The following is a 49790-nucleotide window of genomic DNA, read 5'->3' as shown; positions in this document are numbered from 1 at the left end:
GGACCGTGGAGGTCCGGGCCGCCCCGGTTTCGTACCGGCGCCCGCGGGGCCGCCGGGCCCGTGCCCGCGGCCGTCCGCGCGGGGTGTGCGGGCGGCCCCGCGCGCGGCCGTTCGTACGGACGGGCGCGGGCCGGTCGGGGGTTCGTCCGACCCGGTGCCGCGACGGCCCGGCGCGCTGCGAGGATGTGAGTTCAGGAAGTTCAGCCGACCGGAGCCGGTCGGCCGGGGCCGCGGGGGACTACACCTGGAAGGCGCCCCGGGAGAAGCAAGGGAGGAAGAACGTCATGGTGGTCACGCTCGCCAAGGGCGGCAACGTCTCGCTCACCAAGGCCGCGCCGAACCTGACGCAGGTCCAGATCGGCCTCGGCTGGTCCGCCCGTTCGACCACGGGCGCACCGTTCGACCTCGATGCGAGCGCCCTGCTCTGCGGTGGCGGACGAGTGCTCGGTGACGAGTACTTCGTCTTCTACAACAACCTCAAGAGCCCCGAGGGCTCGGTGGAGCACCAGGGCGACAACCTCACCGGTGGCGACGACACGGGTGACGACGAGGTGGTCCTGGTCAACCTGGACCTGGTCCCGGCACAGGCGGACAAGGTGGTCTTCGCGGTCTCGATCTACGAGGCCGAGGCGCGGCTGCAGAACTTCGGGCAGGTCCGCAACGCCTACATCCGGGTCGTCAACTCGGTCGACGGCCAGGAGATCGCCCGTTACGACCTGTCCGAGGACGCGTCCAGCGAGACCGCGATGATCTTCGGCGAGCTGTACCGCTACGCGGGCGAGTGGAAGTTCCGCGCGGTGGGCCAGGGGTACGCCTCCGGCCTGCGCGGCATCGCACTCGACTTCGGCGTGAACGTACAGTAAGGGCGGAAATCGGACCATCGCACCCGACCCGATCATGAGAACTGAGGGCAGTGCGGGGGTGACCTGACCGGGCGGGGCCCGGTCAGGGAGTCTCGGGGACGAGGCCGCCCCCGACACGGCCAGAACCCGAAAGGTAGCCAACTCCCGTGTTCCTCCGCACATTCGGCTGGTCGTTCGCGATCACCGCCATCGGCCTGATCGCGGCCGGACTGCTCTGGGGAGCCCAAGGCTTCGGCATCGTGCTGATCCTCTCCATCCTGGAGATCTCCCTGTCGTTCGACAACGCGGTGGTCAACGCCACGGTGTTGAAGCGGATGAACCCGTACTGGCAGAAGATCTTCCTGACCGTCGGCGTGCTCATCGCCGTCTTCGGCATGCGCCTGATCTTCCCGCTGCTGGTCGTCGGCCTCACCGCGAAGCTCAACCCCGCGACCGTCATCGACCTCGCCCTGCATTCCGACAAGACCCACGAGGGCCTCACCTACGGCCAGTACCTGGAAGCGGCCAACCCGGCCATCGCCGCCTTCGGTGGCATCTTCCTGCTGATGATCTTCCTGGACTTCGTGTTCGAGGAGAAGGAGCACAACTGGCTGAGCTGGCTGGAGCGTCCGCTGGAGAAGATCGGCAAGCTCGACGCCCTCTCCACCGTCATCGCCCTGGTCTCGCTGGTGCTGGCCTCCCGCTTCTTCGCCGCCGAGCACGCCGAAACCGTTCTGCTCGCCGGCGTCCTGGGCCTGATCACCTACCTGGCGGTCAACGGCCTCTCGTCGATCTTCGAGTCCGGCCTGGAGGAAGAGGCCGAGCGCGAGGAGGAGGCGGAGAAGTCCGGCAAGTCGGTCGTCCAGGTCGCCGGCAAGGCCGCCTTCTTCCTGTTCCTCTACCTGGAGGTCCTGGACGCGTCGTTCTCCTTCGACGGCGTGGTCGGCGCGTTCGCCATCTCCAGCGACATCTTCCAGATCACCCTGGGCCTCGGCATCGGCGCGATGTACATCCGCTCGCTGACCGTCTTCCTGGTCCGCAAGGGCACCCTGGACGACTACGTCTACCTGGAGCACGGCGCGCACTACGCGATCGGCGCCCTGGCGGCGATCCTGCTCGTCGGGATCAAGTACCACATCCCGGAGATCGTCACCGGCCTGATCGGCGTCGCCTTCATCGGGCTCGCGCTCGGCTCGTCGATCCTGCGCAACCGGCGCGAGGGCACGGACGGCGCGGACGAGGAACCGGAACTGGTCGGCTCCGGCAAGTAGCCGGGACGGCCGGCTCCGGCAAGTAACCGGGACCGGCGCCGAGTCCGCCGCACACACGAGAACGGCCGCCCCCGGGGTTTCCCGGGGGCGGCCGTTTCCCGTTCCTGCGGGAGGGGCGGTCAGCCGAGCTGCTGCTCGATCGCGCGCAGCTTGCGCTCCAGCGAGTCCAGCTTCGGCATCGACAGGGTGTCGTCGTCGGCCGTCAGGTCGATGGACGAGCTCCGCCGGGACGAGCCGAAGGCGTCGATCGACGAGGAGGCCGAGGACGAGGTCGACGAGGTCGAGGAGGAGGACGAGTACGTCGAGGAGGACGACGACGAGTACGTCGAGGGGGAGGAGTACGAGGAGTACGAGGAACCGACGGCGGCGCGGGCGCGGCGGCCGGTGTCCAGGGCGGCCGGCTCGTACGAGTCGGAGCTGCCCGCCGAGGTCCGCGAGGTCGAGGTGGTGGCGTCGGACTCCGCGGCTAGGGCAGGCTCCGTAGTGCTCGGGCCGTCTCCGGCAGCCGTGAGGGCGGGAACCTGGCGGCCGCCACGGGCCCGGGACAGCATGCCGCCGCCCTGGCGGGAGATGGCCTTCAGCTCGGCGCGCTCGCGGCGGTCGGCGGTGCGGGCGCGGACCTTGGCGTCCAGCTTCGCCTGCCGCTCCTCGCGCACCTCCTCGACCGCCTCGTCCAGGCTGCGGACGTTCTCCAGCAGCATCAGCGACCAGGCCGCGTAGGTCTCGCGCGGGGCGCGCAGCCAGCGGACGATGCGGATCTGCGGCAGCGGGCGGGGCACCAGGCCCTGCTCGCGCAGGGCGGCCTTGCGGGTCTGCTTCAGCGCGCGGTCGAACAGGATCGCCGCCGAGATCGACATGCCGGAGAAGAACTGCGGGGCGCCGGCGTGGCCGAAGCCGCGCGGGGCGTGCACCCAGTTGAACCAGGCCGAGGCGATCGCGAACACCCAGACCAGCAGGCGGGAACCGAGCGCGGCGTCACCGTGGCTGGCCTCGCGGACGGCGAGCACCGAGCAGAACATCGCGGCGCCGTCGAGGCCGAACGGGACGAGGTACTCCCAGCCGTCGGCCAGGCCCAGGTTCTCCTTGCCGAAGCCGACCAGGCCGTGGAAGGACAGCGCGGCGGCGACACCGGCGCAGCAGAACAGCAGCGTGTACGAGGAGATGCCGTAGATCATCTCCTTGCGGCGGCGGCGCTCCTCACTGCGCTCCCAGGAGTCGGTCGCCTCGTCCTTCTTCGAGTTCTTGAAACGCAGCGTCGCCATCAGGACGGCGACGAACAGCAGGGCTGCGCCGCCGACGACGGTCCAGACCAGCTGTATGGAGGTCAGGTTCATTGCGGGTCGGGCCTCGGGTTTCCGCAGGGGACAGGTACACAGTGCGACACAGGCGGTCAGGTCCCGCCGCGCGGGCACTGCCTGACGGATTGTTCGTCACCGCACGGCGTGCCCCACCGCGCCCGCGCAGGGGCGGACGGGACACCTGTGCGGCTAGACGATATCGCGTCCGAAGTGGCGGCATGTTACGGGAGGGCGGCTTGCTCCTGCCAATCGGCCCACCGGTTCGCCCGCGGTTCGCCCGTGGTTCGCCCGGTGGTCGGGGCCCCGCGCGTCCGGCGGTCCGGCCCCACGTGCCCGGCGACCCGGCCCTCGTGCGCCCGACGGTCCGGCCCTCGTGCGCCCGGCGGTGCGGGCCCCGTGCGCCCGGTGCTTCGCGCCTCGTGCGCCCGGCGGTCCGGCCGGTCGGTGACCGGTGGTGGCCGGACGGGGTAGGAGAGGAAGCGGACGGGGTATCCGTCGGCCGGGCCGATGCCCGATCATTGGTCGGCGGACCGTCAGATCGCCTGGCGGGAGCGGGGGGAGAGGACGGGATGGTCTCGATCTGGGAGTACCTGCGCGGGGACCGGAGCTACACCTTCGACAACCCGGGCGGTCAGCACAAGGTCATACTCACCAAGTCGGCCCCGCAGCACGCGATCACCGGGTCGGCCGCCACCACCGGCTACCTCTACGTCAACCTGCACTGGTCGATGCGCGCCGGTTCCGGCCGGCCGAGCACCCGGGACACGGTCAAGCGGTTCTTCAGCCCCCGGATCCTCAGCCCGCTGGAGCCGGACTCACCGCAGGGCAACGAGCCGATGAACGTCGACCTCGACCTGGCCTGCATGTACGAACTCTCCGACGGCTCCACGGGCGTGGTGCAGCCGCTCGGCGGCCTCTTCGGCGACCTCCAGAACGCGCCGTACGTCAAGCTCAGCGGCGACGACCAGTACGGGGCACCCTCGGGCGAGACGATGTACGTCAACCTGGAGAAGAAGGACAAGTTCAAGCGGCTGTTGATCTTCGTCTACATCTACGACGGCACGCCGGCCTTCGAGCAGTCGCAGGCGGTCGTGACGATCGTGCCGCAGACCGGGCCGCGGATCGAGATCAAGCTGGAGGAGCGGGCCCGGGCGGCCCGCTCCTGCGCCGTGGTGCTGATCGAGAACGCGGGCGACAACCAGCTGACCGTGCGCCGCGAGGTGCGGTACGTCAACGGGTTCCAGTCGGACATCGACCGGCTGTACGGGTTCGGGATGCAGTGGCAGCGCGGCTACAAGGGGCAGTCGGGCGGCGACTGACGAGCCGGGCGGCGAGGGGCCGGGCGGTGCCCAGAGCGGGGGCGGGAGTCTCGGTGTCCGGCCCGGGGCCCACCGGGCCGCGTGGTGACCGGCCGGTTCCGGTCGCTGCGCGTTCGCGTCGCTCCGCGTTCGGAGCGTTGCGCCTTCCGGTTGCTGCACGTTCGCGTCGCTCCGCGTTCGGGGCGGGACCGCCGCTGTCGGGCGGCCGCCGCCCCGGGGCGGGCGTCAGCGGGGCTGGAACTGCGGGCCCTGCGGGGGCAGCGCGAACTCCTCGCCGGTGGGCGCGGGGGGCTGGGCCGTCGGCGGCTGCGGCGGGACGGGCGGCTGCTGGCCGGTGCCGGCCTGCGGGTAGCCGTAGCTGCCCGGGTGCGGCTGCGGCGGGACGGGCTGGTTCGGCTGCGGGTAGCCGTACCCGGTACCGGGCTGCTGCTGGTACGGCTGGGTGGGCTGCGGGTAGCCGTACCCGGTGCCGGGCTGCTGCTGCGGGTAGCCGTACCCCGTACCCGGCTGCTGCTGGGGGTAGCCGTAGCCGGTGCCGGGCCGGTGGCCCGGGGGCGGCGTGGGCGGGGCCGGCGGGACGGCCGGGGGTGCGGTGGGCGGGGCCGACGGCGGGGGCGTCATGGTCGGCGGGGCCGTGGGCGGCGGCGGGGTCGACGGAGCGCCCGTCGACGCGCCCGCGGTGGCGGCGGCCGGGACCGGGGTGGCCGGGGCCTGCGGCTGCGGGACGGCCGGGGCCAGGGTGAAGGTGCCCGGCTCGGGGGCGGTCGGGCGCCGGTCCGGCAGCGGGGTGCTGCGCGGGTCGACCGCACCGGTCGGGGAGGCGGTGGAGGCGGGTGCCGGGAACTGCGCCGGGTCGGGAGCGGCGCCCGCCGCCTCGTCCTCGACGGTGATGCCGAAGTCGGTGGCGAGACCGATCAGCCCGGAGGTGTAGCCCTGGCCGATCGCCCGGAACTTCCAGGACCCGGACCGCCGGTACAGCTCGCCCGCGACCAGCGCGGTGACGCTCTCGGCGTCGCTGATCTCGAACTCGGCGAGCGCGGCCACGCCCTCGCCGGCCGTGGCGTCGAACAGCAGCAGCCGCAGGCCCGGCACCGTGCGGAACGGCCCGCCCTCGGAGGAGCCCGCCAGCACCACGCGGTCCACGTCCGCGGGCAGCTTGCCCAGCTCGACCTCGATCGTGTCGATGATCTCGGCGCCGCCGGAGGTCTGCTGCTTGGGCAGGTGGCGGACCAGGCCGGAGGGGTGGCGCGGCTGGTTGTAGAAGACGAAGTCGGCGTCCGAACGGACCTTGCCGGTCGCGCCGAGCAGCAGCGCGGACGCGTCCACGTCCGGCGCACCGGGCGCGGCGCTCCAGCGCAGCACGGCGCGGACCGCCGCCGCCGGCAGTGCGATGTTGGCGCCCTTGGCCATCACGTGCGTCATAGCGGACCATCCTGCCTGTTCGCCACCCCTTCGGACAACGTGACCGGACCGGTTCGCGTCGGGTCGGACTTTGCCAAGACTTGCGCTTCCCGAGGTTTGTCGCCCGGGAGCCCATGATCGTCCAAGTGGACCGGGATGTTCCGGGAGTTCAGTGCCGGGGAACCGGGGGCGGCCGGATCCCGTCCGTACGATGGGCGGTCGAAAGGCCCCCGGGGGGTTCGACGGAGGGGCGTCCGAGGGTGACGCGTCCGGGGAACCAGGGCGCCCGGTCGGCCGGTTGACCAGGGTGTCGTCCGGTCGGCAGGAGCGTCGTCGGCAGGGGGCCGGAGGCCCGTCCACTTCCTGGAGGAGAGCACCTTGCGCCATTTCGGCCACCTCGCCGAGGACGTACGCGGCCGGCTCTTCGTGGAACAGCCGCGCGCGTTCACCGCGCAGAGCGAGCCCGAGGTGCTCGCCACCGCGCTCGGCGGCACCCTCTACAGCCCCGCCACCAGGCCCGCGCTCGCCGCCGACATCCGCAAACAGGCTGCTCGGGGCGTGGTCTCGATGGTGCTCTGCCTGGAGGACGCGATCGCCGACCACGAGGTCGACGCCGGGGAGCGGAACCTGGTCGAGCAGCTGAATGACCTGGTCAAGGATTTCACCGACTGCGCACAGAGTCATCCCCTCCTCTTCATCAGGGTCCGTGCCGCCGCCCAGATTCCCGACCTCGCCGAGCGGCTCGGTCCGGCCGTCGAGCTGCTCAGCGGTTTCGTCCTGCCCAAGTTCACCCCGGAGAACGGCGGCGCCTACCTGGCCGCACTCGCCGCCGCCGAAGCCGCCACCGGACGGCGGCTGTTCGCCATGCCCGTCCTGGAATCGCCCGAGCTGGCCCACCTGGAGACCCGCCGCGAGCAGCTCTTCGGCATCGCCCGACTGCTCGCCGGGCACCGGGACCGGGTGCTCGCCCTGCGCCTCGGCGTCACCGACCTCTGCTCCGCGTACGGCCTGCGGCGCTCGCCCGACCTCACCGCGTACGACGTCGCGCTGGTCGCGGCGGTGATCGGAGACGTGGTCAACGTGCTCGGCCGGGCGGACGGCACGGGCCACACCGTCACCGGCCCGGTCTGGGAGTACTTCCCGGTGCAGGAACGGATGTTCAAGCCCCAGCTGCGCCGCACCCCGTTCGCCGAAGGCTCGTTCGCCGGCGGCGGCACGGTCGGCGGTGCCGCCGGCGGCAGCGGCGGCACCACCCGGACCTCCGGTGAGGAGGTCCGCCGCCGGATCATCGAACACGACCTGGACGGGCTGATCCGGGAGGTCGAACTCGACCGGGCCAACGGCCTGCTCGGCAAGACCTGCATCCACCCCAGCCACGTGCCTGCCGTGCACGCCCTCTCCGTGGTCACGCACGAGGAGTACTGCGACGCCCGCGACATCCTCCGGCAGGAGCAGGACGGCGGCGGGGTGCTGCGCTCCGCGTACACCAACAAGATGAACGAGGCCCGGCCGCACCGGGCCTGGGCGGAGCGGGTGCTGCTACGGGCGGAGGTGTTCGGAGTGGCCCGGGAGGACGTCAGCTTCGCGGAACTGCTGTCGGCCTGTTTGTGTGGTTGAGGCCCGGCCGTTCCCTCCGGTTCCCGTACGGCGGATAGGAAGCGGATAGGAAGGGGCACGGGCGGGGCGGGCACGCCGGGGAGGGGCGGGCATGCCGGGGAGGGGCGGGCACGCCGGGCGGGGCCGGGCTTGAGGGCTCGGCGGGCCGGGCACGCAGGGGAGGATGTGACCGGCCGGGCCCGGCGAGCCGGACAAGACGAACGCACCATCGCACCATCGAAGGCAGGACCAGCAGTGACAGCAACACCCCAGACGTGGACCGGCCGTTGGGTCGCCGACCGGACCGGGATCGCGCTGACCGGTTCCGAGCGCCTCCCCGAACTCGTCGGCCTGGCCCTCCGGGAGAACCGCAAGCGAGCCCACCTGCTGGTCTCCAACGTGCTCGGCAAACACGTGCCGCAGCGCCCCTCGGTGGTCCACGGCGCCGGACTCGACCTCGGCCGCAGGGTCCGCGAACTGCTCGGCGAAGAGGCGGCCGCGCGGGCCGTCGTGCTCGGCTACGCGGAGACCGCCACCGGCCTCGGCCACAGCGTCGCCGACGGCCTCGACGCCCCCTACCTGCACTCCACCCGCCGCCCGGTGCCCGGGATCCCCCCGCTCGGCGGCTTCGAGGAGGAGCACTCGCACGCCACCTCGCACCTGCTGCTCCCCGCCGACCCCGCCCTGTTCGCCGGGGACGGGCCGCTGGTGCTGGTCGACGACGAGTTCTCGACCGGACGGACGGTCCTCAACACCATCCGAGAACTGCACGCCCGCCATCCGCGCGACCACTACGTCGTGGTCGCCCTGGTCGACCTGCGTTCCGCCGCCGACCGGGACCGGCTCGCCGAGACCGCCACCGGACTCGGCGTCCGGCTGGACCTGGTGGCCACCGCGAACGGTGGCGTCGAACTGCCCGAGGACCTCCTGGACCGCGCCCAGCAGCTGATCGCGGAGATGTCGACCGCCGAGGCGGACCTGGCCGCCGACGGCGCGGCCCCGGTCGGCGCCGTCGCCGCGCCGCTGGCCCGGGTCGCACTGGACTGGCCCGCCGGACTCCCGGACGGCGGACGGCACGGCTTCACCGCCCGTGACCGCGCCCGCCTGGACGCCGCCCTGCCCCGGCTCGCCGGGCAGCTCGCCGAAGCCCTGCCCGCCGAGGCACGGCGAGTGCTGGTGCTCGGCTCCGAGGAACTGATGTACACGCCGCTGCGCCTCGCCGACGCCCTGGCAGAGCGGCTCGGCGGAGACCGCGTCCGGTACTCCACCACCACCCGCTCGCCCGTCCTCGCGGTGGACGACCCCGGCTACGCCATCCGCACCCGGCTGGCCTTCCCCGCCCACGACGACCCGCAGGACGACGCCTCGCGCGAGCGCTACGCGTACAACGTCGCCCCCGGCAGCGACCCGGCACGGCGCTTCGACGCCGTCGTGCTGGTCGTGGACGACGTCGCCGACACCCCGGCGCTGCACCGGGGCGAGCGGGCGCTGCTCGGCCAGCTGCGGCAGGTCACCGACCGGGTGGTGCTCGCGGTGCTGCCCTCGCACCGTCCGGTGCCGTCGGCGTCCGCGCTGCCGACGCCGCTGTACGGGCCGGTGCCGTCGGCGTCCGCGCTGCCGGCGCCGCTGTACGGGCCGGCGTTCTCCTCCTACCGGGCCGAGGAGGTGGCGTGGCTGCTCAAGGACCTCTCCGGGGTCGCACTGGAAGCCCCCACCGAGGAGCGCGAGGAGGCCGTGCAGAACGGCGGCGCGCACTACGCCGAGTCGCTTCCGGTCGAGTACCAGCCCAGTCCCGCCTACCAGGAGTTGTTCCACCAGGCCCTGCACGGCTCCGCCCGCCGGATCGCGCTCGCCGTCGCCACCGTCGCCGAGACGCTGCTGCGCGAACGCGGCCCCGGCCTGGTGCTCGCCTCGCTCGCCCGGGCCGGCACGCCCGTCGGCGTCCTGGTCCGACGCTGGCTGGCCTTCGCCCACGGCCTGTCCGTACCGCACTACGCCGTCTCGATCGTGCGGGGCCGCGGCATCGACCCGGTCGCCCTGCGGTACCTGGCGGCCCACCACCGCGCGCAGGACGTGGTGTTCGTGGACGGCTGGACGGGCAAGGGCGCGATCACCCGGGAACTCGCCGACGCGCTGGCCGGCACCGGCTTCGACCCGGACCTCGCCGTGCTCGCCGACCCGGGCCGCTGCGTGCGTACGTACGGCACCCGGGACGACTTCCTCATCCCGTCCGCCTGCCTCAACTCCACGGTGTCCGGGCTGGTTTCGCGCACCGTCCTGCGGGCCGGGCTGATCGGCCCGGACGACTTCCACGGGGCCAAGCACTACGCCGAACTGGCCGGGAGCGACGTCTCGGCGGTGTTCCTGGACGCCGTGGCCGCGTGCTTCGAAGAGGTCCGCGCACCGGCGGTCGAGGGCGCCGACCGGCTGGCCGCCGACCCGGACCGGGCGCCCGACTGGGCCGGCTGGGCCGCCGTCGAGCGGATCAGCGCCGAGTACGGCATCGACAACGTCAACCTGGTCAAGCCCGGCGTCGGCGAGACCACCCGGGTGCTGCTGCGCCGCGTCCCCTGGCGGATCCTCGCCCGTCGCGGCGCCGGCGCCGACCTGGACCACGTCCGGCTGCTCGCCACCCAACGCGGCGTCGAGGTCGAGGAGGTGGACGGCCTGCCGTACACCTGCGTCGGCCTGATCCATCCGCGGTACAGCCGCGGGGCGACCGGGGCCGACGGACGGTCGGCGGGGCCGGCCAGGACCGACGGGTGGTCGGCGGAACCGGTGGGGTCCGGGGAACCGACGGTGTCGGCGGAACCGGTGGAGTCCGGGGAACCGGTGGGGTCCGGGGAACCGGTGGGGTCCGGGGAATCGACAGTGTCGGGGACGCACGGGGCGTCCCCGAAGGGGAGGGAATCCTGATGGGTGTTCTGGTGGCCAGCGACCTCGACCGGACGCTGATCTACTCCGACCGGGCGCTCGCCCTGGACGTCCCCGACCGGCTCGCACCGCGGCTGCTCTGCGTCGAGGTGTACCAGGGGCGGCCGCTGTCCTACATGACCGAACAGGCCGCCGGACTGCTCGCCGACCTCGCCCGGCAGGCCCGCTTCGTCCCCACCACCACCCGGACGACGGAGCAGTACGAGCGAGTCAGGCTGCCCGGCCCGACGCCGGACCGGGTCCCCGAGTACGCGATCTGCGCCAACGGCGGGCAACTGCTGGTGGACGGCGTTCCGGACCCGGACTGGCGCGCCGAGATCACCGCGCGGATAGCCGCCGGCTCGGCCCCGTTGGAGGAGGTCGTCCGGCGGCTCGCGGTGTGCGCCGACCCGGAGTGGACGCACAAGCGGCGGGTCGCCGACGAGTCCTTCGCCTACCTGGTCGTCGAGCGCGCCGCACTGCCGGCCGGCTGGCTGGACGAGCTGACCGGCTGGTGCGCCGAGCGCGGCTGGACGGTCTCACTGCAGGGCCGCAAGGTGTACGCGGTCCCGGCGCCGCTCACCAAGAGCGCCGCCCTCACCGAAGTCGTACGGCGCAGCGGCGCGACCACCGTGCTCGCGGCCGGGGACTCGCTGCTCGACGCGGACCTGCTGCTCGCGGCGGACGCCGGATGGCGGCCCGGGCACGGTGAACTCGCCGACAGCGGCTGGACGGCCCCCGGCGTCACCGCCCTCCGGGAGGTGGGGGTGACAGCGGGGGAGGAGATCGTCCGGCGGTTCCTGGCGGGGGCCACGGCGAGGTAGTGGCGGGGTAGCGGCGGGTCGGATCCGGGCGCGCGTCCGGCCCGCCCGGCTCGGCCGGGGTTCTGTTCCGGTTCCGGTCGGAGCCCGGTCGGTTCAGGCCCGATCCAGTCGGTTCAGGCCTGATCCGGTCGATTCACGTCGGCTCCGGGCCGGTTCACGTCCTGCTCCGGCCGGTCCCTGTCCGACTCCGGGCGGGGCCGGTCAGCCGCAGCAGCCACCGCCGCAGCAGCCGCCTCCACCCCCGCCCCCCGCGGCGGGGGCCGGACGGCCGGCGGCCGCACCGGTGACGGCGACCGTGGACAGCAGCTTCGTGGTGTCCTCGTGCCCCTGCGGGCAGACGGCGGGGTCGTTCGCCTGCGCCATCGGGCGGCGGAGCTCGAAGGTGGCGCCGCAGGAGCGGCAGCGGAAGTCGTAACGTGGCATACCGGCAGAGTACCGAGAGAACCCCGCCGGGAAAGCGGTCAGTGGTGCCCGCCCAGGTCGCCGCGGATCAGCCCGATCACCCGCGCCGACGTGTCCCGCACCGCCGCCAGCTCGGTGAGGAAAGCCCAGTAGTCGGGGTGCCGGCCGGCCGCCTCCAACGTCGCCACCGCACGGTCCAGCCGGGCCACCGCCTCGTCCAACGGGGCGGCGTGCCGCGGGTCCGGCGCGCTGCGCCCCGCCATCGCCAACCGCTGCGCGTCCCGGATGGCGAAGCGGGCGCGCTCGATCTCCCGGTTGGGGTCGTGCTGCACCTCGTTCAGCTGCCGCAGCCGGTCGTTCACCGCGGCCACCGAGCCGTCCGCGGTCTCCAGCAGCGCGCGGACCGTCCCGATCGCGCCGGTGGCGTCCGCCCAGCGCTGCTCGTCCCGGGCACGGGCCGCCTCGGCGAGCTTGCGCTCGGCGGCGCGCCCGGTCTCCGCGACCTGGTCCGGCACCCGCTGCAGGTCCTGCCAGCAGGCGGCGCTGAACCGGCGGCGCAACTCGCTCAGGGCCGGCTCCACCGTCCCGGCCTTGGTCTCCAGCGCCTGGATCCGGGTCCGCAGGCTCGCCACCCGCCGGTCGATCTCCCGTGCCCGCTCCGGCAACTGCGCGGCGTCGGCGGCGATCACCTCCGCCCGCTGCCGCACGTCGTCCGCCCGCTGCAGGGTGCCGGCCACCCCGTGCCGCGCCGGGCCCTCGTTCAGCCGCCCCAGCTCCGGCGCCAGCTCGGCCAACCGGGCCGCCAGGTCATCCGCTCGCAGCCCGGCGCCGCGCGCCTCGTCCAACGCGTTCGAGGCGGTGAGCAGCGCGCGCTTGGCCTGCTCGACCGCCGGAGTGACCCGCATCAGCTGCTGCTCGGCGTGCTGGACGGTCGGCTGCAGACGGCTCAGGAAGTCGTTCAGCTCCGCCCGGGCGGAGCCCAGCTGGCCCTTCACGTCCTCCAGTTGGCGCTTGGCCTGCGCCGCCGCGCCCGAGTCCAGGGACTCGCTGTCCAGGTTGTGCGCGTCGAGGGCACCCAGGTAGTTCACGGTGACCTGATCGACCCGGCCGGAGATCGCCGCCAGATCGGCCAGCGCACGCTGCACCGTCGGCCCGTCCTCCGCAGCGCGGACCGTCTCCACCGCGAGCTGCACCTCGCGCTGGGTCTCCTCCAGCTCGTAGAACGCCTCCTGCGCCGCGGCCCGGGCCTCCCTCGCCCCCGCCCGCACGCCCTCACCCGCGCCACGCCGACCCCACCAGCCGCCGGTCCCGGCCGACGCCAGACCGACCGCCCCCAACGCACCAGCCAGTACCACGGGCAACACCAGCGCGTCCGCCAGCGCACTCCCCGCCCGCCGCCGCCCCCGCCCGCTCCCGCCGGCCACCGTCACTGCGCGCTCCCTGCTCCGACCCGCTGATCCGGCCCCATTCTCCCCGATCACCCCACTCGCCCGTCACCCCCTCCCACCTCACCCGCCCGCACCATCACCACCCACCCGCACCACCCGCCCCACCCCCACCCGGACACCTGGCCCCACACCACCCCCCGGACCAGGTACCCTAGGCACTCGTCGTACGCCCACCAGGCCACGACAGGGGGCGCGTAGCTCAGTGGTAGAGCGCTGCTCTTACAAAGCAGATGTCGGCGGTTCGAAACCGTCCGCGCCCACAGACACGAAGGGCCAGTTCGGAGGAGTGATCCTCACGAACTGGCCCTCGGTCGTTTCCGGGGTCCTACTCGTCCCGTGCCACCCGCGTGCCAGATGCCCCAGCGCCGGCGTCTGGTCGCCGAGCGCCTGGCGGACGGCTTCGCCCATGCGGTCGGCGATGGCGCGGTCCCGGTCGCTGGTCATGTGCTGGTAGATCAGCGCCGCCCGGGTGCTGGCCCCGTTCTGCGAGGCGAGGGTGTTTCCGGTGTGCCGCAGGTCGTGGAAGTGGGCGTCCGCGCTCACCCCGGCGGCCGTGCGGGCCCGGATCCAGTCGTCCCGGAAGTTGCTCCGGCGGAGCTTGCCGCCGCGGGGCCCGATGAACAGGTGCCCGTCCGGGCCGGGGCCGGCGAATTGGGCAGGGCGATCGCCAGGTCGGTCACGATCTCCGCAGGGAAGGCCACAGGGCGGAAGCCGGCGCGCCTCTTGGGCGCCTTGTCGGAGAGACGACCGGTGTTACCTAGCTGGATTTCCGGTGCCTTCATCTGGTCATGGCGGTAGTCATATCCAGCTAGGAAACTTGGCCAATGCCAGCCAGCGGCTGCAGGCACTGTGTGATGACCTCTGCCGCATTCGCGGGCGTGGGAACCCGCCGTGCCTCTGCAATTGCTACGAAGCACGCGCCGAAGTCAACGCCGCCGGCGGCACCCTCAAGAATCTCGCGGACATCGGGGTTGGCCAGCAGTCCGCCTTGTGCGGGTGGGAGCAGCGGACCGCATGAGGCCAGAACCGTTAGAACCAGCCGTGGCTGGTGGCTCGGAGCCGGGCAAGGGCGCCACCATACTCCGCGCCCAGCTGTCGGGGTGAATGGTCCACCGGGCCGACGACCGCCCAGGACGGAACCACCCCGCTCAGCCTGAGTCATGCCGGCGGCGACCGCATGCAGTGGTGGACAGCCCGGGCGACCGCGCCCATCATCCCCTCATGGACCACAACAAGGCTCGCGATCTCGCCGTCACCAGGTTCGTGGCTTCCGGGACAAACCGCATTGAGGACTGGGAGGTCACAGGCCCAGAGATGGGGCCCGTGCGGACGATGAGCGGCGTGCAGGTCCACCTGATTTTCCACTTCCGGCCGCACGAAGGTGCCGAGACCGGCTGGGACCGTTCCTGGATCCCGCTCCGTGTCGCTGTGGATCCCAGCAATGGCCACACGGACATGCTGAGGTAGCGGCTGGAACGTTTCGACTGATCCGGGCGTGCCACAACCGTGCCGGAATGGGCGGAACGCGACGGACAATCGGGGGCGCTCACGAGCCGACGGCGATCCCGGAGGCAGGTACGGCAAGGCCCGGGTCAGAGTCGGTCCCACACGCCAAGCTTTACAAAGAAGATGTCGGCGGTTCGAAACCGTCCGCGCCCACCAGCGCAAAAGGCCCGCAGCGATCATGCTGCGGGCCTTTTGACTGCAGTGACTGACGGCAGCCGCTGATGTGAGTCGGCCGTCCGGCGTCTCCCTGTGGACCCTCGACGTCGATCGGATGCACCCAGACGACTACGAGAACGCCAAGGACGCCGCCGGTCCCGTTCTACTCCCGGCCACGGACCGGAAGAACCTGCCGAAGGCCGTCTCGGCCGACGGGAAGAAGCTCCTGTTCCGTTCCGTCCAGGGCAAGCAGGGGACCGCGTTCGTCACCGACCTGACTCCCGGCGCCCAGCCCCAGCAGGTCACCGCCGACGAGGCCGCGACCTTGCTCGGTTACGTCGATGTCCCGCTGGAGTGGCGCTGACCACCCCGGCGGTGCCGCGCCGGGGCCCTGGTGTCCGGGGTCGCGCTCACCGGTGAGGGGAGGGCCGGGTGCGACCTGTTGGGGCCGCCGGTCGCCCCCCCGGGTGCCGGGGGGTGTGGTGGTGCTGGTAGGGAGAAGGGGTGACTACCAGGGCGTTTGATGCGGTGTTGTGTGATGTGGACGGTGTGATCCGGTTCTTCGACGGGGCCGGGGTGGCGGCGTTGGAGCGGGCGGCGGGTCTGGGGGAGGGGAGTACGGCGGGCGTGGGCTTCGCGCCGGAGAACGACCTGCCGTTGTTGCTGGGGCGGATCGGCAAGGCGGAGTGGGTGGAGTCGATCGCGCGCGGGCTGGCCGGGCGGGTGTCGGGGGCGCAGGCGCGCGGGTTGGCGGAGGCGTTCGCGAACTCGCCGTTCTGGGCGGACGAGGTCGCGGTGGGGATGTTGCGGCAGGTGCGGGAGCACTGCCGGGTGGTGTTGGTGACCAATGCGACGGTCTGGTTGGACGAGGACCTGGAGCGGTTGGGGCTGACGGACCTGGCGCACGAGGTGGTGAACAGTTCCGTGGTCGGCAGCGCGAAGCCGGAGCGCCGGATCTACGAGATCGCCGCGGAGCGGGCCGGGGTGGCGCCGGAGCGGTGCGTGTTCGTCGACGACCGGCAGGAGAACGTCGATGCGGCGGTGGCGCTGGGGATGACCGGGGTGCTCTACCGGGGGCCGGAGGACCTGCGGCGGGCGGTGGCGCCCCTGTTGGGGTAGGAGGCCGCCGGTGGCGTCGGCCCGGACGGTCGGCGCGTGCATGCGGGTGGCGGGCCTGCGGGGGCCGGGTGAGGATCGGGGGGACCGGTCGGGTCCTGCGGTCGGATGCCCGGGAGCGGTGAACGGATGGCGGAGCAGGTCGGGGAGACGCGGGCGGAGTTGTCGGCGCGCCTGAACTGGCTGCGGGCGGCGGTGCTGGGGGCCAACGACGGTGTGGTGTCGACGGCGGGCATCGTGACCGGGGTGGCGGGTGCGACCGGTTCGCGGACGGCGTTGCTCGCGGCGGGGGTGGCCGGGCTGCTGGCGGGGGCGATGTCGATGGCGGCCGGCGAGTACGTGTCGGTCAGCACCCAACGGGACACCGAGCGGGCCGCGTTGGCGAAGGAGCGGCGGGAGCTGGCGGAGGACCCGGAGGGGGAGCTCGACGAACTCACCGACTACTACCGGGGCAGCGGGCTGGCGGACGACCTGGCGCGGGACGTGGCGGTGGCGCTGACCGAGCGGGACGCGCTCGCGGCCCACGCGCAGACCGAACTCGGCATCGACCCGGAGGCGTTGACCAATCCCTGGGAGGCGGCGCTGGCCAGTGCGGCCGCGTTCACGCTGGGCGCCCTGGTGCCGTTGATGGCGGTGCTGCTGCCGCCGGAGTCGTGGCGGCTGCTGGTGACGGTGGTGTCGGTGGTGGCCGCGCTCACCCTGTCGGGCTGGGCGAGTGCCCGGATGGGCGGGGCCGGGCCGGCGCGGGCGGTGGGGCGCAATGTCGCGGGCGGGCTGCTGGCGATGGCGGTGACGTACAGCGGTGGCGTGCTGTTGGACCACTTCACCGGCTGAGGGTGGGACGGCGGGACAGCGGCGAGGCGGGTAGGGGGCACGACGGCGCACGGCGCACGGGGTGCGGCTGCTGGTCGGCGGGGACGGCCCGCAGCAGGTCGGGACGGCGCCGCAGGGTGCCAGCCGGCTCGACGGGCGAGGTCGTACGGCCTGTGTTTGTGTGGCTGCAAACCGCTTGGGAGAGGTGAAGGCCGTGACCATGCCCCCGTTCGGATCGAACGATCCGTTCTCCGATCTGCTCAGCCGGTTCTTCGGGATGAGTCCGCTGGACTCCCCGCCCGCCGTGCAGAGGGTGCCGATCGGGCGGCTGCTCAGCGAGTCCTCGCAGGAGCTGTTGGCGCTGGCCGCGCAGCGTGCCGCCGAGGACGGTTCCCGTGACCTCGACACGGCCCACCTGGCCTGGGCGGCGACCCGGGTGGAGCCCTCGCGGCGGATGCTGGAGCGGGCGGGCATCGATCCGGACCGGCTGTCCGGCGACTTGGAGCAGGCCCTGCCGCCCGGCGCCCCGGGTGCGGTGGACGGGCGGCCGGCGCTCACCCCCTCGGCCAAGCGCGCGCTGCTCGCGGCGCACGCCCGTTCGCAGGCGGTCGGCGCTTCGTACATCGGTCCGGAGCACATCCTCGGTGCCCTGCTGGACCAGGAGCGTTCGGGGGCGGGGGTGGCGCTGCGCAACGCGGCGCCCTCGCAGGAGTCGTTGAAGTCGGTGCTGGACGAGCGTGGCCCGGGCGGCGAGCGGGGCGGTCCGGGTGGCCGGCAGAGCGGGACGCCGACGCTGGACGAGTACGGGCGTGACCTCACCGAGGAGGCGCGTTCGGGCCGGTTGGACCCGGTGGTCGGGCGGGCCGAGGAGATCGAGCAGACCGTCGAGGTCCTCTCCCGGCGGACCAAGAACAACCCGGTGCTGATCGGTGAGCCGGGTGTCGGCAAGACCGCGATCGTGGAGGGCCTGGCGCAGCGGATCGTCTCCGGGGACGTGCCGCAGAGCCTCAGGGAGAAGCGGGTGGTCACCCTCGACCTGACCGCGCTGGTGGCCGGCTCCAAGTACCGGGGCGAGTTCGAGGAGCGGCTGAAGAGCGTGATCGACGAGGTCACGGCGGCCGGGAAGAGCGTGATCCTGTTCCTGGACGAGCTGCACACCGTGGTCGGTGCGGGTGGTGGCGGCGAGGGTTCGATGGACGCCGGCAACATCCTCAAGCCGGCGCTCGCGCGCGGGGAGTTGAGCGTGGTCGGCGCGACGACGCTGGACGAGTACCGCAAGCACGTGGAGAAGGACGCCGCGCTGGAGCGCCGCTTCCAGCCGGTGCTGGTGCCCGAGCCGAGCGTCGAGGAGACGATCGAGATCCTGCACGGGCTGCGCGACGCCTACGAGGCGCACCACCAGGTGCGGTTCGGGGACGAGGCGTTGGACGCGGCGGCGACGCTCTCCGACCGGTACGTCAGCGACCGGTTCCTGCCGGACAAGGCGATCGACCTGCTGGACCAGGCGGGTGCCCGGGTGCGGCTGCGCAGCCTGAGCGGGTCCACCGAGGCGACCGGGGTGCGGGACCGGATCACCAAGTTGAGGCGGGAGTTGGAGGAGGCCGTCACGGACGAGGAGTTCGTGCGGGCCGCCAATCTGAAGACGGAGCTGCGGCAGACCGAGGACGAGCTGGCGGCGATCGCGGAGTCCCGCGAGGAGGTCGTCGACGTGACGGCCGACGACATCGCGCAGGTGCTGTCCTCCCGGACCGGCATCCCGGTCGCCGAGCTGAACGCGACGGAGAAGGAGCGGCTGCTCAAGCTGGAGGACCACCTCCACGAGAAGGTGATCGGCCAGGAGGAGGCGGTCACCGCCGTCGCCCGGGCGGTGCGCCGCGGCCGGGCGGGGATGAGCGACCCGGAGCGGCCGACCGGCTCCTTCCTCTTCCTCGGGCCGACCGGGGTCGGCAAGACCGAGCTGGCGAAGGCGTTGGCGGCGCTGCTGTTCGGTGACGCGGACCGGATGGTCCGCTTCGACATGAGCGAGTTCCAGGAGAAGCACACCGTTTCCCGGCTGGTCGGCTCCCCGCCCGGGTACGTCGGCTATGACGAGGCCGGGCAGCTGACCGAGGCGGTGCGTCGCAAGCCGTACGGCGTGCTGCTCTTCGACGAGGTGGAGAAGGCGCACCCGGACGTCTTCAACCTGCTGCTCCAGGTGTTGGACGACGGGCGGCTGACCGACTCCCAGGGGCGTACGGTCGACTTCCGCAACACCGTGGTGATCATGACCAGCAACATCGGCTCGCAGCGGATCCTGGACCACGCGGGGGACGTGTCGCAGATCAGGGACGACCTGATGCGCGACCTGCGGCAGCACTTCCGGCCGGAGTTCCTCAACCGGATCGACGAGGTGATCGTCTTCCACGCGCTCACCCGGAAGGACCTGCTGTCGGTGGTGGACCTGCTGCTGGAGCGCAGCCGGCGTCGGCTGCGGGCCCAGGACGTCCGGCTGGAGGTCACCGACGCGGCCAGGGAGTTCCTGGTCAACCGCGGGTACCAGCCGGAGTTCGGGGCCCGGCCGCTGCGCCGGACGATCCAGTCGGAGCTGGACAACCGGATCTCCGACCTGCTGCTGGGCGGAACCGTGCGGGAGGGGGACACGCTGATCGCGGACGTGAGCGACGGGGAGTTGGTGGTGACGCTCGCGCGGCCGGAGGCGTCGGCGACCTTCAAGGAGGCCGAGGAGAAGGTGGGGGCTTCCGCCGCGGACCGCTGAGGGAAGCAGGGCGGCTTCGGGCGTACTCCAGCGGGAGTACGCCCGAACGCCACTGGTGGAGGACGCGCGAGGGCGGGGCGCGGGTCTAGCTTGTGGGCATGATGCCGCCCACGTCCCAGCCGCCGGAGCCGTCCGGGGAGGCGCCGCCCGAGCCGTGGCGCCCGCCGTGGGTGCGCGGGTCCGGGTCGGGCCTGCCGCTGGGGCTGGCGCCGGCGGTCGCGGTGGTCCAGGTGCTCGGCTCGACCTTCGCCGCGCACAACCAGCCCGGGCGGGCCCCGCTGGACGCGTTCGGCTACGTCCTGCTGCTGCTCGGGCCCGCCCTGCTGGTGCTGTGCCGGCGCCGCCCGGTCGCGGTGGTGGCCGGCACCTCGGCGGTCACCGCCGGGTACCTGGCCGCCGGGTACCCGTACGGGCCGGTGTTCCTGAGCTGGCTGATCGCCTGCTGCGTCGCGATCGCCGCCGGGCACCGCCGGGCGGCCTGGGCCGGCCTGGGCGGGGTCTACCTGGTGCACGTGCTGGTCACCTTCGTGCTGCCCGCGGACTGGCAGCGCGCCGCCCCGCCGTCCGGCACCGTCTGGCCGCAGGAGGTCGGGCTGCTGGCCTGGCTGCTGCTCGTGATGGCGATCGCCGAGATCGTCCGCTTCCGGCGTGAGCGGATCGCCGCCCACCGGGCCTACCGGCAGCAGCTGGAGGAGCGCCTTGCCGACGAGGAACGGCTCAAGATGGCACGGGAGTTGCACGACATCCTGGCGCACAGCCTGTCGCTGATCAACATCCAGGCGGGCGTCGCGCTCGCGCTGCTCGACCGGCGGCCGGCGGAGGCCCGCACCGCGCTGGTCACCATCAAGTCGACCAGTAAGGAGGCCCTCGGCGAGGTCCGCCAGGTGCTCGCGACGCTGCGCGGGCCCGGGGCGGCGCCGCGGGGTCCGGCCCCGGGGCTGGACCGGCTGGACGAACTCACGGAGCAGGCCGACCGGGTGGGCCTGGAGGCCGAGGTGCAGGAGCTCGGCGAGCGGCGCGCGCTGTCCGCGACCGTCGACCTCACCGCCTTCCGGATCGTCCAGGAGGCGCTCACCAACGTCATCCGGCACTCGGTGGCCCGGCAGGCGGTCGTGGTGCTGGACTGGAGGGACCCGGCCCAGCTGGTGGTCCGGGTCGAGGATCCGGGGCCGGCCGTGATCGCCGACGCCGGCGGGTCCGGGAGCGGGCTGGTCGGGATGCGGGAACGCGCGGGCGCGTTCGGTGGAACCATCGCGGCGGGGCCGCTGCCCGGCGGCGGTTTCCGGGTCCGGGCGGAGCTGCCGACACCGAAGGCGGGGAGCGAGTGATCCGGGTACTGCTGGCGGACGACCAACTGCTGGTCAGGGCGGGCTTCCGGGCCCTGCTGGACCTGGAGGACGACCTCACGGTGGTCGGCGAGGCGGACGACGGGGAGGCGGCGCTGCGGCTCGCCCGCGAACTCGTGCCGGACGTCGTGCTGATGGACGTCCGGATGCCGCGGATGGACGGCCTGGAGGCGACCAGGAGGATCGCCGAGGACCCGGCGCTGTCCTCCGTACGGGTGGTCGTGCTGACCACCTTCGAACTGGACGAGTACGTCTTCGAGGCGCTGCGGTCGGGGGCGGCGGGCTTCCTGGTCAAGGACACCGAACCGGCCGACCTGCTGCGGGCGATCCGGGTCGCCGTCGCCGGGGACGCGCTGCTCTCACCGGGGGTCACCAGACGGCTGATCGGCGAGTTCGCCGCGCGGTCGAAGGCGCCCGAGGCGGGGCCGGAGGGGCCGCTCGACGTCTCGGCGCTGACCGAGCGGGAGCGCGAGGTGCTGGCGCTGGTCGGGATGGGGCTGTCCAACGAGGAGATCGCCCGGCGGCTGGTGGTGAGCCCGTTGACGGCGAAGACGCACGTCAGCCGGGCGATGGTGAAGCTCGGCGCGCGGGACCGGGCGCAACTGGTGGTGCTGGCCTACGAGTCGGGGCTGGTGCGGCCGGGCTGGCTGGGCTGAGGGGGCGTTCGCGGGAGCTGCCGTGCCCGTGCGGCGGCTCCTGCGCGGTCGCCCCCGTGCGGCTGCTCCTGCGCGGTTGCCCCCGTGCGGCTGCTCCGGTGTGGTCGCCTGTCCGGCCGCCCCTGAACGGACACCCCGTGCGGGTACTCCCGCGCGAGTACCTCGCGGGCCGGGCCCGCACGCGGTCGTCGGTCCGCTACCGTCCCGCCCGGCTACTCCCGGCCCGGCGTGTCCCCGATCGTCCGTACTCTCCGGGGAGTATCCCGACTGCCGCTGCTGGGAGGACGCGTGAGGAGACCCCTCGGCGGGACGCTCAAGGCACCTCGGGAACCGCCCGAGGTCCTGGAGGCCCCCGGCCGAGGAGATGACCCACCATGTACACGCAGCTGGCCGACTGGCACGGGCCCGGGCCGTGGATCCTGCTGATCCCACTGGTCTGGATCGCCGTGGTGTTCCTGGTGATCGCGGTGCTGCGCCGCACGGTCTGGCGGCGCCGCGGCTGCGGCTTCGGGTACGGCGCCGGATCCGCCGCGGAGCACCCGCTGGCCGTCCTCGGCCGCCGCTACGCCGAGGGCGACATCGACGCCGAGGAGTACCGCGCCAAGCGGGCCGTGCTCACCGAGCCGACCCCGGACGACGCTCGGGGAGGTGGCGCCAGGTGACCACCCTCGACGTCGTTCGCGGCGCCGCCGCGCGGGTCGCCGACGCCGTGAAGATCCACGGCGTCGGCGGCACCGAGGTCCGGGCGCTGGACCACGTCACGGTGGAGTTCCCGGCGGGGCGCCTCACCGCGATCATGGGTCCCTCCGGCTCGGGCAAGTCCACCCTGATGCACTGCGCGGCCGGGCTGGACACGCTCACCGCGGGCAGCGCCTGGATCGGGGAGACCGAACTCGGCCCGCTGAGCGACCGGCGGCTCACGCTGCTGCGCCGGGAGCGGGTGGGCTTCGTGTTCCAGGCCTTCAACCTGGTGCCCACGCTCACCGTCCGGGAGAACATCACCCTCCCGCTCGACCTGGCCGGGGCCGCCCCCGACCGGGCCTGGCTGGAGACGCTGATCGACGTCGTCGGCCTCGGCGACCGGCTGGGGCACCGCCCGAGCGAGCTCTCCGGCGGCCAGCAGCAGCGGGTCGCGGTGGCGCGGGCGCTGGCCGGGCGGCCGCAGGTGGTCTTCGCCGACGAGCCGACCGGCAACCTCGACTCCCGCAGCGGCGGTGAGGTGCTCGGCCTGCTGCGCCGCTCGGTGGACGAGATGGGGCAGGCCGTGGTCATGGTCACCCACGACCCGACGGCCGCCGGGTGGGCCGACGAAGCGCTGTTCCTCGCCGACGGCCGGCTGGTCGACCGGATGGAGCGGCCCAGCGCCGGACTTGTGCTGGACCGGATGAAGGCCTTCGAACGGGGGCGGTCGTGAACTCCGTGACGCTCCGGCTCGGCCTGCGCTCGCTGCGCGCCCACAAGCGGCGACTGGCCGGCACCCTGCTGTCCGTCCTGCTCGGGGTGAGCTTCCTGACCGGCACGATGGTCCTGGGCGACACACTGCGGGCCAACTTCGACACCCTGTTCGCCGACGCCAACGCGGGCACCGACGTCGTGGTCCGAAGCGCCGACGTGCTGGACTCCCCGGGCACGGCCGGCGGGGTGCGGGCGCCGGTGGAGGCGGCGCTCGCCGACCGGCTGCGCACCGTCCCGGGCGTGGCCGCGGCCGAGCCGTCGGTGCAGGGCGCGGGCCAACTCATCGGCAGCGACGGCAAACCGATCGGCGGCCAGGGACCGCCCACGCTCGCGGGCAACTGGCTCACCGACGGCCGGCTCAACCCGTACCGGCTGGCCGAGGGGCGGGCGCCGGCCGCCCCGGGCGAGGTCGTGGTGAACCGCGGCGCGGCCAGGGCGGGCGGACTGCACCTCGGCTCGACCACCGTGCTGCGCACCCCCGATCCGGTGGCGGTCACCGTCGTCGGCATCGCCACCTTCGGGACGAGCGCGGACGGCATGGGGCCGAGCACCTTCACCGCGATGACCTTCGCGGATGCCGAGCGCCACCTCACCCCCAGGGGCGAGGGGCAGGCCGCCTCGGTCCAGGTCCGTGCGGCGGGTGGGCTCTCCCAGCGGGAGTTGGCGGAGCGGATCGCCCCGCACCTGCCCCCCGGCATCGAGGCGGTCACCGGCGCGGCGGCCACCCAGGAGTCCACCCAGCTGGTGTCCGGGCGGTTCCTGACCATGTTCACGACGCTGCTGCTGGTCTTCGCCGGGATCGCGCTCCTGGTCGCGACGTTCACCATCCACAACACCTTCGCCATCGTGGTCGCCCAGCGGAGCCGGGAGAACGCGCTGCTGCGGGCGCTGGGCGCGGTCCGCGGCCAGGTGCTCGGGGCGACGCTGGCAGAGGCCCTGGCGGTGGGCCTGCTGGCCTCGATCGGCGGGCTGCTGGGCGGGATCGGGGTGGCGACCGGGCTCAAGGCGCTGTTCTCGGCGCTCGGCTTCGCCCTGCCGACCGGCGGCATGGTGATCAGTGCGGCCGCCGTCCTGCTGCCACTACTGGTCGGGACGCTGGTCGCGGTGGGCTCGGCCCTGCTGCCGGCCGTCCGGGCCGGGCGGACGGCTCCGCTGGCGGCGCTGCGGGACACCGGCGTCGACCGGGCCGCGCAGGGGCGCTCGGGCACCGTCCGGGTGGTGCTCGGCGGACTGCTGTCGGCCGGGGGCGTACCGGTGGCCGTGCTCGGCGCGACCGACGGCCCGTCCGTCCTGCTGACGGCGGCCGGGGCGCTGGCGGTCCTGGCCGGGACGCTGGTGCTCGGGCCGGTCGCCGCCGCCCTCGCGGTCCGGGCGCTGGGCGCGCCGCTGCCCGGGCTGCGCGGGGTCTCCGGGCTGCTGGCCCGGCGCAACGCGGCCCGCAACCCGCGCCGGACGGCGGCCACCGCGAGCGCGCTGATGATCGGGGTCGCGGTGGTCACGCTGTTCACCGTCTTCGGCGCGTCGATCAAGGCCACCCTGGACGACACGGTGAGCAGGTCCTTCGCGGGCGACCTCGCCGTCACCACCGCCTCGTTCGGGGCCGGCGGCAGCGGGATCAGCCCCGGGGTGGCGGCCGCCGTGGCCGGGCTGCCCGAGGTGCGGCAGGCGGTCGGGCTCGGCCGGGGCGTCGCCCGGATCGACGGGCAGGGCCGGACGCTGGACGTCACCGACCCGGCCCGGTTGCCCGGCATCGTCGACCTCGGCCGGGTCGACGGATCACTGGAGGGCCTCGGCACGGACGGGCTGGCGGTGTCCCGCAGCGAGGCCCGGCAGCACGGCTGGGGCCTCGGGCGGACCGTCACCGTGGGCTTCGCCGACGGCACGAGCGGCCCGTTCACGATCCGTGCGCTCTACGGGGGAGGCGGTCTGGCCGGGGACTACCTGATGACCCGGCAGGCCTGGGCCCCGCACCGGGGCCAGGACGCCGACACCCTGGTCGCGGTCGGGCTGCGCGACGGTGTTTCGCCGGGCGCGGGCAAGGCGGCGGTCGAGAAGGCGCTCGTCCCCTTCGGGAGCCCACAGGTCCAGGACCGCGCCGAGTACGCCGCGAGCGCGGCCTCCGGCGTCGACATGATGCTCTCGGTGGTCTACGCGCTGCTGGCACTGGCGGTGCTGATCGCGCTGCTGGGCATCGCCAACACGCTGACGCTGGCGGTGCACGAGCGGACCAGGGAGCTGGGGCTGCTGCGGGCGGTCGGCCAGACGAGGGCGCAGTTGCGCGGCATGGTGCGCTGGGAGTCGGTGCTGGTGGCGGCGTTCGGGACGGTCGGCGGGCTCGGGCTCGGCGCCTTCCTCGGCTGGGCCCTGGTGCGGGCCTCGGACAGCGCCGGGACGGGGTCGTTCGCGATACCGGCCGGGCAGCTGGCCGTGGTCCTGGCGGCCGGGCTGCTGGCGGGCGCGGTGGCCGGCCTCCGACCGGCGGGCCGGGCAGCGCGGCTGGACGTCCTGCGGGCGATCGCGACCGAGTGAGGGGGAGCGGGATCGGAACGCGACGGAGTGAGCGGGAGCGGGAAGGGAGGGGGTGCGGGAAAGGAAGGGGCGTGGGACCGGGGACCGGGAGTCGGAACGAGGGATCCGGGGAGCCGGAGGTCAGCCCGCGGCCGGCGGGAACACGTCGCGCAGCAGCGGGTCCGGCAGGCCGCGCTTGCGCCACTCGCGCGGGTAGCCCAGCGAGACCTCCTCGAACGGCACGCCGTCGTAGGTGGTCTTGCGGGGGATGTGCAGGTGGCCGTAGATCATCGCAGCGGTGTTGAAGCGGCGGTGCCAGTCGGCGGTCAGTTCGGTGCCGCACCACTGGGCGAATTCGGGGTACCAGAGGATCTCGGTGGGGTGGCGGACGAGCGGGTAGTGGTTGACGAAGACGAGCGGGACGTCCGGGTCGCAGGCCGCCAGGCGCTCCTCGGTCAGCCGGACGCGCTCGCGGCACCAGGAGTCGCGGTCCGGGAACGGGTCGGGGTGGAGCATCCGCTCGTCCGCGCAGACGATGCCGCTCTCGTAGGCGGCCGCCAGGGACTCCTCCTTGGTGGTCGTGCCCGGGGCACGGAAGGAGTAGTCGTACAGGAGGAAGAGCGGGACGATCCGGACCGGCCCGTCCGGGCCCTGCCAGACCGGGTACGGGTCCTCGGGGGTCACCACGCCGAGGCCGCGGCAGAGTTCCACCAGGTGCTCGTAGCGAGCGACGCCGCGCAGCTGGACCGGGTCCTCGGGGTGGGTCCACAGCTCGTGGTTGCCGGGCACCCACACCACGCGGGCGAAGCGCTCGGCGAGCAGGCCGAGGGCCCACTCGATGCTGGTGGTGCGCTCGGCGACGTCACCGGCGACGAGCAGCCAGTCGTCGGGGTGGGTGGGCTGGAGCTTCTCCACCAGGTCGCGGTTCTCCTGGTAGGAGATGTGCAGGTCGCTCACCGCGAGGAGCCGTCCGCCGGTCGGGGCGGGTCGCGCCGCCTCTGCGTCGCTGCGGTTCTCCGTGGTCACTCCTGCCCCCTGAGGTCGTCCGGCCGATGTGGCCACCCTACGTGGCGGGCCCGGGGAGCGGGGCGGGTTGACGGGATCAGTTGTTCGACCGGTCCGGAGTGTCGCCGGTCCGGAGTGCCGCCGGGGAGTTGAGGGCGGCTCAGGAGCTGAAGTCCATGAGTACGCCGTGCGAGGTGGCGGTGGTGACGGCGAGGATCACCAGCGAGGCGGTGCCGATGACCAGGCCGAGGACGGCGCGGCCGCGGCGGCTGGTGCCGCGGACCAGGGCCAGGGTGGCGAGGGTGATGGCGAGCGGGCCCAGGACGATGTTGAAGAGCAGGAGGCCGGGGAGGCCGAGGAGGAAGGAGGCGACGGCCAGGCCGTCGGCGTCGGCGGTCTCCCGCGGGCCGGCGGTGCGGCGGCCGGTGTCCTGCGGGCCGGCGCTCTGCCGGTCGATCTTCCGGTGGCTGGTGTCCTGGCGGCCGTACTGGGGGGTGGCGGCGGTGCTCATGGCGGTGCGGGTCCTCTCTGGGAGTGGACGCGGGTGCGGTCCGGGGAGCTTCCGGGTCAGCGGCGGCGCAGGCGGGTGATGCCTTCGCGGGCGCCGAAGGCGAGCAGCCAGGCGGTGATGGCGGCGGAGGCGGTGAGGAAGACCGGGAGCGAGGTGTGGGCGGCGGTGCCGATCAGAACGGCCATGGCGACCAGGGCGGAGAGCAGGATCACGGCTGACTCCTTCGGCTGTGGCTGTGCCGGTTTCGGTTGACAAGTGTTCACTGACTTGCCATCACTGTACCCCGGCTGGCCAAGTTCGGCAAACGACTGTTTACTGAATGGCGTGAGTCACACCGTAGGGGCCAGACAGGCCCAGAAGCAGCAGAGTCGGCGGGCGTTGCTGGACGCGGGGTTGCACCTGCTGGCCGATCAGAACCTGGCGAGCCTCGGCGTCCGCGAGGTCACCCGGGAGGCCGGGCTCTCCCCCGCCGCGTTCTACCGGCACTTCCCGGACCTCGCCGCCCTCGGGGTCGCGCTGGTCGAGGAGTCGCTGGCCAGCCTGCACGTCATGATCCGATCGGTGCTCGCCGAAGCCGGTGGCGCCGAGGAGCTGATCGACCGCGCGGTGGACGTGATCGAGCGCCACGTCCGCGAACACCGCTCGCACGTCCGCTTCCTGGCCCGCGAGCGGCACGGCGGGGTCCGGCGGGTGCGCGAGGCGATCGACGCCGAGCTCGGCCGCTTCGCCGCCGAGGTGGGGGCCGCACTGGCGCTGCAGCCGGTCTCGCGGGGGTGGAGCGAGCAGGACCTGCGGATGCTCGCCGAGTTGTACGTGGACCACATGGTGTCGACGGCCTCCGCCCTCCTGGAGGCGCAGGAGGGCGACCCGGCCCGGGGGCGGCGGATCGCCGCCACCGCGCGCCTCCAGCTGCGCCTGATCAGTCTGGGCCGGCGCCACTGGCAGGGGAGTTGACCCGGTGGCGTAGGGGGCGTGCGGGTGCCCCGGCGGCGGTGGGGGTGGTAACCGGCCATTGCGATCGGGATGGTTTCTTGGTCTTGCCTTGACTCTTGACAGGGGGTCATGTCCGCGACAGCTTTGGTGGACCCCCACACCGAGAGGTCTCTCATGAAGAAGCCGCTCATAGGCATGCTCGCCACGGTCCTGGCCGCCGGCGCCGGCGCCCTCGCCGGCGCAGCCCCCGTCCAGGCCGCCCCCTCGGCCACCGTCAACTTCGCCGGAACGGTCGCGCTCAGCAACTGCTCCGGCTCGCTGGTGCGGATGCCCGGCTCGACCGCGAGCGACCCCGCGCTCGTGCTCTCCAACGGCCACTGCCTGGAGTCCGGTATGCCCGGCCCCGGCCAGGTGGTCGTCAACCAGCCGTCCAGCCGGACCTTCACGCTGCTCAACGCCTCCGGCGGCAGCCTCGCCACGCTGCGCGCGACCAAGGTGGTCTACGGCGCGATGACCGACACCGACGTGTCGATCTACCAGCTGAACACCAGTTACTCCTCGATCCAGTCCCGGTACGGGATCGCCCCGCTGACCATCGCCGCCGGCCACCCCGCCCAGGGCGCCTCGATCAAGGTCGTCTCCGGGTACTGGAAGAAGATCTACTCCTGCTCGATCGACGGCTTCGCCTACCGGCTGAAGGAAGCCGACTGGACCTTCAAGGACTCGGTCCGCTACACCTCGACCTGCAACGTGATCGGCGGCACCTCCGGCTCGCCGGTGGTCGACGCCTCGTCCGGCCAGGTGGTCGCCGTGAACAACACGATCAACGAGAACGGCGAGCGCTGCACCCTGGACAACCCCTGCGAGGTCGACCAGAACGGTGCGGTGACGGTGCGCCGGGGCATCGGCTACGCCCAGGAGACGTACGGGATCCCGGCCTGCTTCGCCGCCGGCAACCGGCTCGACCTCACCCGCGCGGGCTGCGCCCTGCCCCGCCCGTAACCCCGCCCGCGCCGCATGTGCACCTGCACCCGCGACGCACCCCGCACCCGCGCCGCATCCTGTGCCCGCGAGGCACCCGCCGGCAGGGCGGCGCAACCCCAGTGACCAGCACCTTTACCCCGATGGGCCATCCACCGACGGCGGATGGCCCATTCGGCCGTCCACCGGGCGGCCGAAGCACCACCCGCACCGCAGAGTTGTGCCCACGAGGCGGCAGTCATGTCCTTTGACCAGATGGAGAGTTGATGACCACCACGCTGAGAAGGCTGTTGGTTTCCACCCTGCTGATACCGCTGCTCGCGTTCGGCGGCCTGGCGTCCCCGGCGCTGGCCGCCGACGCCGACGGCGCCCGGGCGGCCGGGGCGGCCCACGGCCGGAGCCCGGCCGACGACCCGAACGCCGACATCAAGGACCGGCTGGCGGCGATCCCCGGGGTGACCATCACCGAGGAGAAGCCGACCACCACCGGTCACCGCTACTTCATCGCGACCTACACCCAGCCGATCGACCACTCCCGTCCCTGGCTGGGGACCTTCCAGCAGCGCTTCAGCCTGCTGCACCGCGGCTACGACCGCCCGACCGTCTTCTACACCAACGGCTACACCCTGGGCACCAGCCCGTCCCGGACCGAGCCCACCCGGCTGGTGGACGGCAACCAGGTCTCCATCGAGTACCGGTTCTTCACCCCCTCCCGCCCCGAACCGGCGGACTGGTCCAAGGCCGGCATCCGTCAGGCGGCCGCCGACTCGCACCGGCTGGTGACCGCGCTCAAGCGGATCTACCAGCAGGAGTGGCTGTCCACCGGCGCCAGCAAGGGCGGGATGTCCTCCACCTTCTACCGCCGCTTCTACCCGGACGACGTGGCCGGCACGATCGCCTACGTCGCGCCGAACAACACCGACGTCAACGACTACGCGGCCTACAGCGAGTTCTTCCGCACCGTCGGCACCCCCGAGTGCCGGGACCGGCTGAACGCCGCCCAGCGCGAGCTGCTGGTGCGCCGCGACCGCCTGGTGGCCCGCTACACCGCCGACAACAAGGCGGCGGGCTCCACCTTCAACACCCTCGGCACCCCGGACCGCGCGTACGAGGCGGGCGTGCTGGACGTGGTCTGGGCGTTCTGGCAGTACAGCCTGGAGGCGGACTGCGCCAAGGTCCCGGTGGCCGCCACCGCGACCGACGACGAGCTGTACGCCTGGTTCGACGCGCAGTCGGGCATCACCGGCAACAGCGACCAGTCGCTGGCGAAGTACACCGCGTACTACTACCAGGCCGCGACCGAGCTGGGTGCGCCGTTCTTCGACGTCTCGTACCTGAAGGACCTGCTGCACTACGACTACAAGGACCTCTACTCGGCCCGGAGCTACGTGCCGAAGGAGATCCCGACCACCTTCAACCGCAACGCGATGCCCGACATCGACCGCTGGGTGAAGCGCGAGGGCGAGCGGATCATGTACGTCTACGGTGGCAACGACCCGTGGGGCGCCAAGCCGTTCCACCTCGGCCGGGGCAGTGAGGACAGCTACGTCTACACCGTGCCCGGCGGCAACCACGGCTCCAACATCGGCAAGCTGCCCGCCGAGCAGTCGGCGGAGGCCACCGCCAAGGTGCTGGAGTGGGCCGGGCTGGGCGACCAGGACGCCGCCCGTTCGCTCGCCAAGTCGCCGCAGCTGATCCCGGCCTTCGGGCCGCTGGACGTCGAGGGTCAGCGGCTGGAGCAGGAGCGCCGCCCGCTGTAGCGCCGTCCCCGCTGCCGTGCCGTGCCGTCCGCCGTGGCGTGCCGGCCGGCAGCGCCCCTGATCGGAGGAGGCCGCCCCGCTGCCCGGGGCGGCCTCCTCCTGCTGTCGGCGGGGTCGGCCGCCCTCGGCGCAGGGGGCGGAAGCGGCCGCAGGAGGTGGAGGCGGCCACCGGGCGTGGAAGCGGCCACCGGGGGCGGAAGCGGCCGCCGGGGGTGGAGGAGGAGCCCCCGGACCCCCTCCCCGAAGCAGTGAATCAGTGCTTCAATGCTTTCCATGGCCTACCGACGCACGCCCGCCGTACAAGCCCGCCTGGATGCCCAGCGCGAGGCGGTACTGCAGTCGGCGGTCCTGCTGCTGGCCGAGCGCGGCTACGGCGGCTGCACGATGGCCGCCGTGGCGGACCGCGCCGGGATCGCCACCGGCAGCCTCTACCAGCACTTCGCCAACAAGGCCGAGCTGTCGGTGCAGCTGTTCCGGCGGGTGGTCACCCGCGAGATCGACGCGGTCAACGCGGCCGTCGCCCGGCGGGACACCCCGCAGCGGCGGATCGCCGCCGTGGTCGAGACCTTCGCGGCCCGCGCCCTGCGGGTTCCCCGGCTGGCGTACGCGCTGCTGGTCGAACCGGCCGACGCGGTGGTGGACGGCGAGCGCCTGGTGTTCCGCCGGGCGTTCCGCGACGTGATCGCCACCGAGATCGCCGCCGCCGTGGCGAGCGGCGAACTGCCCGAGCAGGATCCGGTGCTGACCGCCGCGGCCCTGGTCGGCGCGGTCGCCGAGGCGCTGGCCGGCCCGCTCGCGGCCAGACCCGAAAGCAACGGGGTCACCGATCCTCGGGCGGCCGCCGCCGAGGTCGTCCCCGCCCTGGTCTCCTTCACCCTGCGTGCCCTGGGAGGACGCGATGACAGCGACGCATGAGGTCACCAACCAGGTGCCCCTGCCGTACGGACACGACACCGCCGCCGACCCCGCCCTGCTCGCCGCGCTGCGGCGGGCCGGTGCCGGCTGGGCCGAGCCCGAACTGCGCGAGCTGGGCCGGCTGGCCGGCTCCGAGCAGGCCGCCGAATGGGGCCGGCTGGCCAACGAGAACCCGCCGGTGCTGCGCACCCACGACCGCTTCGGCCACCGCGTCGACGAGGTCGAGTTCCACCCGTACTGGCACGAGCTGATGCGCACCGCCGTCTCGTACGGCCTGCACGCCGCGCCCTGGCGGGACGGGCGCCCCGGCGCCCACACCGCCCGCGCGGCCAAGTTCTTCGTCTGGGGGCAGGTCGAGGCCGGCCACACCTGCCCGATCTCGATGACCTACGCCGCCGTCCCGGCGCTGCGCGCGAACCCCTCCCTGGCGGCGGAGCTGGAGCCGCTGCTGGCCTCGAAGGAGTACGACTTCGGGCTGCGCGAGCCGCGCACCAAGCGCGGGCTGATCGCCGGCATGTCGATGACCGAGAAGCAGGGCGGCTCGGACGTCCGCAGCAACACCACCACCGCGGCCCCGCAACCGGACGGCACCTACCGGATCACCGGCCACAAGTGGTTCACCTCGGCGCCGATGTCCGACCTCTTCCTGACGCTCGCGCAGGCGCCGGGCGGGCTCAGCTGCTTCGTGCTGCCGCGCGTCCTGCCGGACGGCAGCCGCAACCGCCTGCACCTGATGCGCCTCAAGGACAAGCTCGGCAACAAGTCCAACGCCTCCGCCGAGCTGGAGTACGACGGCGCGGTCGGCTGGTTGGTCGGCGAGGAGGGGCGCGGCGTGCCGACCATCATCGAGATGGTCAACATGACCCGCCTGGACTGCACCATCGGCGCGGCCTCCGGGATGCGCTACGGCGCCACCCGCGCCGTCCACCACGCGCTGCACCGGCGGGCGTTCGGCAAGGCGCTGGTCGACCAGCCGCTGATGCGCAACGTGCTGGCCGACCTGGTGGTGGAGTCCGAGGCGGCCACCACGGTCGCCATGCGGCTCGCCCAGTCCACCGACCTCGCCCTGGCCGGGGACGAAACCGAGTCGCTGGTGCGGAGGCTGGGCCTGGCGGTGGCCAAGTACTGGGTGTGCAAGCGCGGTCCGGCGCACTCCGCCGAGGCGCTGGAGTGCCTGGGCGGCAACGGCTACGTAGAAGAGTCCGGGATGCCCCGGCTCTACCGCGAGGCGCCGCTGGTGTCGATCTGGGAGGGCTCCGGCAACGTCGCCGCCCTGGACGCGCTGCGGGCCATGGCCAGGCGCCCGGAGAGCGTGGAGGCGTTCCTCGGCGAACTGGACGCCGCCGCGGGCGCGGACCGCCGGCTGGACGCCGCCGTCGCCGCGCTGCGCAAGGAGCTCGCCGACCTGTCCGACCTGGAGTACCGCACCCGCCGGCTGGTCGAATCGATGGCGCTGGCCTTCCAGGGCTCGCTGCTGGTCCGGTACGGGGATCCGGCCGTGGCCGACGCGTTCTGCGCGAGCCGGCTGGCCGGCGACCGCGGTACGGCCTTCGGCACCCTGCCGTCCGGGGTCGACACCGGGGCGATCATCGACCGCGCCCGCCCGGTGACCGCATGAGCGCCCTCCACGGGAACGGCCACCCGGACCGCGGCCGGGAGGCGGCGGGCGTAAGGGAGTTCTGGCGGGCCCTGGGGCTGCCCGGCCTGATCGACGTGCACACCCACTTCATGCCGGAGAACGTCCTCGACAAGGTGTGGGCCTACTTCGACGCGGCCGGCCCGCTGATCGACCGGCCCTGGCCGATCACCTACCGCGAGGCCGAGGCGGAACGCGTCGCCCGGCTGCGGGAGTTCGGTGTCCGGGCGTTCACCTCGATGCTCTACCCGCACAAGCCGGGGATGGCCGCCTGGCTGAACGCCTGGTCCGCCGACTTCGCCGCCCGCACCCCCGACTGCCTGCACACCGCGACCTTCTTCCCCGAGCCCGGGGCCGCCGGGTACGTCGCCCGCGCGATCGGGGACGGCGCCCGGGTGTTCAAGGCGCACCTGCAGGTCGGCGGCTACGACCCGACGGACCCGCACCTGGACGAGGTCTGGGGGCTGCTCGCCGAGACCGGCACCCCCGTGGTCTCGCACTGCGGGTCCGGGCCGGTGGCGGGCCCGTTCACCGGTCCCGGCCCGATCGGCGAGGTGCTGGAGCGCCACCCCGGGCTGGTCCTGGTGGTCGCCCACCTCGGCATGTCGGACTACCGCGCGTTCCTCGACCTGGCGGAGCGCCACCCGGCCGTCCGGCTGGACACCACGATGGCGTTCACCGACTTCGTGGAGGCCGACGACCCGTTCCCGCGCGGGGAACTGCCGCGGCTGCTCGGGCTGCAGGACAGGGTCCTGCTCGGCAGCGACTTCCCCAACATCCCGTACCGCTACGTGCACCAGCTGGAGGCGCTGGCCGGTCTGGGCCTGGGGGAGGACTGGCTGCGGGCGGTCTGCCACGACAACGCCGCAGCGCTCTTCGGCATCAAGCCCGAGGACTGATCACCGCACCGTCCGCAGCACCCCCAGCGCTTCGGCGTGCAGCCCGGGCGCGGCGACCAGGAAGCTGTCGGAGCCGGCCGTCCAGGCCGCCCCGGTGGCGTCCGTCACCGCCGCGCCCGCCTCACCCGCGATCAGCGCGCCGGGCAGCAGGTTGCCCGCGTCCATCCCGTACTCCCAGAACAGCGCCAGGTGCCCGGAGCCGACCTGCGCCACCTGCAGCGCGGTCGGGCCGAGGTTGCGCACCGCCAGCACGGCGCCCGCCATCGCGGACAGTGACTCGCCCGCCCGGCGCAGCGCCACCGGGTCCTCGGCGACCCGCGGCGGCTGGCTGGTGGCGGCGACGGTGACCGCCGTCGCGCGCTCCAGCGGGGCGATCGGCCGTCCGTCCAGCTCGGCGCCGCCGCCCAGCACCGCCCGGTAGGTCCGCCCGCCGTCCAGCTCCGGGGCGTGCACCACGGCCAGCACCGCGGCGCCGTCCCGGACCAGCGTGACGGTGACCGCCCAGTGCGGGTGGCCGAGCAGGTACTGCACCGCGCCGTCGGTCGCGTCACAGAGCCACCACTCGCCCTCGGCGGGCAGCGAACCGTCCAGGGCCTCCGGTGCCCAGCCGGCCTGCGGGCGCAGCGCGGTCAGCCGCCGTCGCAGTCCGGCGACGGCCGGGCCGTCCAGCTCGGCGAAGCGGGCCCCGGCCTCCTCGACGGTCCTCGCCGTGACCGGTTCGGTGGACCGGCGGGCCGCGAGTTCGGCGCCGATCTCGTGCACCGCGGCCTCCACGCCCTCAGCCAGCGCCCACAGTTCGCTCGTCACGGTGACCCTCCTCCTGCTCCGGGGCCGGTCCGCTCCGGCCCACCGGGACAAGGAGTACCGTGTTCACGGCCGAACAGGACGCTCAAGCCGCCGGATACGGCGGAGATCGGACACCATGGACATCACCACTGCGGATCCGGACACCGTGCTGGACCCCCTGGATCGCCGTCTGGTCTGCGCCCTCCAGGTGGACGGACGGGCCGAGCCCGGCCGGATCGCCGAGGTGCTGGGCGTCTCCGCCCGTACCGTCACCCGCCGGTTGGCCCGGATGCGGGAGGCCGGGGTGCTGCGGGTGGTCCGGCTGTCCGACGTCGAGGACGCCGCCGTGGGTGCGCTGCTGCTGCGGATCCGGGTGCTGAGCGGCCGGGTGGACGCCGTCGCGCAGGCGCTGGCCGACCGCCCCGACGTCCCCTTCGTCGACGTGATGCTCGGCGGCCACGAGGTCGGTGCGGTCGTGCTGACCGACGCCGGATCCCGCGACCGGCTGCTGTACGGGCAGTTGCCCGCGACCACCGCCGTCACCGAGACGACCACCCACGCCGTGCTGCACGCCTTCGCCGACGCCGGGCAGTGGCGGGCCGGGCACCTGACCGCGGAGGAGAGCGCCGCGCTCGCCCGGCCCGTCGTCCCGCGCCCCGCCGCGCCCCCGCCGCTGGACGGCCTCGACCGCGCGCTGCTGGAGCGGCTGGGCGAGGACGCCCGGCAGTCCCACGCCGTCCTGGCCGCGGCCGTCGGCGCGCCCGAGTCGACCGTGCGCCGCCGGCTGCACCGGCTGGACGGGCTCGGACTGCTGCGCACCCACGCCACCGTCGACCCGCGGCTGCTCGGCATAGCGGTCGACGCCAACCTCTGGCTGGACGTGCCGCCCGGCCGGATCGCCGAGGTCGGCACCGCGCTGGCCCGCCACCCGCAGGTGCACGGCGTGTTCGCCACCAGCGGCCCGACCAACCTGCTGGCCACGCTGTTCTGCGCGGACCACGGCGAGCTGTACCGCTTCCTCACCGACACCCTCGGCCCCCTCGGCGCCGCCCGCGTCGAGACCACGATCACCGCCCGCGCGGTGAAGCGGGCGGGCGTCCTGCTCCGGCAGCCGCCCCGGCGGCCGTAGCGGCCGCTGCCCGCGGGGCACGGGAGCGGCCGTTACCTGCGGGGTAATCGACGCCCGGCGGCGGGCCGGGCAGGGTGGGGTCGACCCGGTGCGGCCGCGACGGCCCCGGGCTCCCACCCCCGACAGGAGGCGATCCGCCGTGTCCGCCCACGCGAACCCCCGCACCCCCGCCCGGCCGGGCCCCGCCCTCGCGCCGTGGACGGTGCGCGGCGCCCTCACCCTGGACGCCCTGGTCACCGGCGCCAACGGCCTGGCCTACCTGGCCTTCGCCGGCCCGCTCGGCGACCTGCTCGGCATCGGCCGCGCCACGCTGTTCGAGCTCGGGCTCCTGCTCACCTGCTACGCGGTCGCGGTGGGTGTGCTGGGCGCCCGCCGGCAGCCGCCGCGGTCGGGGGTGCGGGCGGTGATCGGCGTCAACCTCGCCTGGGTGGTGCTCAGCCTTGTCGCGATCGAGGCGTGGTTCGAGCCGACCACCGCCGGGTTCGCCTGGATCCCGCTGCAGGCCGCGGCGGTGGGCCTGTTCGCCGTCCTGCAGGTCACCGCGCTGCGCCGCGACGTCCGCTACGGCTGAGGCTCCGGCCCGACCGTGGTCTGCAGGAACCGCGCGGTCTCCGCGTCGGCCGGCAGGAAGGTCTCCATGGCCAGTTCGGAGACGGTCACGTCCAGTGGCGTGTTGAAGGTCGTGACGGTCGAGAGGAAGGAGAGCACCTGCCCCCGGTGGCGGATGCGCATCGGCAGCGCGAACGGGAAGCCGTCCTCGGCGGGGCCGTTCGCCGGGCCGTCCGCGTGACCGTCCGTGGCGCTGCCCGCCGGGCCGCCCGCAGAGCCGCCCGCAGGGCCGTCGGCCGGCTCGGGGTAGCTGCGGACCTCCTCGTACAGCCGCCGCAGCGGCTCGGCGGGGACCAGCTCCATGCGGCGCTCCATCCGCTCCAGCAGGTGCCGCCGCCACTGCCGCAGGTTGACGATGCGCGGCGCCAGCCCGTCCGGGTGGAGGGTGATCCGGACGGCGTTGAGCGGCGGCTGCAGCAGGCGCGGGGCGACCCCGTCGAGGAGCAGACCGAGCGAGCGGTTGGCCGCCAGCACCCGGAAGCCGCCGTCGAGGACGAGCGCTGGGTACGGGTCGTGGGCGGCCAGCAGCCGCTCCACGCCGCCGCGCAGCGCGTCCATCGTGGGGTCGTCCAGCGGCGTCTCGGGGTACTGCGGGGCGTAACCGGCGGCGAGCAGCAGGGTGTTGCGCTCGCGCACCGGGACGTCCAGCTGTTCGGCCAGCCGTAGCACCAGCTCGCGGCTCGGGCGGGAGCGGCCGTTCTCGACGAAGCTGAGGTGGCGGGCCGAGGAGTCCGCCCGCAGGGCCAGTTGGAGCTGGCTGAGCTGCCGTCGTTCCCGCCAGCCGCGCAGCAGCGGGCCGACGCCGGTTCCCGTCGGGCTGCCCATGCCCGCCATGATCGTCATGGCCCAGGACGGTACTCGAACGAGCCCGGTCCGCGGGAGGTGACGAACGCGGACGAAGGGGACGCGGGGGGCCGGGGACCCGGGCGGGCGGGGGATCAGACGCCGGTGCTGGAACCCGGCCGGATGACCATGAGGACCACGACCACGGCCCACAGCAGGTTGAACACCCCGGCCGTCATCGGCAGCAGGCGCAGGCCGTTGACGGCCTTGGTGCGCTGCTCGTCCGCCGGGTCGAGGGCGAGCGCGTCCACGGCGGCCTGCTGGCCGGGCAGGACGAAGAGCAGGAGCGAGAGCGCGGCGATCGCGGTCAGCACCATGGAGACGATCACCCAGGACTGTCCCATCACGTCCATCACCTGGGCCAGGCCGATGCCCAGCACCGGTACCGCCACTCCGAGCAGCGCGTAGACCTGGGTGATCCGGTGCAGGACGCGCAGCACGCCCGCGTCGGAGGCCTGGTCCGGTCCGTCGGCCAGCGCGGCCTTCGCCCGGCGCGGGAACATGCTGACGGCCACCGCGACCGGGCCTATGAACAGGACCGACACGAGGACGTGCAGGCTCAGCAGGAACTTGGCCATGGCGGGGCACCCTTTGGATCCGGTGGGCAGCTGGGGAGCGGGCGCGCGATCGGCGGGCCCACGACCAGGCACGCTAACACCGCTTATCCCCGGGGCTCCGGGCGCGGGTGCCTCCGGGGCTCAGCCCGCGGCCGTCAGCTCCACGATCCGCGGCGCGGCGGTGCTGACCGCCGCGACGGCGGCGCCGTGCTCCGGGTCGGTCCAGTCGATCAGGTGCAGGTCCTCGTGGCGGCCGCGCAGCGGGGTGCCCGGCGGCACGGCCAGCGGCAGGGCGGAGAGGTCGATCCGGCCGAGGGTGTCCAGGGTGGCCCGCCCGATCTTGATCAGCGACTCCTTGCGCACCCAGAGCCGCAGGAACGCCCGGTCCGGTTCCGGGTCCGCCTCGACCAAGGCGAGTTCGGCCGGGGCCAGCACCCGGCGGGCGACCGCGCGCAGCGACCCGCCCCGGGCGGACAGTTCGACGTCCACGCCGACCGGCTGGTGGCCGGCGCCCGCGGCGACCACGCCCCGGGTGTGCGACAGGCTCACGTGCACCCCGGGGTGGTCCGGCAGGTACGGCTTGCCGTGGTCGGCGAGCCCGCAGTCCGGGCACTGCTGGGCGAGCACCAGGCCGGCCGCCGGGACACCGAGCAGCCGGGCGGCGCAGAGCCGGACCAGCAGGTGGCCGGCGATGAAGTCGGTCCGCCCGGACTCGTGCCGGAAGCGCGCGGCGCGCTCCCGTTCGAGGTCGGTCAGCAGGTGCTCGCCCGCCTCGGGGTGCCGCAGCACGGCGTCGGCGGACGCGACGGCGACGAGCGGGGCGCTCTGGTCCTGGGCCTCGGTGGTCATGACTCCAACCTAGCTCCACGCCGGAAGCCGTCGGCGGGGGGAGCGTCACCGCGCCGGCGCCCGGGCGCACCGGGGCGTCGCCGAGCCGTTCGCGGGAACTCCGGATCCGATCCGATGGTCCGCCAGGTGTGACCAGGCCACCGCGACCGGCACCGTCGACCACTCCGCCGGCGAGGCGACCCTCACCGGCGGCGGCACCAGCGCGAAGCAGGTCCTCAACGTCGCGCGGAACCTCGCCCGGCCGCCGCGGCCACCACAGCTGACGGCCGGTCCGGGGCTGCCGGTACGGGGCCGCCGGACCGCAGCGGGCCCGAACGGCGGAGGGCCTGACGCCCGAGAGCCTGAGCAGCCGGTCCACGCCGCGGGCCGCCCGAGCCGAGCCGACCGGGCGGCCTGTGCCGGTCCCGGGTGCCGCTCCTACGCCTGCCGCCCTGCCGGGTAGTCCGAGAGCCCTGCGGCCAGCAGGTCGAAGGCCTGTTCCACCGCGGGCCCGACCCTGGCCCGGACCGCCTCGACCGGTTCGCCGGCCACCACGGCCCGTCGGATCCCGCCGAGCACGGCCCGGTGGGCCCCGGCGATGGCCCCGGCCACCACGTGGGGGAGCGGGTCGTCCTCGGCGGCCCCCGACTCCTCGGCGAGGGCGGCCGCCAGTGCGGCCTCGGCCCGCTCGCCGAGTTCCAGCAGCCGGGCCCGCAGTGCCGGGCTGTCGGCGACGATCCGCCAGAACGCGGCCATCCGCGGGTTCAGCCCGATGGTCGGCTCCCCGTCGGCGACGGCGGCCAGCAGGTCGGCCCGGACGGCTGCCGCGGCGGAGCTGCCGGCCGGGCGGCGGCGGACCACGTCGGCCAGGTGGGCGACCACCGCGTCCTGCCGGTCGAAGAACAGGTCCTCCTTGGTCGGGAAGTAGTTGAAGACGGTGTTCGGCGAGACCCCGGCGGCCCGGGCCACCTCGACGACCGTGACCCGGTCGAACCCGCGCTCGGCGAACAGACCCATGGCGGTGTCGGCCAGGAGTTCCCGGGTCTGCTGCTTCTTGAGTTCGCGAAGTCCCATGGCGGAATCCTACGCCGGAACCATGGAGTCGCATCAAATTTGAAGTGACACCAAAAATATCCGCTACGGTGGTGGCATGACCTTCACCTTCGGCATCTACCCCGGCGGACTGCTCGGCGACGACACCGGTGTGCTCGCTCCCGTCAGCCCCGACGACCCAGCGTCGATCACCGAGGCCCTGCGCGAACTCCAGGGCGGGGCGGGCGAGTTCCTGGTCCGCGCCTACCGGTCGTACGGGGACTCGGCGCACGCCCCCGAGCGGCCCGAGCGGTACGCGGTCGAAGGCCGCAAGCTCGACCTGGTGCTGCAGTACCGCGACCGCAGCGGGGAGACGGCGGGCTGGCTGGACTTCGTCCGCAGCACGGTCCGGACCGAGGGGCACCGCCTCGCCCTGCTCCAGATCTGCGAGGAGCCCAACCTGGACCTGCCGCCCGTGGACGGCAGCATCCCGAACGTCCGCCGGGCGCTGGTGGAGGGCGTGGTCGCGGCCAAGGAGGAGGCGTTGGCGTGCGGTCACGACCGGCTGGCCGTCGGCTTCAACGCGGTGCCGTCCTTCGACCCCGCGGACACCTTCTGGTCCGGGCTCGGCGAACTCGTCGACGAGCGCTTCCACCGCGCCCTGGACTACGTCGGCCTGGACTTCTTCCCGGACGTCTTCCGCCCCGTCCCGCCCGGCGGACTCACCGACGCGGTCCGGGCGGTGGTCGCCGGATTCCGGCAGGGCTCGCTGCCCCGGGCCGGCATCGGGCCCGCCGTCCCGGTCCGGATCTGCGAGAACGGGTGGCCCACCGGCCCCGGGCGCAGCGAGGCGCGGCAGGCCGAGGTGGTCGACGAGGTGGTCCGGGCGGTCGCCGGGCTGGCGGCCGAACTGAACGTCACCGGCTACACGTTCTTCGCCCTGCGGGACGCCGACAGTGCGGGCGCGGGGCTGTTCCACCACTTCGGCCTGGTGCGCGACGACTACTCGCGCAAGCCGGCGTTCCGCACCTACCGGGACCTGGTGGCCGAGCTGACCGACCGTGCCGACCCGGCCGACCGTGCGGAACCGGCGGACTGCGTGGGCTAGTCCGCCTCGAAGAAGCGCTCCACCGTGCGGCGCCGGGCGGCGACGGCGTGTACCGGCTCGCCGATCACCCGCCCGGCCAGGGTGACGGCCAGCTCGCCGACGTCCCGGCGGAGCACGTCGGCCGCCGCGGCCCGGTCGGCGGCGATCCGTGCCCGGCCGGCGACGAGCAGCGCGTCCCTGGTGCGCAGGCCCTCCGCGCGGGCCGCGGCGATCGCCGCCGCGCCGCGTTCGGCGTAGTCCGCCCGGATCCGGGCGGCCTCGTGCCGGGCCTCCGCCAGTTCCCGCACGTGGGCGTCCCGGACGGCGTCGGCCTCGGCGTACAGGGCCTCCGCGCGTTCCATCCGGCCCTCGGTGGCCTCCCAGCGCTCGGCCTGCACCCGTTCGGCGCGGGGGAGCAGGTGTCGGCCGAGTATCCGGAGGACCAGGAAGAACAGCGCCAGGCCGAGGAGCAGGGGGACCGGTTCCGGCTCGAGCGGGCCGAGTTCGAGGTTCACGCGACCTCCCAGTGGTCTGACGATCCGTCAATCGTCGGTTTTCCCTGGGTCGACGGTGATCGAACTCGGTGTGGGCATGACCTGCGTCACGGCGCCCGGCCGGCCCCGGACCTCACCGGCTCGGCACGGACGTGACGGTCGGGCCGGTGGTCCGGCCGCCGTCCACCGCCGGCTCGGCGCCCGTGACGCAGGAGGCGTCGTCGGAGCGGGCCGCCCACCCGTCCCGCCTCACCGTCAGGACCGCCTCCGGGCTCAGGTCACCTCGCCCCGGCGGGAGAAGCGCTCCGCCCGCCACTCGCCGCTCTCCAGCACCTCGGCCAGCTGCCGGGCGGCGTCCCAGACCTCGGTGTACGACAGGTACAGCGGGGTGAAGCCGAAGCGCATCAGGTCCGGCGCGCGGAAGTCGCCGATCACCCCGCGCTCGATCAGCGCCTGCACCACCGGGTAGCCGTCCGCGTGCCGCAGGGCGACCTGGCTGCCGCGCCGGGCGTGCTCGCGCGGGGTCACCACCTCGATCCCGTCCAGGCCCTCGGTCAGCGAGATGAACAGATCGGTCAGCGCCAGGCTCTTCGCCCGCACCGCGGCGAGGTCGGCCCGCTCCCAGACGTCCAGCGAGGCTTCGAGGGCGGCCTGGCCGAGCAGTGAGGGGGAACTGGTCAGGAAGCGGCCGATGCCCTGCTTGGGGTCGTACCCGGGCTCGAAGGCGAACGGGCGGGCGTGCCCGAACCAGCCGCTCAGCGGCTGCAGCGGACCGGCCGCCAGGTGGCGCTCGGCCACGTACAGGAAGGCCGGTGAACCGGGGCCGCCGTTCAGGTACTTGTAGGTGCAGCCGACCGCGAAGTCAGCGCCGGCGGCGCCGAGTTCGACCGGCAGTGCGCCCACCGCGTGGCACACGTCCCAGATCATCAGCGCGCCCGCGGCCTGCACCCGGGCGGTGATCCCGGGCATGTCCAGCAGCTCGCCGGTGCGGTAGTCCACGTGCGAGAGGACGACCGCGGCGACGTCGCCGTCCAGGTGCAGGTCCAGCTCCTCGGGCCGGACCAGCGCGCTGCGGGCGCCCTCGACCAGGCCGGTCACGCCCTCGGCGATGTACAGGTCGGTCGGGAAGGCCTCGGCGTCGCCGAGCACCGTGCGCCGCCCCGGGCGCAGCCGCAGCGCGGCCGAGAGCACCTTGAACAGGTTCACCGAGGTGGTGTCGCAGACGACCACCTCCGCCGGATCGGCCCCGATCAGCGGCGCGATCCGCCGCCCCAGCCGGTACGGCTGCTCGAACCAGCCGGCGTCGTTCCAGCTGCGGATCAGCTCCCGGCCCCACTCCTCCTCGACCACCCGGCGCACCCGCTCGGGCGTGCGCACCGGCAGCGCGCCCAGCGAGTTGCCGTCCAGGTAGATCACCCCGTCCGGCAGGGCGAACTCCTTGCGGAACGCCGCCAGCGGGTCGACGGCGTCCAGCGCCGCGCACTCCTCGCGCGTGGTCATGCCCATCTCTCCTTCGTCGCCTCTGCTCACAGCTCGTCCCGGATCGTCCACAGCTCGGGGAACACGTCCTGCTCGGCCGACTTGCGCAGCCAGGTCAGCCCGCTGGAGCCGCCCGAGCCGGGCTTGCCGCCCATGGTCCGCTTGACCGCCGAGAGGTGCCGCTGGCGCCAGCGGGTGACCCGCTCGGCGACGTCCAGCAGGGCCTCGCCGAGCGGCTGCAGCGCGGCGAACTCCGGCTCGGAGTACACCCGGCGCCAGGCGGAGGCGACCTCCTCGGACGGGCGGTAGCGCTGCTCGGAGGGCTGCGCGTCCAGTTCCAGGCCGCGCCTGGCCAGCAGCGCCAACGCCTCGTCGTAGAGGCTCGGGGAGCGCAGCGCCTCCACCAGCCCGTCCTGGGTGCCCGGCATGCCGTCGTACATCTTCAGCAGCGCGGCGTTCTTGTTGCCGATCAGGAACTCCAGGTGCAGGAAGGCCGCGGACTGGAAGCCGGAGGCCTCGCCGAACAGCGAGCGGAAGGAGTTGAACTCCTGCGGCGTCATGGTGGCCAGCAGGCCCCAGGACTCCACCAGCACGTCCTGGGCGTGCGTGCCCCGGCGCAGCGCGGCGAGCGCGGCGGGCAGGTCGTCCTCGCGCAGTGCCCGCCGGGCGATGTCCCACTCGTGCCGCACCAGGTCGAAGAGCAGCTCCATCACCTGGGTGGTGACGATGAACGACAGCTCGGCGGGCTCCTTGCCGAGCGGGTGCTGCAGGCTGTGCAGCTCGTCCAGTCGCGCGTACCGGGCGTACGGGGTGCTCCGAACCGGCGCCCCGCCCCGACCGAACGACAGGTTGGGTGTCTCCACCGTGTCGTGCCCCATCCCGATCCCTCCTGATCCGTCCGGGCCGTTTCGCCCGGTCCGGTGAACCAGACGGACTGCCCGGTTCCACCGGGTGCCCATTGTGCGGCGACGGTGGCCCCCGCTTGAATGGTCGACGGACACCGCAACCGCCATCGGAGCTGTCGATCGCGAGGCGTTCGGCCCATTCGCTTTACGAATGAAAATCACTTGATCCCGACCACCCGGGGAGCCGCCATGGACGCCGTCGACCGCCGCCTGCTGGCCGAGCTGCAGGCCGACGCCCGGCTCTCGTACAACGAACTCTCCCGCCGGGTGAGCCTGTCCGCACCCGCGGTCGCCGAACGGGTCCGCCGGCTGGAGGCCGAGGGCGTCATCAGCGGCTACCACGCGCACGTGGACCCGACCCGGGCCGGACTGCCGATCACGGCGCTGGTGCAGATCCAGTGCTACGGCCCGCGCTGCCTGCTCCGCGACCCCGACGTGGCGACCTGGCCGGAGGTGCTGCAGCTGCACCGGGTCACCGGCGGGGCCTGCTGCGTGCTGCTGGTCGCGGTACCGACGATGGCCGAGTTCGAGGCGCTGTGCGATCGGCTCGGCGCCTACGGCCAGCCGTCCAGCTCGATGATCCTCTCCAGCCCGGTGCCGTGGCGGCCGCTGGCGCCGCGCTGACCGGGCACACTGACCGGGCACGCTGACCGGGCACGCAGGTCTCGGCGCCGGCGACGACCCCGGCCGCCGGCCGCTGGCCTTGACGCGGACGTCAAGGAGTAGGTTCCGGCGCATGTCGAACGAGCGCCACATCCTGCTGCTGCCGGGGAGCCTGCGGGCCGGCTCCACCAACGAGACCGTGCTGCGCACCGCCGCCGCGGTGGCCGCCGCCACCCCGGGCCTGCGGAGCACGTACTACACCGGGCTGGCCGGCCTCCCGCACTTCAACCCGGACCACGACACCGACCCGCTGCCGGAGCCGGTGGCCGCGCTGCGGGCGGCGATCGGGGCGGCCGACGCGCTGCTGGTCTGCACGCCCGAGTACGCCGGGACGCTGCCGGGCTCGTTCAAGAACCTGCTGGACTGGACGGTCGGCGGGGTGGAGGTCTCGGACAAGCCCACCGCCTGGATCAACGCCGCCGGGCCGGGCCGCGGCGGGGGCGCCGAGGCCACCCTGCGCACCGTCCTCGGCTACACCGGCGCGGCCGTGGTGGACGAGGCCTGCGTCCGGATCCCGCTGGAGCGCGGGGCGGTCGGCCCGGACGGGCTGGTCGCTGATCCGCTGGTGCGCCGGCGGATCGCCGAGGTACTGGCGACGCTGACGCGGGCCTGACGCGGGCCTGACGCGGGCCTGACGCGGGCCTGGCGCGGGCCTGACGCGGTTCGGGCGCGGTCCGGCCTCGACGCGTCCGGTGGCGGGGCCGGGCTCAGTGCGCCTCGGGCAGGTGCACCCCGAGCCCGGACAGGCCCTCCAGGAACAGTTCCACGCCGACCGCCGCCAGCAGCAGCCCGAGCAGCCGGGACAGCACCTCCAGGGAGGTCCGGTGGGAGCGCTGCAGCAGCGGCGCCAGCAGGGCCACGCAGAGGTAGTTGATCACCGTGACGGCCACGTACGCCCCGGCGACCGCGGACTTCCAGGCCCAGTTGTCCTGGTTGAGGGAGGCGACCAGGACCGCGGTCACCGCGAGCGGGCTGGCGATGTACGGCAGCAGCAGCTCTCGGATGCCGTCCACCAGCGGGTTCGACAGGTGGTCGTCGCGCTCGCTGTCGCCGCCGAGGTGGACGCCGAAGACCAGCGCGACGGCGTAGACGAAGAAGATCAGCCCGCCCGCGAGCTGCAGCGACTGGTCGCTGATGTGGAAGAGGGTGCTGACCTCGTCCGCCGTGAACCCGAGCACCAGGCCGATCACCGCCGAGATGACCGTGCTCCACGCCGCCAGCCGCCGCAGGTCCCGGGTGCTGCGGGTGGTGGCCAGCCGGGCGAAGGACAGCAGGGTCTTCGGCGGTCCGACCACGGCGAAGAAGGTGATGAACGCGCTGCTCAGGTTGAAGACGAACATGCGCCCAGCATGACCGCGGCGCCCCGGGCGGCCGGGCCGCCACGCCCCGCGGTCGGGAGTGGCGTGGGCCTCCCCGGTCCGGGCCTCCGCTTCCATCGGCGTTTCATTCCCGGTCGACGGTGAATTCGCCCGGATGGCGGCACCGGACTCGAACGCGTGGACGGTCTCGGTTGCTATGGAGGCAGGACTGCCACCCGGGCGGCCCCACCGGCACGACCAACGGCAGGGACCGCTCCGCCGCGGAAACGAGGAAGCGACATGTGCCTGAACCGTAAGGACCTGGGCCTGCTGGCCCTGCGCAGCGCGGTCGGCGGGGTGCTGATCGCGCACGGCACCCAGAAGCTGTTCGGCTGGTTCGGTGGCGGCGGCCTGGAGGGCACCACCCAGGCCATGGACCACATGGGCTTCCACCCGGCCCGGGAGAGCGCGATGGCGGCCGGCCTCGGCGAGGCGGGCGGCGGCGCGCTGCTGGTGGTGGGGCTGGCCACGCCGGCGGCCGGCGCGGTGGTGGCCGGGACGATGGCGACGGCCGTGGCGGTGCACGCCCCGGCCGGCTTCTTCGCGATGGGCGGCGGCTACGAGTACCCGGCCTTCCTCGGGGCCACCGGCCTGGCGATCGGTCTGGCCGGTGCCGGACGGTACTCGATGGACCACCTGACCGGCCACGCCTTCGACCGCTCCTGGATCGGTGCGCTGTCCTTCGTGGCGAGCGCGGCCGGGGCGTACGCGGTGGTCGCGCGGCGCCGGCACGTGGTGCGGCTGCGCGAGGAGCGGGCCGCCGTGGAGGCGGACGAGCAGGAGGGTTCCGGGCTGTCCTGACCCGGTCCGGGCGCGGGGAGCGGTCGGGCGGACGCGGTCACCCGGAGGCAGCAGCCCTGCTGGCGGCTGTCCCCGGGCCCTCGGAGGGTGGGCGGGAGGCGTGCCGGACAGCCCGGCGCCGACCGGAACCGGCCGACCGGAAACGAGGGACCGCATGGACCGCCAGCCGCTCACCCGGGGGACTCCCCCCGGTCCGAGAGTCACCGCGCAGGACCTGGACGCGTCACCGCTGCGCCGCCGACGCCACGCGGTGGCCGGGGTGTTGACCGCGGCGCTGGTCGGGATCGGTGCGCTGGCGGGCTGCTCCTCCGGCCAGAGCGCGAGCAGCGTGGCCTCCCAGGCGGCGTCCGCGGTGGCGAAGGGCGCGAGCGCGGCTGCCTCCGCCGCCTCGGCGCTGGCCTCGGCGGCCGGTGGGGCGGGTTCGGCGCTGGCCTCGGTGGCCGGCGGCGCGGGTTCGGCACTGGCCTCGGCGGAGGCACGGGCCTCGGAGGCGGTGTCGTCGGCGTCCTCGGCCGTCGCGGGGATCAAGGGCGGACTGGACGCCAAGGGCGACGTGACCGTCGGCGCGGTGACCACCGGCACCGACAACAAGGAGCAGGTGCAGCTGACCGTCACCAACCACGGCCAGCAGACCTACCGGTACGTGATCCAGGTGAACTTCACCGACGAGTCCGGCAAGGTGGTCGACGCCACGGCGGTGACCGTCCCGGACCTGGCGGCGGGACAGAGCGTGCAGGCCGCCGCGCGCAGCAACCGGGAGCTCTCCGGCACGGTCAAGGCCGAGGTCGCCAACGCGATCCGGTACTGACGGCGCAGCTCGGTGCGGGGGTGGAACCTTAAGCGGGTCTCAAGGCCCAACGGGACCCCTTGACGGGCGAGTTGGTCTAGTCCATTTTTATTGCCCAGGTGCAGGGAGCCCCTGAACCGGCGTCGACGGCCTCGTGCCGTCGGCGCCGGTTCGGCGCATCCCGGTGTCCGTCATGGCCTGAACCGCTCGATTCCCCACCCTTTCCTGTCATGTCCCGGTCGTCCGGCCCCACCCCGGACGCGCGCCCCCGGGTCCGGCGGGAACCCCCCCACAACCAGGAGTCACGCACCCATGCTGCGCTCACGCATCGAAAGGGCCGGGGCCCCGGCTCCGCAGGGCGGCCGCCGACGCCGTCCGAAGAGCCTGGCCGCCGTCGCGGCCGGCACCACCGCCTCCCTGCTGCTCGGCGCGGGCCTCGCGCTGTCCGGCGGCGCCGCGGCCAACGCCGCGACCACCAACAGCACCGGCGCGCCCGCCACCAGCGGCGGCATCAAGGTCGCGTACTTCGACCAGTGGTCGATCTACGCGAACGGGTACTACCCCAAGACGATCCAGGACACCGGCGCGGCCGGGAAGCTGGACTACCTGATCTACGACTTCGCCAACATCCACCCGAGCGACCTCGGGTGTTTCGAGGCCACCAAGGCCGCCGACACCAACGACAACAACCCCAACGCGGGTGACGGTGCGGGCGACGCCTTCGCCGACTACCAGAAGAGCTTCGGCGCGGACATCTCGGTCGACGGCGTCGGCGACGTCTGGAACCAGCCGATCGCGGGCAACTTCAACCAGCTGAAGAAGCTGAAGGCGAAGAACCCGAACCTCAAGGTCCTGATCTCGCTGGGCGGTTGGACCTACTCCAAGTACTTCTCGGCGGCCGCCGCCACGGACGCCTCGCGCAAGCACCTGGTGTCGTCCTGCCTCGACATGTTCATCAAGGGCAACCTCCCGAGCGACGCCGGCTACGGCGGCCCGGGCTCGGCGGCCGGGGTCTTCGACGGCGTCGACATCGACTGGGAGTACCCGGGCGGCGGCGGCCACGCCGGCAACCTCTCCAGCCCGGCCGACAAGCAGAACTTCACGGCGCTGCTGAAGGAGTTCCGCACCCAGCTGGACGCGCAGGGCAAGGCCGACGGCAAGACCTACGCCCTGTCGGCGGCGGTCGGCGCGGGCCAGGACAAGATCATGAACGTCGAGACCGACAAGATCGGTCAGTACCTGACCTTCCTCGACGTCATGACCTACGACATGCACGGCGGTTGGGACCCGCAGGGGCCGACCAACCACCAGGCGCCGCTGTACTCCGGCCCGAACGACCCGTCGACCCCGGCCAAGCCGGGCAACGGCAAGTACTCGATCGACAACGCCATCAAGGCGTGGACGGCCGGCGACGCGCAGTACGGCATCCCGGGCGGCTTCCCGGCCAACAAGATCAACATGGGTGTGCCGTTCTACTACCGCGGCTGGACCGGCGTCCAGAACAACGGCAGGAACGGCCTCTTCCAGCCCGCCGCCGCCCCGGCGGCCGGTGCGGCGATGTCCGGCAACGTCCCCGGCATCCAGATGTACAAGGAGCTCGCGGGCTTCGTCGACAACCCGTCCAAGACCTTCTGGGACGACGACGCCAAGGCCACGTACTTCTACGACGGCAACACCTTCTGGAGCGGTGAGGACGCCAGGTCGATCCAGGCCAAGCTCGACTACGCGCACTGCAACGGGCTCGGCGGCTCCTTCGCCTTCTCGATGTACGACCTGGGCACCAAGACCGCCCTGTTCGACAAGATGGTGACCGCCACCAACGGTTCCGCCGCCGGCTGCCCGGCCCCGCCGACCGGCACCCCCACCCCGACCCAGACGCCGACGGGCACTCCCACCGGGACGCCGACGGGCACCCCGACCGGCACCCCCACGGGCACCCCGACCGGCACCCCGACCACGCCGGCCACCTGCTCGGCCGCCCCGAGCTGGGACGCGAACACCACCTACGCGGCCGGCGGCACCAAGGTCTCCTGGAAGGGCCACTACTACACCAACAAGTGGTGGACCAAGGGCGACGACCCGAGCCTGAGCGGCCAGTGGGGCGTCTGGACCGACAACGGTCCCTGCTGACGACCCGCACCACCGGATGACCGGGGCCCGACGGGCC

The 49790-nt window shown here is 73.6% G+C and carries 46 protein-coding genes and 1 tRNA gene; 31 read left to right on the top strand and 16 right to left on the bottom strand.

What is annotated here, in order from left to right:
- The first annotated feature begins 284 nt into the window (after positions 1 to 284).
- Positions 285 to 863, top strand: a complete 579-nt coding sequence (locus ACFV04_RS21745) for a TerD family protein (protein ID WP_360249357.1) — start codon at positions 285 to 287, stop codon at positions 861 to 863.
- Positions 864 to 1009: 146 nt separating this feature from the next.
- Complete coding sequence (locus ACFV04_RS21740; protein WP_380346808.1) at positions 1010 to 2113, top strand: DUF475 domain-containing protein; 1104 nt, start codon at positions 1010 to 1012, stop codon at positions 2111 to 2113.
- A 119-nt stretch (positions 2114 to 2232) separates the two neighbouring features.
- On the opposite strand, the gene ACFV04_RS21735 is transcribed toward ACFV04_RS21740, so the two are convergent.
- Positions 2233 to 3447: a DUF2637 domain-containing protein gene (locus ACFV04_RS21735; protein ID WP_380531272.1), complete on the bottom strand. Its 1215-nt coding sequence runs from the start codon at positions 3445 to 3447 to the stop codon at positions 2233 to 2235.
- 533 nt (positions 3448 to 3980) lie between these two features.
- Here ACFV04_RS21735 and ACFV04_RS21730 point away from each other — a divergent pair.
- Positions 3981 to 4730 carry a Tellurium resistance gene (locus ACFV04_RS21730; RefSeq protein ID WP_360249366.1) on the top strand — a complete coding sequence of 250 codons (750 nt, stop codon included), beginning with the start codon at positions 3981 to 3983 and terminating at the stop codon, positions 4728 to 4730.
- Positions 4731 to 4955: 225 nt separating this feature from the next.
- Here the strand turns inward: ACFV04_RS21730 and ACFV04_RS21725 are convergent, their stop codons facing one another.
- Positions 4956 to 6152 carry a TerD family protein gene (locus ACFV04_RS21725; RefSeq protein ID WP_380531269.1) on the bottom strand — a complete coding sequence of 399 codons (1197 nt, stop codon included), beginning with the start codon at positions 6150 to 6152 and terminating at the stop codon, positions 4956 to 4958.
- Positions 6153 to 6509: 357 nt separating this feature from the next.
- On the opposite strand from ACFV04_RS21725, the gene ACFV04_RS21720 reads away from it, so the two are divergent.
- The 3 genes from ACFV04_RS21720 (at position 6510) to ACFV04_RS21710 (ending at position 11464) form a co-directional block, all read left to right on the top strand.
- Entirely contained in the window at positions 6510 to 7748 is a 1239-nt protein-coding gene (locus ACFV04_RS21720; protein WP_380531266.1) for an HpcH/HpaI aldolase/citrate lyase family protein, read from the top strand.
- Positions 7749 to 7982: 234 nt separating this feature from the next.
- Positions 7983 to 10643 carry a phosphoribosyltransferase gene (locus ACFV04_RS21715; RefSeq protein ID WP_380531263.1) on the top strand — a complete coding sequence of 887 codons (2661 nt, stop codon included), beginning with the start codon at positions 7983 to 7985 and terminating at the stop codon, positions 10641 to 10643.
- Positions 10643 to 11464 (top strand): HAD family hydrolase, encoded by an 822-nt coding sequence (locus tag ACFV04_RS21710; RefSeq protein WP_380531260.1) that lies wholly within the window; start codon positions 10643 to 10645, stop codon positions 11462 to 11464. The genes ACFV04_RS21715 and ACFV04_RS21710 overlap by 1 nt, the downstream gene beginning before the upstream one ends.
- Positions 11465 to 11665: 201 nt before the next feature.
- Here ACFV04_RS21710 and ACFV04_RS21705 read toward each other — a convergent pair whose 3' ends face one another.
- Positions 11666 to 11887, bottom strand: coding sequence for a zinc ribbon domain-containing protein (locus ACFV04_RS21705; protein ID WP_360249381.1), 222 nt, complete (start codon positions 11885 to 11887; stop codon positions 11666 to 11668).
- A 38-nt stretch (positions 11888 to 11925) separates the two neighbouring features.
- Positions 11926 to 13296, bottom strand: a complete 1371-nt coding sequence (locus ACFV04_RS21700) for a hypothetical protein (protein ID WP_380531256.1) — start codon at positions 13294 to 13296, stop codon at positions 11926 to 11928.
- A 206-nt stretch (positions 13297 to 13502) separates the two neighbouring features.
- Here ACFV04_RS21700 and ACFV04_RS21695 point away from each other — a divergent pair.
- The 11 genes from ACFV04_RS21695 to ACFV04_RS21645 all read left to right on the top strand — a co-directional run bounded on the left by ACFV04_RS21695 (position 13503) and on the right by ACFV04_RS21645 (position 25646).
- Positions 13503 to 13574: transfer RNA gene (locus tag ACFV04_RS21695), tRNA-Val, on the top strand.
- Positions 13575 to 14535: 961 nt separating this feature from the next.
- Positions 14536 to 14781, top strand: coding sequence for a hypothetical protein (locus ACFV04_RS21690; RefSeq protein WP_380531253.1), 246 nt, complete (start codon positions 14536 to 14538; stop codon positions 14779 to 14781).
- Positions 14782 to 15091: 310 nt separating this feature from the next.
- Positions 15092 to 15340: a hypothetical protein gene (locus ACFV04_RS21685; RefSeq protein ID WP_380531250.1), complete on the top strand. Its 249-nt coding sequence runs from the start codon at positions 15092 to 15094 to the stop codon at positions 15338 to 15340.
- Between the two features lie 140 nt (positions 15341 to 15480).
- A complete protein-coding gene (locus tag ACFV04_RS21680; RefSeq protein ID WP_380346821.1) occupies positions 15481 to 16095 on the top strand; it encodes an HAD family hydrolase in 615 nt (204 codons plus the stop codon).
- Positions 16096 to 16221: 126 nt separating this feature from the next.
- Entirely contained in the window at positions 16222 to 16926 is a 705-nt protein-coding gene (locus tag ACFV04_RS21675; protein WP_380346823.1) for a VIT family protein, read from the top strand.
- Between the two features lie 199 nt (positions 16927 to 17125).
- Positions 17126 to 19660 (top strand): ATP-dependent Clp protease ATP-binding subunit, encoded by a 2535-nt coding sequence (locus ACFV04_RS21670; RefSeq protein ID WP_380531276.1) that lies wholly within the window; start codon positions 17126 to 17128, stop codon positions 19658 to 19660.
- A 98-nt stretch (positions 19661 to 19758) separates the two neighbouring features.
- Positions 19759 to 20988, top strand: a complete 1230-nt coding sequence (locus ACFV04_RS21665; protein ID WP_380531246.1) for a sensor histidine kinase — start codon at positions 19759 to 19761, stop codon at positions 20986 to 20988.
- A complete protein-coding gene (locus tag ACFV04_RS21660) occupies positions 20985 to 21662 on the top strand; it encodes a response regulator (RefSeq protein ID WP_380531243.1) in 678 nt (225 codons plus the stop codon). Before ACFV04_RS21665 ends, ACFV04_RS21660 begins: the two co-directional genes overlap by 4 nt.
- 374 nt (positions 21663 to 22036) lie before the next feature.
- Positions 22037 to 22324: an SHOCT domain-containing protein gene (locus tag ACFV04_RS21655; protein WP_380346829.1), complete on the top strand. Its 288-nt coding sequence runs from the start codon at positions 22037 to 22039 to the stop codon at positions 22322 to 22324.
- Positions 22321 to 23076: an ABC transporter ATP-binding protein gene (locus tag ACFV04_RS21650; RefSeq protein ID WP_380346830.1), complete on the top strand. Its 756-nt coding sequence runs from the start codon at positions 22321 to 22323 to the stop codon at positions 23074 to 23076. Before ACFV04_RS21655 ends, ACFV04_RS21650 begins: the two co-directional genes overlap by 4 nt.
- Positions 23073 to 25646 (top strand): FtsX-like permease family protein, encoded by a 2574-nt coding sequence (locus tag ACFV04_RS21645; RefSeq protein WP_380531240.1) that lies wholly within the window; start codon positions 23073 to 23075, stop codon positions 25644 to 25646. The genes ACFV04_RS21650 and ACFV04_RS21645 overlap by 4 nt, the downstream gene beginning before the upstream one ends.
- Positions 25647 to 25766: 120 nt before the next feature.
- On the opposite strand, the gene ACFV04_RS21640 is transcribed toward ACFV04_RS21645, so the two are convergent.
- The 3 genes from ACFV04_RS21640 to ACFV04_RS21630 form a co-directional block, all read right to left on the bottom strand.
- Positions 25767 to 26651 (bottom strand): metallophosphoesterase family protein, encoded by an 885-nt coding sequence (locus ACFV04_RS21640; protein ID WP_380346833.1) that lies wholly within the window; start codon positions 26649 to 26651, stop codon positions 25767 to 25769.
- Between the two features lie 139 nt (positions 26652 to 26790).
- Positions 26791 to 27141, bottom strand: coding sequence for a DUF4190 domain-containing protein (locus ACFV04_RS21635; protein ID WP_380346835.1), 351 nt, complete (start codon positions 27139 to 27141; stop codon positions 26791 to 26793).
- Positions 27142 to 27197: 56 nt separating this feature from the next.
- The gene (locus ACFV04_RS21630) at positions 27198 to 27353 is read right to left on the bottom strand and encodes a hypothetical protein (RefSeq protein WP_380531237.1); all 156 of its coding nucleotides are present in this window, start codon (positions 27351 to 27353) and stop codon (positions 27198 to 27200) included.
- 112 nt (positions 27354 to 27465) lie between these two features.
- On the opposite strand from ACFV04_RS21630, the gene ACFV04_RS21625 reads away from it, so the two are divergent.
- The 6 genes from ACFV04_RS21625 (at position 27466) to ACFV04_RS21600 (ending at position 34265) form a co-directional block, all read left to right on the top strand.
- On the top strand, positions 27466 to 28095 hold the full coding sequence (locus tag ACFV04_RS21625; protein ID WP_380531234.1) for a TetR family transcriptional regulator: 630 nt from the start codon (positions 27466 to 27468) through the stop codon (positions 28093 to 28095).
- Positions 28096 to 28248: 153 nt separating this feature from the next.
- Positions 28249 to 29076: a serine protease gene (locus tag ACFV04_RS21620; protein ID WP_360249419.1), complete on the top strand. Its 828-nt coding sequence runs from the start codon at positions 28249 to 28251 to the stop codon at positions 29074 to 29076.
- 245 nt (positions 29077 to 29321) lie between these two features.
- Positions 29322 to 30815, top strand: a complete 1494-nt coding sequence (locus ACFV04_RS21615; protein WP_360249422.1) for a S28 family serine protease — start codon at positions 29322 to 29324, stop codon at positions 30813 to 30815.
- 273 nt (positions 30816 to 31088) lie between these two features.
- Positions 31089 to 31730 carry a TetR/AcrR family transcriptional regulator gene (locus tag ACFV04_RS21610; protein WP_380531230.1) on the top strand — a complete coding sequence of 214 codons (642 nt, stop codon included), beginning with the start codon at positions 31089 to 31091 and terminating at the stop codon, positions 31728 to 31730.
- The gene (locus tag ACFV04_RS21605) at positions 31714 to 33348 is read left to right on the top strand and encodes an acyl-CoA dehydrogenase family protein (RefSeq protein WP_380531227.1); all 1635 of its coding nucleotides are present in this window, start codon (positions 31714 to 31716) and stop codon (positions 33346 to 33348) included. Before ACFV04_RS21610 ends, ACFV04_RS21605 begins: the two co-directional genes overlap by 17 nt.
- The gene (locus ACFV04_RS21600) at positions 33345 to 34265 is read left to right on the top strand and encodes an amidohydrolase family protein (RefSeq protein WP_380346842.1); all 921 of its coding nucleotides are present in this window, start codon (positions 33345 to 33347) and stop codon (positions 34263 to 34265) included. The genes ACFV04_RS21605 and ACFV04_RS21600 overlap by 4 nt, the downstream gene beginning before the upstream one ends.
- On the opposite strand, the gene ACFV04_RS21595 is transcribed toward ACFV04_RS21600, so the two are convergent.
- Positions 34266 to 35072, bottom strand: coding sequence for an inositol monophosphatase family protein (locus tag ACFV04_RS21595; protein ID WP_380531224.1), 807 nt, complete (start codon positions 35070 to 35072; stop codon positions 34266 to 34268).
- Between the two features lie 115 nt (positions 35073 to 35187).
- Here ACFV04_RS21595 and ACFV04_RS21590 point away from each other — a divergent pair, with 115 nt between their 5' ends.
- Both ACFV04_RS21590 and ACFV04_RS21585 read left to right on the top strand, forming a co-directional pair.
- The gene (locus ACFV04_RS21590) at positions 35188 to 36180 is read left to right on the top strand and encodes an Lrp/AsnC family transcriptional regulator (protein WP_380531222.1); all 993 of its coding nucleotides are present in this window, start codon (positions 35188 to 35190) and stop codon (positions 36178 to 36180) included.
- 139 nt (positions 36181 to 36319) lie between these two features.
- The gene (locus ACFV04_RS21585) at positions 36320 to 36751 is read left to right on the top strand and encodes a hypothetical protein (protein WP_380346846.1); all 432 of its coding nucleotides are present in this window, start codon (positions 36320 to 36322) and stop codon (positions 36749 to 36751) included.
- Here the strand turns inward: ACFV04_RS21585 and ACFV04_RS21580 are convergent.
- The 4 genes from ACFV04_RS21580 to ACFV04_RS21565 form a co-directional block, all read right to left on the bottom strand.
- Entirely contained in the window at positions 36742 to 37632 is an 891-nt protein-coding gene (locus tag ACFV04_RS21580; RefSeq protein ID WP_380531219.1) for a helix-turn-helix domain-containing protein, read from the bottom strand. The genes ACFV04_RS21585 and ACFV04_RS21580 overlap by 10 nt on opposite strands.
- A 95-nt stretch (positions 37633 to 37727) precedes the next feature.
- The gene (locus ACFV04_RS21575; protein WP_380531216.1) at positions 37728 to 38210 is read right to left on the bottom strand and encodes a DUF2269 family protein; all 483 of its coding nucleotides are present in this window, start codon (positions 38208 to 38210) and stop codon (positions 37728 to 37730) included.
- A 120-nt stretch (positions 38211 to 38330) separates the two neighbouring features.
- Complete coding sequence (locus tag ACFV04_RS21570) at positions 38331 to 39038, bottom strand: 4'-phosphopantetheinyl transferase family protein (protein ID WP_380531213.1); 708 nt, start codon at positions 39036 to 39038, stop codon at positions 38331 to 38333.
- 417 nt (positions 39039 to 39455) lie between these two features.
- Complete coding sequence (locus ACFV04_RS21565) at positions 39456 to 40091, bottom strand: TetR family transcriptional regulator (protein WP_360249450.1); 636 nt, start codon at positions 40089 to 40091, stop codon at positions 39456 to 39458.
- 76 nt (positions 40092 to 40167) lie between these two features.
- On the opposite strand from ACFV04_RS21565, the gene ACFV04_RS21560 reads away from it, so the two are divergent.
- On the top strand, positions 40168 to 41157 hold the full coding sequence (locus ACFV04_RS21560) for a hypothetical protein (RefSeq protein ID WP_380531210.1): 990 nt from the start codon (positions 40168 to 40170) through the stop codon (positions 41155 to 41157).
- Here the strand turns inward: ACFV04_RS21560 and ACFV04_RS21555 are convergent.
- The 3 genes from ACFV04_RS21555 to ACFV04_RS21545 all read right to left on the bottom strand — a co-directional run bounded on the left by ACFV04_RS21555 (position 41154) and on the right by ACFV04_RS21545 (position 43987).
- A complete protein-coding gene (locus ACFV04_RS21555; protein ID WP_380531207.1) occupies positions 41154 to 41651 on the bottom strand; it encodes a F0F1 ATP synthase subunit B in 498 nt (165 codons plus the stop codon). The two genes, ACFV04_RS21560 and ACFV04_RS21555, sit on opposite strands and share 4 nt — an antisense overlap.
- 252 nt (positions 41652 to 41903) lie before the next feature.
- Positions 41904 to 43130: a kynureninase gene (kynU, locus tag ACFV04_RS21550; RefSeq protein WP_360249458.1), complete on the bottom strand. Its 1227-nt coding sequence runs from the start codon at positions 43128 to 43130 to the stop codon at positions 41904 to 41906.
- Between the two features lie 26 nt (positions 43131 to 43156).
- Positions 43157 to 43987: a tryptophan 2,3-dioxygenase gene (locus tag ACFV04_RS21545; protein ID WP_380531205.1), complete on the bottom strand. Its 831-nt coding sequence runs from the start codon at positions 43985 to 43987 to the stop codon at positions 43157 to 43159.
- Positions 43988 to 44203: 216 nt separating this feature from the next.
- Here ACFV04_RS21545 and ACFV04_RS21540 point away from each other — a divergent pair, with 216 nt between their 5' ends.
- Together ACFV04_RS21540 and ACFV04_RS21535 are read left to right on the top strand one after the other, a co-directional pair.
- On the top strand, positions 44204 to 44638 hold the full coding sequence (locus tag ACFV04_RS21540; RefSeq protein WP_360249464.1) for an Lrp/AsnC family transcriptional regulator: 435 nt from the start codon (positions 44204 to 44206) through the stop codon (positions 44636 to 44638).
- Positions 44639 to 44750: 112 nt separating this feature from the next.
- On the top strand, positions 44751 to 45290 hold the full coding sequence (locus tag ACFV04_RS21535) for an NADPH-dependent FMN reductase (RefSeq protein ID WP_380531203.1): 540 nt from the start codon (positions 44751 to 44753) through the stop codon (positions 45288 to 45290).
- Positions 45291 to 45384: 94 nt separating this feature from the next.
- Here the strand turns inward: ACFV04_RS21535 and ACFV04_RS21530 are convergent, their stop codons facing one another.
- Positions 45385 to 46017, bottom strand: a complete 633-nt coding sequence (locus tag ACFV04_RS21530; RefSeq protein WP_360249470.1) for a MarC family protein — start codon at positions 46015 to 46017, stop codon at positions 45385 to 45387.
- 258 nt (positions 46018 to 46275) lie between these two features.
- Here ACFV04_RS21530 and ACFV04_RS21525 point away from each other — a divergent pair, with 258 nt between their 5' ends.
- From ACFV04_RS21525 to ACFV04_RS21515, 3 genes are all read left to right on the top strand, one after another.
- A complete protein-coding gene (locus tag ACFV04_RS21525) occupies positions 46276 to 46836 on the top strand; it encodes a DoxX family protein (RefSeq protein WP_380346864.1) in 561 nt (186 codons plus the stop codon).
- A 154-nt stretch (positions 46837 to 46990) separates the two neighbouring features.
- The gene (locus ACFV04_RS21520; RefSeq protein ID WP_380346866.1) at positions 46991 to 47644 is read left to right on the top strand and encodes an FxLYD domain-containing protein; all 654 of its coding nucleotides are present in this window, start codon (positions 46991 to 46993) and stop codon (positions 47642 to 47644) included.
- Between the two features lie 291 nt (positions 47645 to 47935).
- Positions 47936 to 49753 (top strand): glycosyl hydrolase family 18 protein, encoded by a 1818-nt coding sequence (locus ACFV04_RS21515; protein WP_380531200.1) that lies wholly within the window; start codon positions 47936 to 47938, stop codon positions 49751 to 49753.
- Positions 49754 to 49790 lie beyond the last annotated feature (37 nt).

Origin of the sequence: Kitasatospora sp. NPDC059599, from assembly GCF_042735125.1 — a bacterium.
Classification (GTDB): Bacteria; Actinomycetota; Actinomycetes; order Streptomycetales; family Streptomycetaceae; genus Kitasatospora.
Note: the sequence above shows the minus strand (reverse complement) of the source record. Positions and strands in the feature narration are given on the sequence as shown.

Coding starts and splice junctions, on each gene's coding strand:
- ACFV04_RS21560 (WP_380531210.1), top strand. CDS start 40,168: ATGACCTTCACCTTCGGCATCTACCCCGGCGGACTGCTCGGCGACGAC.
- ACFV04_RS21530 (WP_360249470.1), bottom strand. CDS start 46,017: ATGTTCGTCTTCAACCTGAGCAGCGCGTTCATCACCTTCTTCGCCGTG.
- ACFV04_RS21600 (WP_380346842.1), top strand. CDS start 33,345: ATGAGCGCCCTCCACGGGAACGGCCACCCGGACCGCGGCCGGGAGGCG.
- ACFV04_RS21525 (WP_380346864.1), top strand. CDS start 46,276: ATGTGCCTGAACCGTAAGGACCTGGGCCTGCTGGCCCTGCGCAGCGCG.
- ACFV04_RS21575 (WP_380531216.1), bottom strand. CDS start 38,210: ATGGCCAAGTTCCTGCTGAGCCTGCACGTCCTCGTGTCGGTCCTGTTC.
- ACFV04_RS21690 (WP_380531253.1), top strand. CDS start 14,536: ATGGACCACAACAAGGCTCGCGATCTCGCCGTCACCAGGTTCGTGGCT.
- ACFV04_RS21615 (WP_360249422.1), top strand. CDS start 29,322: ATGACCACCACGCTGAGAAGGCTGTTGGTTTCCACCCTGCTGATACCG.
- ACFV04_RS21535 (WP_380531203.1), top strand. CDS start 44,751: ATGTCGAACGAGCGCCACATCCTGCTGCTGCCGGGGAGCCTGCGGGCC.
- kynU (WP_360249458.1), bottom strand. CDS start 43,130: ATGACCACGCGCGAGGAGTGCGCGGCGCTGGACGCCGTCGACCCGCTG.
- ACFV04_RS21605 (WP_380531227.1), top strand. CDS start 31,714: ATGACAGCGACGCATGAGGTCACCAACCAGGTGCCCCTGCCGTACGGA.
- ACFV04_RS21540 (WP_360249464.1), top strand. CDS start 44,204: ATGGACGCCGTCGACCGCCGCCTGCTGGCCGAGCTGCAGGCCGACGCC.
- ACFV04_RS21545 (WP_380531205.1), bottom strand. CDS start 43,987: ATGGGGCACGACACGGTGGAGACACCCAACCTGTCGTTCGGTCGGGGC.
- ACFV04_RS21670 (WP_380531276.1), top strand. CDS start 17,126: ATGCCCCCGTTCGGATCGAACGATCCGTTCTCCGATCTGCTCAGCCGG.
- ACFV04_RS21705 (WP_360249381.1), bottom strand. CDS start 11,887: ATGCCACGTTACGACTTCCGCTGCCGCTCCTGCGGCGCCACCTTCGAG.
- ACFV04_RS21725 (WP_380531269.1), bottom strand. CDS start 6,152: ATGACGCACGTGATGGCCAAGGGCGCCAACATCGCACTGCCGGCGGCG.
- ACFV04_RS21675 (WP_380346823.1), top strand. CDS start 16,222: ATGGCGGAGCAGGTCGGGGAGACGCGGGCGGAGTTGTCGGCGCGCCTG.
- ACFV04_RS21655 (WP_380346829.1), top strand. CDS start 22,037: ATGTACACGCAGCTGGCCGACTGGCACGGGCCCGGGCCGTGGATCCTG.
- ACFV04_RS21515 (WP_380531200.1), top strand. CDS start 47,936: ATGCTGCGCTCACGCATCGAAAGGGCCGGGGCCCCGGCTCCGCAGGGC.
- ACFV04_RS21635 (WP_380346835.1), bottom strand. CDS start 27,141: ATGAGCACCGCCGCCACCCCCCAGTACGGCCGCCAGGACACCAGCCAC.
- ACFV04_RS21570 (WP_380531213.1), bottom strand. CDS start 39,038: ATGACCACCGAGGCCCAGGACCAGAGCGCCCCGCTCGTCGCCGTCGCG.
- ACFV04_RS21685 (WP_380531250.1), top strand. CDS start 15,092: ATGCACCCAGACGACTACGAGAACGCCAAGGACGCCGCCGGTCCCGTT.
- ACFV04_RS21620 (WP_360249419.1), top strand. CDS start 28,249: ATGAAGAAGCCGCTCATAGGCATGCTCGCCACGGTCCTGGCCGCCGGC.
- ACFV04_RS21745 (WP_360249357.1), top strand. CDS start 285: ATGGTGGTCACGCTCGCCAAGGGCGGCAACGTCTCGCTCACCAAGGCC.
- ACFV04_RS21590 (WP_380531222.1), top strand. CDS start 35,188: ATGGACATCACCACTGCGGATCCGGACACCGTGCTGGACCCCCTGGAT.
- ACFV04_RS21730 (WP_360249366.1), top strand. CDS start 3,981: ATGGTCTCGATCTGGGAGTACCTGCGCGGGGACCGGAGCTACACCTTC.
- ACFV04_RS21565 (WP_360249450.1), bottom strand. CDS start 40,091: ATGGGACTTCGCGAACTCAAGAAGCAGCAGACCCGGGAACTCCTGGCC.
- ACFV04_RS21520 (WP_380346866.1), top strand. CDS start 46,991: ATGGACCGCCAGCCGCTCACCCGGGGGACTCCCCCCGGTCCGAGAGTC.
- ACFV04_RS21665 (WP_380531246.1), top strand. CDS start 19,759: ATGATGCCGCCCACGTCCCAGCCGCCGGAGCCGTCCGGGGAGGCGCCG.
- ACFV04_RS21580 (WP_380531219.1), bottom strand. CDS start 37,632: ATGACGATCATGGCGGGCATGGGCAGCCCGACGGGAACCGGCGTCGGC.
- ACFV04_RS21710 (WP_380531260.1), top strand. CDS start 10,643: ATGGGTGTTCTGGTGGCCAGCGACCTCGACCGGACGCTGATCTACTCC.
- ACFV04_RS21735 (WP_380531272.1), bottom strand. CDS start 3,447: ATGAACCTGACCTCCATACAGCTGGTCTGGACCGTCGTCGGCGGCGCA.
- ACFV04_RS21610 (WP_380531230.1), top strand. CDS start 31,089: ATGGCCTACCGACGCACGCCCGCCGTACAAGCCCGCCTGGATGCCCAG.